Annotated in this window: 56 protein-coding genes (1 of these 56 running past the window's edge); 34 read left to right on the forward strand and 22 right to left on the reverse strand. The window is 44.9% G+C overall.

Going from position 1 to position 57,671, the window contains the following annotated elements; all coding sequences use genetic code 11:
* Nucleotides 1-569: 569 nt before the first annotated feature.
* Nucleotides 570-1,121 carry a gamma carbonic anhydrase family protein gene (locus HKI82_RS18020; RefSeq protein WP_102942835.1) on the forward strand — a complete coding sequence of 184 codons (552 nt, stop codon included), beginning with the start codon at nucleotides 570-572 and terminating at the stop codon, nucleotides 1,119-1,121.
* On the opposite strand, the gene HKI82_RS18025 is transcribed toward HKI82_RS18020, so the two are convergent.
* From HKI82_RS18025 to tsaC, 4 genes are all read right to left on the reverse strand, one after another.
* Complete coding sequence (locus HKI82_RS18025; RefSeq protein ID WP_102942834.1) at nucleotides 1,122-1,388, reverse strand: DUF1488 family protein; 267 nt, start codon at nucleotides 1,386-1,388, stop codon at nucleotides 1,122-1,124.
* Nucleotides 1,388-2,218 (reverse strand): shikimate dehydrogenase, encoded by an 831-nt coding sequence (aroE, locus tag HKI82_RS18030; protein ID WP_102942833.1) that lies wholly within the window; start codon nucleotides 2,216-2,218, stop codon nucleotides 1,388-1,390. The genes HKI82_RS18025 and aroE overlap by 1 nt, the downstream gene beginning before the upstream one ends.
* A gap of 82 nt (nucleotides 2,219-2,300) precedes the next feature.
* Entirely contained in the window at nucleotides 2,301-3,215 is a 915-nt protein-coding gene (hemF, locus tag HKI82_RS18035; RefSeq protein WP_171138782.1) for an oxygen-dependent coproporphyrinogen oxidase, read from the reverse strand.
* Between the two features lie 35 nt (nucleotides 3,216-3,250).
* Nucleotides 3,251-3,808, reverse strand: a complete 558-nt coding sequence (tsaC, locus tag HKI82_RS18040) for an L-threonylcarbamoyladenylate synthase type 1 TsaC (protein WP_171138783.1) — start codon at nucleotides 3,806-3,808, stop codon at nucleotides 3,251-3,253.
* 236 nt (nucleotides 3,809-4,044) lie between these two features.
* Here tsaC and purE point away from each other — a divergent pair, with 236 nt between their 5' ends.
* Nucleotides 4,045-4,530, forward strand: coding sequence for a 5-(carboxyamino)imidazole ribonucleotide mutase (purE, locus tag HKI82_RS18045; protein WP_102942830.1), 486 nt, complete (start codon nucleotides 4,045-4,047; stop codon nucleotides 4,528-4,530).
* A gap of 3 nt (nucleotides 4,531-4,533) precedes the next feature.
* Complete coding sequence (locus tag HKI82_RS18050) at nucleotides 4,534-5,667, forward strand: 5-(carboxyamino)imidazole ribonucleotide synthase (RefSeq protein ID WP_171138784.1); 1,134 nt, start codon at nucleotides 4,534-4,536, stop codon at nucleotides 5,665-5,667.
* A gap of 50 nt (nucleotides 5,668-5,717) precedes the next feature.
* Here the strand turns inward: HKI82_RS18050 and HKI82_RS18055 are convergent, their stop codons facing one another.
* Genes HKI82_RS18055 through HKI82_RS18070 form a run of 4 tightly spaced genes read right to left on the reverse strand, consistent with a single transcriptional unit; the run spans nucleotide 5,718 to nucleotide 9,001 of the window.
* The gene (locus HKI82_RS18055; protein ID WP_171138785.1) at nucleotides 5,718-6,281 is read right to left on the reverse strand and encodes a DNA topoisomerase family protein; all 564 of its coding nucleotides are present in this window, start codon (nucleotides 6,279-6,281) and stop codon (nucleotides 5,718-5,720) included.
* A 15-nt stretch (nucleotides 6,282-6,296) separates the two neighbouring features.
* Nucleotides 6,297-6,773 (reverse strand): DUF494 family protein, encoded by a 477-nt coding sequence (locus HKI82_RS18060; RefSeq protein ID WP_042489417.1) that lies wholly within the window; start codon nucleotides 6,771-6,773, stop codon nucleotides 6,297-6,299.
* A gap of 2 nt (nucleotides 6,774-6,775) precedes the next feature.
* The gene (gene dprA, locus HKI82_RS18065; protein ID WP_171138786.1) at nucleotides 6,776-7,891 is read right to left on the reverse strand and encodes a DNA-processing protein DprA; all 1,116 of its coding nucleotides are present in this window, start codon (nucleotides 7,889-7,891) and stop codon (nucleotides 6,776-6,778) included.
* Nucleotides 7,892-7,903: 12 nt separating this feature from the next.
* On the reverse strand, nucleotides 7,904-9,001 hold the full coding sequence (locus HKI82_RS18070; protein ID WP_171138787.1) for a LysM peptidoglycan-binding domain-containing protein: 1,098 nt from the start codon (nucleotides 8,999-9,001) through the stop codon (nucleotides 7,904-7,906).
* 138 nt (nucleotides 9,002-9,139) lie between these two features.
* On the opposite strand from HKI82_RS18070, the gene def reads away from it, so the two are divergent.
* From def to HKI82_RS18100, 6 genes are all read left to right on the forward strand, one after another.
* Nucleotides 9,140-9,652, forward strand: a complete 513-nt coding sequence (def, locus tag HKI82_RS18075; protein WP_042489422.1) for a peptide deformylase — start codon at nucleotides 9,140-9,142, stop codon at nucleotides 9,650-9,652.
* 16 nt (nucleotides 9,653-9,668) lie between these two features.
* Nucleotides 9,669-10,616 (forward strand): methionyl-tRNA formyltransferase, encoded by a 948-nt coding sequence (fmt, locus tag HKI82_RS18080; RefSeq protein WP_171138789.1) that lies wholly within the window; start codon nucleotides 9,669-9,671, stop codon nucleotides 10,614-10,616.
* Between the two features lie 120 nt (nucleotides 10,617-10,736).
* Nucleotides 10,737-12,017, forward strand: coding sequence for a 16S rRNA (cytosine(967)-C(5))-methyltransferase RsmB (rsmB, locus tag HKI82_RS18085; RefSeq protein WP_102964105.1), 1,281 nt, complete (start codon nucleotides 10,737-10,739; stop codon nucleotides 12,015-12,017).
* A gap of 62 nt (nucleotides 12,018-12,079) precedes the next feature.
* Nucleotides 12,080-13,456, forward strand: a complete 1,377-nt coding sequence (trkA, locus tag HKI82_RS18090) for a Trk system potassium transporter TrkA (RefSeq protein ID WP_102942823.1) — start codon at nucleotides 12,080-12,082, stop codon at nucleotides 13,454-13,456.
* Between the two features lie 15 nt (nucleotides 13,457-13,471).
* Entirely contained in the window at nucleotides 13,472-14,917 is a 1,446-nt protein-coding gene (locus tag HKI82_RS18095) for a TrkH family potassium uptake protein (protein ID WP_102942822.1), read from the forward strand.
* A 2-nt stretch (nucleotides 14,918-14,919) separates the two neighbouring features.
* Complete coding sequence (locus tag HKI82_RS18100; protein WP_171138790.1) at nucleotides 14,920-15,471, forward strand: DUF3157 family protein; 552 nt, start codon at nucleotides 14,920-14,922, stop codon at nucleotides 15,469-15,471.
* Here the strand turns inward: HKI82_RS18100 and trhA are convergent.
* The gene (gene trhA, locus HKI82_RS18105) at nucleotides 15,468-16,112 is read right to left on the reverse strand and encodes a PAQR family membrane homeostasis protein TrhA (protein WP_042489437.1); all 645 of its coding nucleotides are present in this window, start codon (nucleotides 16,110-16,112) and stop codon (nucleotides 15,468-15,470) included. The two genes, HKI82_RS18100 and trhA, sit on opposite strands and share 4 nt — an antisense overlap.
* A gap of 90 nt (nucleotides 16,113-16,202) precedes the next feature.
* Entirely contained in the window at nucleotides 16,203-16,994 is a 792-nt protein-coding gene (locus HKI82_RS18110) for a sporulation protein (RefSeq protein ID WP_171138791.1), read from the reverse strand.
* 315 nt (nucleotides 16,995-17,309) lie between these two features.
* Between HKI82_RS18110 and HKI82_RS18115 the strand changes: the two genes are divergently transcribed.
* The 5 genes from HKI82_RS18115 (at nucleotide 17,310) to HKI82_RS18135 (ending at nucleotide 21,228) form a co-directional block, all read left to right on the forward strand.
* Nucleotides 17,310-17,477: a hypothetical protein gene (locus HKI82_RS18115; RefSeq protein ID WP_102955528.1), complete on the forward strand. Its 168-nt coding sequence runs from the start codon at nucleotides 17,310-17,312 to the stop codon at nucleotides 17,475-17,477.
* A 116-nt stretch (nucleotides 17,478-17,593) separates the two neighbouring features.
* A complete protein-coding gene (locus tag HKI82_RS18120) occupies nucleotides 17,594-17,863 on the forward strand; it encodes a YihD family protein (protein ID WP_102942817.1) in 270 nt (89 codons plus the stop codon).
* A gap of 265 nt (nucleotides 17,864-18,128) precedes the next feature.
* On the forward strand, nucleotides 18,129-19,553 hold the full coding sequence (gene ccoG / locus HKI82_RS18125) for a cytochrome c oxidase accessory protein CcoG (RefSeq protein WP_171138792.1): 1,425 nt from the start codon (nucleotides 18,129-18,131) through the stop codon (nucleotides 19,551-19,553).
* Between the two features lie 51 nt (nucleotides 19,554-19,604).
* Nucleotides 19,605-20,591 (forward strand): serine/threonine protein kinase, encoded by a 987-nt coding sequence (locus tag HKI82_RS18130; protein WP_171138793.1) that lies wholly within the window; start codon nucleotides 19,605-19,607, stop codon nucleotides 20,589-20,591.
* Nucleotides 20,592-20,625: 34 nt separating this feature from the next.
* On the forward strand, nucleotides 20,626-21,228 hold the full coding sequence (locus HKI82_RS18135) for a thiol:disulfide interchange protein DsbA/DsbL (protein WP_102942814.1): 603 nt from the start codon (nucleotides 20,626-20,628) through the stop codon (nucleotides 21,226-21,228).
* A gap of 37 nt (nucleotides 21,229-21,265) precedes the next feature.
* Here the strand turns inward: HKI82_RS18135 and HKI82_RS18140 are convergent, their stop codons facing one another.
* Together HKI82_RS18140 and HKI82_RS18145 are read right to left on the reverse strand one after the other, a co-directional pair.
* Entirely contained in the window at nucleotides 21,266-22,144 is an 879-nt protein-coding gene (locus tag HKI82_RS18140) for an acyltransferase (protein ID WP_171138794.1), read from the reverse strand.
* A gap of 140 nt (nucleotides 22,145-22,284) precedes the next feature.
* The gene (locus HKI82_RS18145; protein WP_171138795.1) at nucleotides 22,285-23,811 is read right to left on the reverse strand and encodes a YifB family Mg chelatase-like AAA ATPase; all 1,527 of its coding nucleotides are present in this window, start codon (nucleotides 23,809-23,811) and stop codon (nucleotides 22,285-22,287) included.
* A gap of 500 nt (nucleotides 23,812-24,311) precedes the next feature.
* Here HKI82_RS18145 and ilvG point away from each other — a divergent pair, with 500 nt between their 5' ends.
* The 4 genes from ilvG to ilvA are packed head-to-tail and all read left to right on the forward strand — an operon-like array spanning nucleotide 24,312 to nucleotide 29,690.
* Nucleotides 24,312-25,958 carry an acetolactate synthase 2 catalytic subunit gene (gene ilvG, locus HKI82_RS18150; RefSeq protein ID WP_171138796.1) on the forward strand — a complete coding sequence of 549 codons (1,647 nt, stop codon included), beginning with the start codon at nucleotides 24,312-24,314 and terminating at the stop codon, nucleotides 25,956-25,958.
* A 12-nt stretch (nucleotides 25,959-25,970) separates the two neighbouring features.
* Complete coding sequence (gene ilvM, locus HKI82_RS18155; protein WP_102942811.1) at nucleotides 25,971-26,255, forward strand: acetolactate synthase 2 small subunit; 285 nt, start codon at nucleotides 25,971-25,973, stop codon at nucleotides 26,253-26,255.
* A gap of 56 nt (nucleotides 26,256-26,311) precedes the next feature.
* Nucleotides 26,312-28,153, forward strand: coding sequence for a dihydroxy-acid dehydratase (gene ilvD / locus HKI82_RS18160; protein ID WP_171138797.1), 1,842 nt, complete (start codon nucleotides 26,312-26,314; stop codon nucleotides 28,151-28,153).
* A 4-nt stretch (nucleotides 28,154-28,157) separates the two neighbouring features.
* A complete protein-coding gene (ilvA, locus tag HKI82_RS18165; protein WP_171138798.1) occupies nucleotides 28,158-29,690 on the forward strand; it encodes a threonine ammonia-lyase, biosynthetic in 1,533 nt (510 codons plus the stop codon).
* Nucleotides 29,691-29,813: 123 nt separating this feature from the next.
* Here ilvA and katG read toward each other — a convergent pair whose 3' ends face one another.
* The gene (gene katG, locus HKI82_RS18170; protein WP_171138799.1) at nucleotides 29,814-31,988 is read right to left on the reverse strand and encodes a catalase/peroxidase HPI; all 2,175 of its coding nucleotides are present in this window, start codon (nucleotides 31,986-31,988) and stop codon (nucleotides 29,814-29,816) included.
* Between the two features lie 653 nt (nucleotides 31,989-32,641).
* Between katG and acuI the strand changes: the two genes are divergently transcribed.
* Nucleotides 32,642-33,622: an acrylyl-CoA reductase (NADPH) gene (gene acuI / locus HKI82_RS18175; RefSeq protein WP_171138800.1), complete on the forward strand. Its 981-nt coding sequence runs from the start codon at nucleotides 32,642-32,644 to the stop codon at nucleotides 33,620-33,622.
* A 37-nt stretch (nucleotides 33,623-33,659) separates the two neighbouring features.
* On the opposite strand, the gene HKI82_RS18180 is transcribed toward acuI, so the two are convergent.
* Together HKI82_RS18180 and HKI82_RS18185 are read right to left on the reverse strand one after the other, a co-directional pair.
* Nucleotides 33,660-34,601 (reverse strand): LysR family transcriptional regulator, encoded by a 942-nt coding sequence (locus HKI82_RS18180; RefSeq protein WP_171138801.1) that lies wholly within the window; start codon nucleotides 34,599-34,601, stop codon nucleotides 33,660-33,662.
* Between the two features lie 126 nt (nucleotides 34,602-34,727).
* Nucleotides 34,728-34,913, reverse strand: a complete 186-nt coding sequence (locus HKI82_RS18185) for a hypothetical protein (RefSeq protein WP_042489480.1) — start codon at nucleotides 34,911-34,913, stop codon at nucleotides 34,728-34,730.
* A 134-nt stretch (nucleotides 34,914-35,047) separates the two neighbouring features.
* Between HKI82_RS18185 and tusA the strand changes: the two genes are divergently transcribed.
* Entirely contained in the window at nucleotides 35,048-35,311 is a 264-nt protein-coding gene (gene tusA, locus HKI82_RS18190) for a sulfurtransferase TusA (RefSeq protein ID WP_042489484.1), read from the forward strand.
* Nucleotides 35,312-35,387: 76 nt separating this feature from the next.
* On the opposite strand, the gene HKI82_RS18195 is transcribed toward tusA, so the two are convergent.
* A complete protein-coding gene (locus tag HKI82_RS18195; RefSeq protein WP_042489486.1) occupies nucleotides 35,388-35,648 on the reverse strand; it encodes a hypothetical protein in 261 nt (86 codons plus the stop codon).
* Nucleotides 35,649-35,786: 138 nt separating this feature from the next.
* Nucleotides 35,787-36,341, reverse strand: a complete 555-nt coding sequence (locus HKI82_RS18200) for a TMEM165/GDT1 family protein (protein WP_102942806.1) — start codon at nucleotides 36,339-36,341, stop codon at nucleotides 35,787-35,789.
* A 433-nt stretch (nucleotides 36,342-36,774) separates the two neighbouring features.
* On the opposite strand from HKI82_RS18200, the gene glyQ reads away from it, so the two are divergent.
* The 3 genes from glyQ (at nucleotide 36,775) to HKI82_RS18215 (ending at nucleotide 41,216) form a co-directional block, all read left to right on the forward strand.
* Nucleotides 36,775-37,692 carry a glycine--tRNA ligase subunit alpha gene (glyQ, locus tag HKI82_RS18205; RefSeq protein WP_102942836.1) on the forward strand — a complete coding sequence of 306 codons (918 nt, stop codon included), beginning with the start codon at nucleotides 36,775-36,777 and terminating at the stop codon, nucleotides 37,690-37,692.
* Between the two features lies 1 nt (nucleotide 37,693).
* A complete protein-coding gene (gene glyS / locus HKI82_RS18210; protein WP_171138802.1) occupies nucleotides 37,694-39,760 on the forward strand; it encodes a glycine--tRNA ligase subunit beta in 2,067 nt (688 codons plus the stop codon).
* A gap of 205 nt (nucleotides 39,761-39,965) precedes the next feature.
* Complete coding sequence (locus HKI82_RS18215) at nucleotides 39,966-41,216, forward strand: valine--pyruvate transaminase (protein ID WP_171138803.1); 1,251 nt, start codon at nucleotides 39,966-39,968, stop codon at nucleotides 41,214-41,216.
* A 40-nt stretch (nucleotides 41,217-41,256) separates the two neighbouring features.
* Here HKI82_RS18215 and HKI82_RS18220 read toward each other — a convergent pair whose 3' ends face one another.
* A complete protein-coding gene (locus tag HKI82_RS18220) occupies nucleotides 41,257-41,691 on the reverse strand; it encodes an Hsp20 family protein (RefSeq protein WP_171138804.1) in 435 nt (144 codons plus the stop codon).
* A gap of 471 nt (nucleotides 41,692-42,162) precedes the next feature.
* On the opposite strand from HKI82_RS18220, the gene HKI82_RS18225 reads away from it, so the two are divergent.
* On the forward strand, nucleotides 42,163-43,740 hold the full coding sequence (locus HKI82_RS18225; protein WP_171138805.1) for an AMP-binding protein: 1,578 nt from the start codon (nucleotides 42,163-42,165) through the stop codon (nucleotides 43,738-43,740).
* 86 nt (nucleotides 43,741-43,826) lie between these two features.
* On the opposite strand, the gene gyrB is transcribed toward HKI82_RS18225, so the two are convergent.
* From gyrB to dnaA, 4 genes are read right to left on the reverse strand one after another with little or no spacing between them, the layout of a single operon-like run.
* Entirely contained in the window at nucleotides 43,827-46,244 is a 2,418-nt protein-coding gene (gene gyrB, locus HKI82_RS18230) for a DNA topoisomerase (ATP-hydrolyzing) subunit B (RefSeq protein ID WP_102942802.1), read from the reverse strand.
* 19 nt (nucleotides 46,245-46,263) lie between these two features.
* Nucleotides 46,264-47,343, reverse strand: coding sequence for a DNA replication/repair protein RecF (gene recF / locus HKI82_RS18235; RefSeq protein WP_102942801.1), 1,080 nt, complete (start codon nucleotides 47,341-47,343; stop codon nucleotides 46,264-46,266).
* A gap of 20 nt (nucleotides 47,344-47,363) precedes the next feature.
* A complete protein-coding gene (gene dnaN, locus HKI82_RS18240; protein WP_112404589.1) occupies nucleotides 47,364-48,464 on the reverse strand; it encodes a DNA polymerase III subunit beta in 1,101 nt (366 codons plus the stop codon).
* Nucleotides 48,465-48,524: 60 nt separating this feature from the next.
* Nucleotides 48,525-49,928 (reverse strand): chromosomal replication initiator protein DnaA, encoded by a 1,404-nt coding sequence (gene dnaA / locus HKI82_RS18245; protein ID WP_112404590.1) that lies wholly within the window; start codon nucleotides 49,926-49,928, stop codon nucleotides 48,525-48,527.
* A gap of 297 nt (nucleotides 49,929-50,225) precedes the next feature.
* Here dnaA and HKI82_RS18250 point away from each other — a divergent pair, with 297 nt between their 5' ends.
* The 10 genes from HKI82_RS18250 to mnmG all read left to right on the forward strand — a co-directional run.
* Complete coding sequence (locus HKI82_RS18250) at nucleotides 50,226-50,972, forward strand: amino acid ABC transporter substrate-binding protein (RefSeq protein WP_171138806.1); 747 nt, start codon at nucleotides 50,226-50,228, stop codon at nucleotides 50,970-50,972.
* Between the two features lie 69 nt (nucleotides 50,973-51,041).
* Entirely contained in the window at nucleotides 51,042-51,713 is a 672-nt protein-coding gene (locus tag HKI82_RS18255; RefSeq protein WP_102942797.1) for an amino acid ABC transporter permease, read from the forward strand.
* Complete coding sequence (locus HKI82_RS18260) at nucleotides 51,710-52,447, forward strand: amino acid ABC transporter ATP-binding protein (RefSeq protein ID WP_171138807.1); 738 nt, start codon at nucleotides 51,710-51,712, stop codon at nucleotides 52,445-52,447. The genes HKI82_RS18255 and HKI82_RS18260 overlap by 4 nt, the downstream gene beginning before the upstream one ends.
* 252 nt (nucleotides 52,448-52,699) lie before the next feature.
* Complete coding sequence (gene rpmH, locus HKI82_RS18265; RefSeq protein ID WP_004728723.1) at nucleotides 52,700-52,837, forward strand: 50S ribosomal protein L34; 138 nt, start codon at nucleotides 52,700-52,702, stop codon at nucleotides 52,835-52,837.
* 46 nt (nucleotides 52,838-52,883) lie between these two features.
* A complete protein-coding gene (gene rnpA, locus HKI82_RS18270) occupies nucleotides 52,884-53,207 on the forward strand; it encodes a ribonuclease P protein component (RefSeq protein ID WP_237292831.1) in 324 nt (107 codons plus the stop codon).
* Nucleotides 53,174-53,431, forward strand: coding sequence for a membrane protein insertion efficiency factor YidD (yidD, locus tag HKI82_RS18275; protein ID WP_081878773.1), 258 nt, complete (start codon nucleotides 53,174-53,176; stop codon nucleotides 53,429-53,431). Before rnpA ends, yidD begins: the two co-directional genes overlap by 34 nt.
* Nucleotides 53,432-53,433: 2 nt before the next feature.
* Complete coding sequence (gene yidC / locus HKI82_RS18280; protein WP_102955600.1) at nucleotides 53,434-55,056, forward strand: membrane protein insertase YidC; 1,623 nt, start codon at nucleotides 53,434-53,436, stop codon at nucleotides 55,054-55,056.
* A gap of 98 nt (nucleotides 55,057-55,154) precedes the next feature.
* Nucleotides 55,155-56,516: a tRNA uridine-5-carboxymethylaminomethyl(34) synthesis GTPase MnmE gene (gene mnmE, locus HKI82_RS18285; protein ID WP_102942794.1), complete on the forward strand. Its 1,362-nt coding sequence runs from the start codon at nucleotides 55,155-55,157 to the stop codon at nucleotides 56,514-56,516.
* A gap of 11 nt (nucleotides 56,517-56,527) precedes the next feature.
* Nucleotides 56,528-56,965 (forward strand): FMN-binding protein MioC, encoded by a 438-nt coding sequence (mioC, locus tag HKI82_RS18290; protein WP_102942793.1) that lies wholly within the window; start codon nucleotides 56,528-56,530, stop codon nucleotides 56,963-56,965.
* A gap of 484 nt (nucleotides 56,966-57,449) precedes the next feature.
* Nucleotides 57,450-57,671, forward strand: the 5' portion of a protein-coding gene (gene mnmG, locus HKI82_RS18295; protein WP_102942792.1) for a tRNA uridine-5-carboxymethylaminomethyl(34) synthesis enzyme MnmG. The gene runs 1,674 nt beyond the window's last position; 222 of the gene's 1,896 nt are visible here — the first part of the coding sequence; it begins with the start codon at nucleotides 57,450-57,452; the stop codon falls past the right edge of the window.

Below are 57,671 nucleotides of genomic sequence, written 5' to 3' on the forward strand. Positions count from 1 at the left end.
TGTTAGGCCTGCCGCCAGCGTTCAATCTGAGCCATGATCAAACTCTTCAATTTAAGATTTTGTCGGCTCAATGAATACTGAATACATTACATAGTAATGTTGAATTGACTGTGCTGAATCTTACGATTCAATTGGTCACTCAGTTCATTGAAACCTAAGTTGCTTTGTTACGAGAACAAAGACTTAACTTTGATTTTCATCAACGAGTGCCCACACAGATTGATAGGTTTAAATTGTTAAAGAGCTTTCTTCCTACACGTTAGTGACTTAGGTCACTTCGGAAGAGGCGGTCATTTTAGCGATATAAACTTTCGTGTCAAACACTTTTTTAAGTTTATTTTCGTAGGCTTTCAGCCTTACAAAACAACCTTGCTGAACACTTTTCTGTTTCTTTCGAAGCTTGTCCGTGTCAGCGAGGGGGCATTATAGAGATCAGCTTCACATTGGCAAGTGCTTTTTTTAGCTTTTTTCTATTTTTTGTTTGTTTGACTGTTTTTTGCGCGCAACGGGCTATAAATGCAACTAATTGGCTTTTAATATGCCCTTGTCAGCAAGAAAAAGGAGGCCATATGAGCCCTATTCGCAGTTACAAAGGTATCGTACCTAACATCGGTGCCCGCGTTTATATCGATTCAACGTCTATAATAGTGGGCGATATTCAATTAGCAGACGACGCCAGCATCTGGCCATTAGTATCTGCTCGCGGCGATGTTAACCACATACATATTGGTGAACGTTCTAACATCCAAGATGGTAGCGTATTGCACGTCACACACAAAAATGCCGATAACCCGAACGGCTACCCACTCATTATAGGTAATGATGTGACTGTCGGTCATAAAGTTATGCTACACGGATGCACAATTGGCGATCGCGTACTCGTAGGTATGGGAGCGATTGTTCTGGATGGCGTTGTAATAGAGAGTGATGTAATGATTGGGGCAGGCAGCTTGGTTCCTCCGGGAAAAGTCCTTGAGAGTGGCTACTTATATGTCGGAAGCCCTGTTAAGCAAGCTCGTCCCCTTTCGGATAAAGAACGAGCTTTCCTGCTAAAATCTGCCGATAACTACGTGCAGACGAAAAATGACTATTTAAACAATGTTAAAGATGTTGTGCGTTGATTAGCTAACAACTTCTATTTGTCCAAGCTGATTGAAGGCTTCGTCTTCAATCAGTTCCTCAGCCAGTTCTTCTAGGTCAAAACGAACCATCTCAAATGCGGCTAACGCTTCTTGCTCACTACTAATAGTGACACCCGAAATCTTCGCAAGCTCATCGAGAGTAACAATGCATTCAATTAAAGCACCTGATTGCTGAGCAGGAAACGTTACGGCTTGTAGCTCACTGTTCCACTCTTGCATGTCAGGGAAAAGAATCGATTGGTTCATTAGCCTTCCAAGTTTTTTCTTAATTCACGATGAATTTGTTTTGTGCCGGGACGCAAACCGCGCCATAACATAAAGCTCTCGGCAGCTTGCCCAACTAACATTCCCAAGCCGTCATAGACATGACCACAGCCATTATCCAGCGCCCACTGGTTAAAGATAGTCAGGCCTTTGCCATACATCATATCGTAGGCCACACTTTGGGCACTGAATATAGAAGGAGAGATTTCCGGTAACTTTCCATCTAAGCTTGCAGAGGTTGAATTTATAATAAGATCAAAGCTGCCCTCAATTTGACTCATCTCTGCAGCATTCACTTTTCCGAAACCGCTGAAAGCGTTCGCTAATGACTCAGCTTTAGCAAACGTTCGATTGGTAATGGTGATACTTACAGGCTCTTTATCAATCAGTGGTTTCAGTGCACCTTTAGCTGCACCACCAGCACCGATCAATAGAATTTTAGCGCCTTTCAGCGGCACCTGATATTGCATCAAATCTTGTACCAGACCTTCACCGTCAGTGTTATCCCCTAAGATCTCACCGTCATCCAGTTTCTTTAATGTATTCACCGCACCAGCCAGTTGTGCTCGCTCAGTTAAACGGTCTGCAAACTTGTAGGCGTCTTCTTTAAAAGGAACCGTAACATTACAACCACGGCCACCGTTGGCAAAAAAAGCTTTTGCTGCAGCAACAAACCCATCAACTGGCGCTAACTCAGCGGTGTATTCCATGCTTTGATTGGTTTGACGCGCAAACAATGTGTGAATGAACGGTGATTTGCTGTGTCCGATAGGATTACCAAACACCGCATAGTGATCTTTTACAAAAGCCATATCCCTGCCTCTACCAATAAAAAGGTCGCTAAGTCTGTTATTTAACAATACTTAACGACCCTATCACTCAGTGCAATTTCTGTCACCACTCGCGCGGCACTAAAAACTCATTCAGTTTAGCTTCGGTGCTGCCAGCTTGCGGCTGGTAGTTATATTCCCAGCGAGCGAGTGGAGGCATAGACATCAGTATTGATTCTGTGCGACCGCCAGTTTGCAGACCAAAAAGCGTTCCACGGTCAAACACTAAGTTAAATTCAACGTAGCGACCACGACGATACAACTGGAACTGACGTTCTCTCTCGCCATACTCGGTCGCTTTACGACGTTCGACAATCGGCACATAAGCTTGGCAGTAACCTTCACCGACCGCTTTGATATAGTCAAAGCACTTATCAAATTCCCAATGATTCAGATCATCGAAGAATAGGCCGCCAACACCGCGAGTTTCTTCTCGGTGAGGAAGATAAAAATAGCGGTCACACCATTCTTTATGCTGCTGATAAACATCATCACCAAACGGTTCACATAAAGCTTTTGCGGTTGAATGCCACTGCTGGCAATCTTCAATAAAAGGATAGAAAGGTGTTAAGTCGAAACCACCACCAAACCACCAAATTGGCTCTTCACCTTCTTTCTCTGCAATAAAGAAGCGCACGTTGGCGTGAGATGTTGGAACATAAGGGTTTTTCGGGTGCATAACTAAAGAGACACCCATGGCTTCAAACTTACGTCCCGCCAATTCAGGGCGATGCGCCGTTGCGGATGCTGGCATTTGCTTTCCAGTAACATGTGAGAAGTTCACGCCACCTTGTTCAAACACCAAACCATCACGCATCACACGAGAGCGGCCACCGCCGCCCAACTTTTCGCCCGGCTCACGATGCCACGCATCTTCAATAAACTTGGCACCACCATCAACATGCTCTAATTGCTGGCAGATTTGATCTTGTATTGACAGCAAAAACTGCTTTACGGCTTCTTTATTAATTGTCGACATCTTTTGTTCCTTACGCATTCCCATCGCAGAGTGAGTTAGCCCTGTCTTAATACTTGTAGGGTTTTCGCATCGCGAATTTCACTTGGTTTGTTACGCCCGCCAGTTGCGCCACGCAGAATCGTAACCAGTTTGTCGCCAAGCTGCTCTTCAACTTCTTCCGTTGTCATACACGAAGGTTGACCAGTTAAGTTTGCACTGGTTGAGGTTAGCGGTTTACCGTAAGCGTTGCACAGTTGTTGAACCAGAGGATGATCGGTCACACGCACTGCGATGGTATCAAACTGACCACTCACCCATTTGGATACTTTACTGCTCGCAGGTACAACCCAAGTAACAGGACCGGGCCAAGTTGATTTGATTTGTAGTAATTGTTCTGCGGTTAACTGGCTTTCATCTATATAAGGAAGCAGTTGTTCGTATGAGGCTGCAATTAAAATCAAACCTTTCTCTACAGGTCTTTGCTTTAGTTGCAGTAACTTCTCGATGGCTTCTGGACTGTCCGGATCGCAACCCACACCAAAAACACCTTCTGTCGGGTAGGCAATCACTTCACCAGACTTCAATGCATGTAAAGCTTGTTCAAAATTATTCACAAAAACTACCTAATTGAGCTGACTTATTTCTATTTGCGCCCAGTGTACAAATTATCGGTGATTTCGCCTATACCTTAACGAGCGGAAGTTCAAACCACGCTTCCATGAACATCGAAGGGTAATTTGTCCGCCAACATTTGTTGATTACAACAACGCAATCGTTTGCTTGATGTAAAAATCCTCGTATAATGCGCGGCGTTCGCTCACCAAAATAAATATGCTTGAAGGAGTTTGAGATGAAAGTCGGTATTATCATGGGTTCCAAATCGGATTGGCCAACCATGAAACTTGCAGCAGAGATGCTAGAGCAATTCGGTGTTCCTTATGAAACGAAAGTAGTTTCAGCTCATCGCACTCCACAACTCCTAGCAGACTACGCAAGCAGCGCGAAAGAACGCGGCCTAAAAGTGATTATCGCTGGTGCTGGCGGAGCTGCCCACCTCCCGGGAATGGCAGCAGCATTCACTAGCTTGCCAGTTCTTGGTGTACCGGTTCAGTCTCGCGCTCTTTCTGGCTTAGATTCTCTATACTCTATTGTTCAAATGCCAAAAGGCATTGCGGTAGGTACGCTTGCGATTGGTGAGGCTGGCGCGGCTAATGCTGGGCTTCTAGCGGCTCAAATCATCGGTACTTTTGATGAAGAAGTGATGGCAAAAGTGGAAGCTTTCCGCACGGCTCAAACAGAATCTGTACTGGCAAATCCAAATCCAGCCGAGGAATAATTGATGCACGTATTGGTATTAGGTTCAGGTCAGCTTGCACGTATGATGTCATTGGCTGGCGCACCACTTAATATTGAAATTTCTGCGTTTGACGTTAACAGCAAGAATGTCGTTCATCCTTTAACTCAAGCTGTGATTGGTCATGGTTTAGAGCAAGCGATTGAAAAAGCAGATGTCATTACCGCTGAGTTTGAGCATATTCCTCATGATGTGCTTGAAGTGTGTGAACGTAGCGGAAAATTCCTGCCAAGCACTGACTCCATTAAAGCTGGCGGTGACCGCCGACTTGAAAAAGCACTGTTAGATAACGCTGGCGTGAGTAATGCAAAGTACACCGTTATTAATAACCGTGAAGATTTCGATACTGCGATCGCTCATGTAGGCGTTCCTATGGTACTAAAAAGTGCTTTAGGTGGTTATGACGGCAAAGGTCAATGGCGTCTGAAGAACAAGGAAGATGCAGATAAAATTTGGCCAGAAATGGCAGAGTGTATTGCATCTTCTAACAACCAAGCGATTGTTGCAGAAGAATTTGTTCCTTTTGACCGTGAAGTTTCTCTGGTTGGTGCTCGTGGCAAAAATGGCGAAGTTGCCGTTTACCCATTAGCTGAAAACGTGCACGTGAATGGTGTCCTTAGCCTTTCAACTGCTATTGATGCTCCAGAGCTACAAGAACAAGCAAAAGAAATGTTTGCCGCTGTGGCAAACAGCTTAGATTACGTTGGCGTTTTAGCTCTAGAGTTCTTTGATGTTCAAGGAAAACTACTGGTTAACGAAATTGCACCTCGCGTACACAACTCTGGTCACTGGACACAACAAGGTGCGGAAACCTGTCAGTTTGAAAATCATCTGCGCGCGGTTTGTGGCATGCCATTAGGCAGCACCAAACTGGTTCGCGAGACATCGATGATCAATATTCTTGGCGAAGACTCGTTACCAGAAAGCCTGCTAGCAATGGAAGGTTGTCATATTCACTGGTACGGAAAAGAAAAACGTCCGGGCAGAAAAATGGGTCACATCAACGTGACGGCTGATTACCACGGTGAACTGGTCCGTAAACTGTGTGAATTGGCGGATGTTTTAGATGCGAAAGCATTTCCAGCAGTTCAGGAAGTAGCGAAACAATTTAAATCTTAAGATTTAATTCCAGATACAAAAACGGCGCTTAAAGCGCCGTTTTTTATGTTCTATTCCTGAATATGCCCACACTTGCGATCCGCACATTGATACTTAGTGCCGCTAGCGAGCTTCTTCTCAACCAGTAATGAGAAACCGCATTTCTCGCACTTACCCGCTACTGGAGGTAAGTTAACGGCAAATTTGCACTTAGGGTAAGTATCACAAGCATAAAACGTTTTACCGAAACGCGTTTTACGCTCGGCAAGATGCCCTTTACCGCACTCAGGACAAGCATGTAACTTGCTTGGCTTGGTTTCATCTGCAGAGTTATCTTGAGATTCGATATGGTGACATTTGGGGTAAGCACTACAGCCGATAAACATGCCATAACGCCCTTGGCGCAATACCAACTCACTCCCACATTCAGGACAAGGCACACCAAGTTCTTTCACTATGTGTCCGTCATTCTGGTGCAGTGGTTTTATGTAGTCGCAATTAGGATACTGAGTACAGCCGAGAAACGGGCCGTGTTTGCCATGGCGAAGCTGTAACGCTCCGCCACATTTCGGACAAGGTTCGTTCAGCGCATGTTCATGAGCTGAAAATAGCTCGCTATCAATTTTACCGCTCATAATACGTTTATTAGCTTAATGAAGAATACCTTGCTCTTTGCTGTACAAGAGCTCTTCCATAAGCGTATAAGCGTTCTCATTCCCGGGAACATTGAACAGCACCATTAGGATGATCCACTTCAGGTCATCCAACTCTAATTCATTGGTCTCTAGCCCCATCACTCGATCGATCACCATTTCGCGAGTTTCAGGTGTTAATACCTTAATTTGCTCTAAAAATAGGATGAAACCACGAGATTCTAGGTCTAGACGCTCCATCTCTTGCGCTGTAAAAATACGCATAGATGTTGCCGCACTGGTTGAAATCGCTGACTGTGCATCCGTTTGTTGCAATGCCGCTAGCTCTTCTAACCAGTTTAGGGCTTTGTAGATATCTTTTTGGTGAAACCCTGCTCGAAGTAATTCATCTTCAAGCTCGTCTTGATCCACTTGCAACTCTGCATCGCTATGGATATAAGTTTCAAACAGATACATCAGAATATCCATCATCATAGCTAGCCCCTCCCCTTACGAATATAGCCACCGGAAACTGCAACAACATGCCCTGAAAGCTCAAGCTCCAAGAGCTGCATCATGACTTCTTGGACAGGTATATGGGTCCTGCTTGCAAGAATATCAACTGGTGTAGCTTCTTCTCCTACGTTAGCTAACAGCTCGGGAAATGGCAATTCATCTTCGCTATTTAAGGATAAAAAAAGTGTATGCTGACATTGCTGAGGCTGTAAGCGATTGAAATCCAGCATAGATTCAAGTTCATCAACAATCTGTTGTACATTCTGAACTAAGCATGCGCCCTGCTGAATTAGGCGATTACTGCCCACACAATTGGGGTTAAGAATAGATCCCGGTACCACAAAAACCTCTCGGTTTTGTTCAGTTGCATAGCGAGCGGTAATCAAAGATCCGCTTTTTTCCGCCGCCTCAACGACCAGAACGCCCATAGATAAACCACTGATGATCCGGTTGCGCCGAGGAAAATGGGTTGGGCGAGGTTTCGCATTAGGACGAAACTCTGAAACTAAAGCACCGTTTTCTATAATACGAGCGGCGAGATTTTTATGTCTCGAAGGATAGATAGACGCTAGCCCAGAGCCTAAAACAGCGATCGTTTTACCAGCGGCTTTCAACGCACCATCATGAGCATAGCCATCAACTCCCAAAGCTAAACCACTGGTGACCACCAACTCTTGTTCCACTAACTGCCCTGCAAACTGATGAGCAATCTTCTGACTATCAATACTGGCGTTACGACTACCAACAATAGCGATTTGTGGTTGATTCAATGTTTCCAGTTGTCCTTCAACAAACAGAACATCTGGTTTTGAGGAGATTTGTTGCAGTAGAGCAGGATACGAATCACAAAATGGCGTGATGATATGCCTTCCGGTTTGTGCCTTTAACCACTCGAGAGATTCTTCCACCTCTCGCTCAGCATCATGCATCAAATAGTGAATCTGATCAGAAGCCAATCCTACCGCCTGCCATTGGCTGGCTGAATAGCTAAAAAGGTTGAAGAGGGAATCTCGGCTCAATAACTGTTTAACAGACTTTTTGCTCAGTTTTGGCGTAAAGCTTAGCGCTAACCATGCTGATAAATCCCTTTCATTCATGACTGACTCTATTTAATCGTCAGTATCAGAAGATAGAGACAGAGCGGCATTAGCCGCGAGCGGAGACAAGGCCATAACATCTTGATTGAATGCCGTTTGACTGCGGGTGATTAACGCTAAGCTGAATTTGTCATACGGACGAATGACCATTAACTCGCCGACTTTCTTACTTGGCAGTAGCATCCCTTTATCAAACCATTTCTTTTCATAGCTAAACTGACCTTGCGAAGCAAAAACATGGCTACCGGTGTTATAAACTTCAAACATACAGCCCTGTTTTAAGCCATCTTCACCACCTTGGTTCAAAACAACAACCTGCCCTTGAGCATAATACTGACTGCCTTCCAACGCTCCCAATATACGAGCATTGGCACTTTCCGGAGCTGGATGGGGGAAAAATGTGGTGGTCAGTTTCAAACTTTCCATATCGACTAGGGGTAAAACGATATCGTTTTGCACGACTTCTTGAGATTGCTCTTTAATGCGCAATGTTGAAATCGTTTCGTCGGATCGGACAAGTTCGCCCGTCGCGATTAGGCGTAACGCCACCAATACTTCTTTGTCTCGCTCAAACTCACTGGCGGGACGATAAACACCCCACTGGGCCTGAGTATGATGCCCTGTAAAATAGAGTACATCTTGTTGGGTGATGTACTGATGTCCTTCACTATCCCCTATTACTTTACTGCTAGTTGCCAAAACGTCTTTGCTTATCAATCGGTCAGACTGCAAATAAGGCATCACTAAACCTTGTTCCACAATCGGCACCGGTTGCTTTTTCACTTTACGAACTTTAGGGCTTAGGGTGACTTTAGGTTTGAACTTCAGCTGAGGCTTACCGTTGTTCCAGACTAAATAGAGCTGATCACCGGGATAAATTAAATGTGGGTTTTCAATATCAGAGTTGATGTCCCACAGCTGCGGCCACAACCAAGGGTTGTTTAAGTACATGGCCGATATATCCCACAAGGTATCTCCTTTCACGACCGTGTAAGTCGTCGGCGCACCTTGCTTAAGCGTCAATTGGGTAGGTTGTTGGGCAAAAGCCTTTAAAGAAAAGCCATTTAGCGCAATGAACACTAGGAGAAAATAACCTTTCAATCGAGTCATGACCTTAAACCCTGCGTTAAATGAATGAGAATGATTTTGATAAATCACGCAGGATGCTGTCATTTGACTCATAAAATGTCTAGAATTGAGCCAACAAGCTTTATCCTGTTTCGGCCTAGTTCAATATTTCGAGTGTATATGTCTGTATTACAAGTATTAACATTCCCAGATGACCGTCTTCGCACCGTTGCCAAGCCGGTTGAAAAAGTCACACCAGAGATCCAAACCATCGTAGATAACATGATTGAAACCATGTACGACGAAGAAGGTATTGGTTTAGCTGCGACGCAAGTCGACATTCACCAACGCATCGTGGTGATTGATATTTCTGACAGCCGTGATCAGCCAATGGTATTGATTAACCCAGAAATTATTGAGAAGCGCGGCGAAGATGGTATTGAAGAGGGCTGTCTATCTGTCCCTGGTGCTCGTGCTCTTGTGCCACGTGCTGCTGAAGTCACCGTTAAAGCTCTTAACCGTGATGGTGAAGAATATACTTTTGAAGCAGATGACCTTCTGGCGATTTGTGTACAACACGAATTAGACCACTTAGAAGGCAAACTATTTGTTGATTATCTTTCACCGCTAAAACGTAAGCGCATCAAAGAGAAGCTAGAGAAAATCAAACGCTTCAACGATAAGAATCAATAAAAATAGAGAGGTTACCTTGAGCCAATCATTACGTATTGTCTTTGCAGGTACTCCGGATTTCGCCGCCCGTCACTTGGCGGCGTTGTTGTCTTCGGAGCACGAAGTTATTGCAGTTTATACTCAGCCGGACCGTCCTGCAGGCCGCGGTAAAAAACTGACTGCCAGCCCAGTAAAAACTCTAGCGCTTGAGCATGATATTCCTGTTTATCAACCTGAGAACTTTAAATCAGATGAAGCCAAACAAGAGTTGGCCGATCTAAATGCTGATTTAATGGTCGTGGTGGCTTACGGCCTACTACTACCGCAAGCGGTTTTAGATACACACAAACTGGGTTGTATTAATGTGCATGGTTCAATCCTGCCACGCTGGCGTGGTGCAGCTCCGATTCAGCGCTCTATCTGGGCGGGTGATGCCGAAACAGGTGTAACCATCATGCAAATGGACATCGGTTTAGATACGGGCGATATGCTGAAAATTGCTACGCTGCCAATCGAAGCAACAGATACCAGCGCATCCATGTACGAGAAACTTGCAGATCTAGGCCCACAAGCTTTGGTTGAATGTTTAGTCGATATTGCGAACGGCAATGCGAAAGCTGAAAAACAAGACGATGAGCTTGCCAATTACGCCAAGAAACTGAGCAAAGAAGAAGCTCGTATCAACTGGAGTGATGATGCAGCACACATCGAACGATGCGTTCGTGCATTTAACCCATGGCCAATGAGTCACTTTGAAGTTGCAGAAAATAGCATCAAAGTTTGGCAAAGCCGTGTTGTGGATCAAAGCTCAGACCAACCTGCTGGTACCATAATACAAGCCGATAAAACTGGTATTTATGTGGCAACAGGCAAGGGTGTATTGGTACTAGAACAGCTTCAAGTTCCGGGCAAAAAAGCAATGCCTGTTCAAGACATCCTCAATGCACGTGCAAGCTGGTTTGAAGTTGGCACACAACTGAGCTAACGATTCCTAGCCACTTCACTGAGTTGTGGCTAAATCTCCCTGAACTGAATGATGTCAGAAAGGGAAAGTACATTAATCACAGGGGCAGAGATGTCCCTATTGAATTTTAAGGGTTTCACCATGAATGTTCGCGCAGCAGCTGCTAACGTCCTTTTCCAAGTGGTCGACAAAGGTCATTCACTTTCTCACGCTCTTCCAGCAGCTCAAAAAACCATTCGCCCGAGAGATCATGCACTATTGCAAGAGATTTGCTACGGCGCTCTACGTTATCTTCCTCGTTTAGAGTCTATTGCCAATGAGCTGATGGAGAACCCTCTCAAGGGTAAAAAGCGCGTTTTTCATCACCTGATTCTGGTCGGGCTTTATCAATTAGGTTTCATGCGCATTCCTTCTCACGCAGCGGTTGCTGATACAGTGGAAGGCACAAAAACTCTGCGTGGTGAAAACCTGAGTGGACTCATTAACGCTGTATTGCGTAATTATCTGCGCAATCAAGAAGAGCTGGACCAATTCGCCGTTAGTCACAACGCGGGTAAATATGGTCACCCAAACTGGATTCTTAAAATGCTGCAAGAAAGCTACCCACAACAGTGGGAAGCAATCGTAGAAGCGAACAACAGCAAAGCTCCAATGTGGTTGCGTGTGAACCGCCAGCATCATACTCGTGACGAGTACCAAATCCTTCTGGACGAGGCGGAAATTGAATACACTCTTCACCCAGAAGCGGCAGATGCGATCAAACTGACCACACCGTGTGATGTCACCTTGCTTCCGGGCTTTGAAAAAGGTTGGGTATCGGTGCAAGATGCAGCAGCTCAGTTAGCGATTGATTACCTTCAACCAAAAGAAGGTGAGCTGATTCTAGACTGTTGTGCGGCGCCGGGTGGTAAAACTGCGCATATTCTGGAACATACCGAAGATACAGAAGTGGTTGCGCTTGATAGCGATGCGACACGACTGAATCGAGTGCACGACAACCTAGAACGTTTAAATCTGAAGGCCGATGTTATTTGTGGTGATGCACGTTATCCACAACAGTGGTGGCAAGGCGGACAATTTGATCGTATTTTGCTCGATGCGCCATGTTCTGCGACAGGTGTTATTCGTCGTCATCCGGACATCAAATGGCTACGTCGCGCGAACGATATTGATGCATTAGCTGAGCTACAACGTGAAATATTGCAGGTAATGTGGCAACAATTGAAGCCTGGTGGTACGTTAGTTTACGCAACATGCTCGATTACCCCTCAGGAAAACGTCCTGCAGGTTAAAGACTTTTTAGCGCGTACAGCTGACGCGCAACTAATTGGTTCAGATCCAGAGCAACCAGGTCGTCAAATTCTTCCTGGTGAGCAAGATATGGATGGCTTCTACTACGCTGTTATGGTTAAAAACGCGTAAGTTATTGAATCAAAGGCAGCCTGAGGCTGCCTTTGATATTAGTAGAGAATAAGAGAACAGGTATGAAAATCATCATTCTTGGTGCAGGGCAAGTTGGCGGCACACTCGCCGAAAACTTAGTGGGCGAAAACAACGATATTACTGTTGTTGATAAAAACGGTGACCGCCTCAGAGAACTGCAAGATAAATATGATTTACGCGTTGTGAATGGCCATGCCAGTCACCCTGACGTACTGAGAGAAGCGGGCGCACAAGATGCAGACATGCTGGTTGCGGTAACCAATACCGATGAAACCAATATGGCAGCCTGCCAAGTCGCCTTTACTCTATTTAACACCCCGAACCGAATTGCCCGTATTCGTTCACCTCAATATCTTGCTGAAAAAGAAGCGTTATTCCAGTCAGGCGCAGTACCCGTTGATCACCTAATCGCACCTGAAGAACTGGTGACAAGCTATATCGAACGCTTGGTTCAATACCCGGGCGCTCTACAAGTGGTTAGCTTTGCGGATGAAAAAGTTAGCCTAGTGGCGGTAAAAGCCTATTACGGTGGTCCGCTAGTGGGTAACGCACTGTCAGCACTGCGTGAACACATGCCTCATATCGACACGCGTGTTGCCGCTATTTTCCGTCAAGGCCGCCCAATACGACCGCAAGGTACAACCATCATTGAAGCGGATGACGAAGTATTCTTCGTTGCAGCAAGTAACCATATCCGTTCAGTAATGAGTGAGTTGCAACGCTTAGAAAAACCTTATCGCCGAATTATGATTGTTGGTGGCGGTAACATAGGTTCAAGCCTAGCAAAACGTCTTGAACACACTTACAGCGTTAAGCTGATTGAACGTAACTACAGCCGCGCAGAACAACTGTCAGAAGAGCTGGAAAACAGTATCGTTTTCTGTGGCGACGCCGCAGATCAAGAACTGCTAACGGAAGAGAACATCGACCAAGTTGATGTGTTCATTGCCTTAACCAACGAAGATGAAACCAACATCATGTCAGCCATGCTGGCAAAACGCCTTGGTGCGAAAAAGGTAATGGTACTGATCCAGCGTGGCGCATACGTCGATCTGGTTCAGGGTGGTGTAATTGATGTGGCGATTTCACCGCAACAAGCGACCATTTCAGCGCTGCTTACTCACGTTCGTCGTGCCGATATTGTTAACGTATCCTCGCTACGTCGCGGTGCAGCAGAAGCGATTGAAGCGATTGCTCATGGTGATGAAACGACCTCCAAAGTTGTTGGCCGTTCAGTCGGTGATATTAAGCTTCCGCCGGGTACCACCATTGGTGCGATTGTGCGTGGCGAAGAAGTTTTGATTGCCCATGACCGTACGGTTATTGAGCAGGATGATCACGTCGTAATGTTCCTTGTGAACAAGAAATACGTGCCGGACGTCGAAGCTTTATTCCAGCCAAGTCCTTTCTTCTTATAGGATGCCGGCATCACTATGCTGAATTTACGCCCCATTTTGTTTGTCGTTGGGTTAGTTCTCTCAAAACTAGCCCTGTTTATGTATGTGCCAACCATAGTCGCATTCATAACGGGTACAGGCGGATTCCTCGATTTCGCACAAGCCGTCATCATCACGCACATTGTAGCTTTCATTTGTTTGACCATAGGCCGGACATCCGATTTTCGTCTCAGTGTGCGGGACATGTTCCTTATCACCAGTTTAGTGTGGACGGTTGCCAGTGCGTTCGCTGCACTGCCTTTTGTCTTCATCAATCACATCAGCTTTACCGATGCCTACTTCGAAACCATGTCTGGCTTAACGACGACAGGTTCAACGGTGTTGAGTGGGCTTGATGATATGGCACTAAGCATTCTTTTATGGCGTTCGATTTTGCAATGGCTCGGTGGTGTAGGCTTTATCGTAATGGCCGTAGCTGTCCTACCAATGCTCAACGTAGGTGGTATGAAGCTGTTCCAGACGGAGTCTTCTGACTGGTCTGATAAAAGCAGCCCGCGAGCTAAAACGGTCGCGAAGAACATAGTTGCGGTCTACTTAGTACTGACCCTGCTGTGCATTATGGGCTACATGCTGACTGGAATGGGCTTATTTGATGCCATAAACCATGCGTTCACCACACTGTCTACTGGTGGTTACTCAACCTCTGACAGCTCAATGAATCACTTCTCTAATGGCGCTCATTGGGTAGCAACTTTGTTTATGTTCCTTGGCGGACTGCCATTCCTGCTGTTTGTGGCTACCTTGAGAAAACGCAGCCCTATGGTGCTGTTAAAGGACGCACAGGTACAAGGGTTCTTCCTGCTGTTCATTGTCGCGAGTTTAATCGTCGCCGCGTGGCTTAACCTGCACAATGGCTACTCTGTTTTAGACGCCCTGCGCATTTCAATGTTCAACATTGTGTCGGTTGTAACCACCACAGGTTATGGTCTTGATGATTTCAGTGCCTGGGGAGCACTTCCAACCACACTATTCGGTTTTATTATGATGGTGGGGGCTTGTTCAGGCTCAACAGCGGGTGGTATTAAAATCTTCCGTTTCCAAATCTGCTTTGCCTTACTAAAAAACCAGATGATGAGGCTGATTCACCCTAATGGCGTTTTCGTTCAGCGTTATAACCAACGCCCTGTGAATGAAGATATTGTCCGCTCAGTGGTTGCTTTCGGTCTTACCTTCGCCATCACCATTATTTTAATTGCGGGTTGTTTATCCGCGATGGGACTGGATCCTGTGACCAGTATTTCAGGGTCGATCACCGCAGTAGCAAACGTTGGGCCGGGAATGGGCACTGTTATTGGTCCAACAGGTAACTTTGCCCCACTGCCGGATGCGGCAAAATGGGTGTTAAGTTTTGGCATGCTGATGGGGCGTTTAGAGATTTTGACGATACTGGTGTTATTCTTCCCAGCGTTCTGGAGACGCTAATCATGAAATGTATCCCGACTTCAGTGGCAATCGCTTTCATTGCCTTCACTGCTAATGCAGCGGCCAGCCAAGTCATCGAACTAGAGGATGGACGTAAAGTTCAGCTCAATGATGATTTTACTTGGCAATATGTTCAGCCTGAAAACACTCATCAAGCAACAGCCCTTGCTGTAGCTGCACCCATTATCTCTTCACAACGCGGGACAACACTCGTACTTGAAAGCGGCAAACCAAGTCTGCAACTGTCTGACTCAGGTGTGGACATTGTTATTGGCGCCGCAAGTTATCAAAATGGCAAGGTCGTTTTACCAACCGCTATCACCAACCAAAGTTCGCTATCGGTGATCAATGTTCAACTCAAGATAGAGCTTTTGGACAGCCAGGGGAAAAAGCTTGCAGAGCAAGAAACAACGGTTTGGCAATCTATAAAACGTCTGGCGGAAACCTATCTGCGACCAAAGACAGCCGCAGAAGGCAAAGTGATAGAAATTGAAGTGCCGAAAGCAGAGAACTATCAGCTTATTGCGACGGTTTCAAACCTAGAAACCCGCTAAATCGGATTTACGTACAGATAGATCGCCAAGAAGTGGCAAGCGCAACCCGCAAGAACAAATCCGTGCCAAATCGCATGGTTATATGGGATGCGCTTCGCTACGTAGAAAATCACACCCAGTGAATAAACCACGCCACCCGCCGCCAGTAGTGTTAATCCGCCCACATCCAGATTCAAAGCAAGTTGGTAAATCACCACCAGAGATAACCAGCCCATTGCGAGATACGAGAACAGTGAAAAACGCTTAAATCGATACACAAAAGCGATTTTCATGACGATACCCAACAGAGCAATCGACCAGATCACTATCATCAAACCAAAAGCAAGCGGAGTGCGTAAGCCAACGAGCAGGAAAGGGGTATAGCTACCAGCGATCAATAAGTAAATGGCACAGTGGTCGAAGATTTTTAACCAATGTTTCGCTCTTTGATGAGGAACGGCATGGTAAAGCGTCGAAGCAAGAAACAGTGCGATCATACTGCCACCATATACGCTCATACTGGCAATAGTCAGGGCATCTGCACTATGGTTTACCGCTTTTACCAGCAATAAAACCAAGCCAACAATACCCAATATCAAGCCAATACCATGACTAATCGCATTGGCTATTTCTTCTTTCACACTGTATTCACTCACTGACATACCACACCCACATAGAACAGGACAGTAGGCAGATTATGACACATTCAGCTTACAACCGTAAGCTAGAAATGTTAATTTTTAGTTAAGCCACTATGAGTGAGAATCCAGATATTCAAGCACTCTTGTCCCAGCAGCTTGTGGCGATTCACCGCTAGTAATCGTCATTTGACGTTTTAGCTCTCCTAAACCCAAAAGACTCGCTAACATGCCTGTCGCCCCTCTTTGGTAGCGATCAATTTCAAACCACATTTGCAAAGAGTCCTTGTCGCGATAAGCCACAATTTCCAACTCACGCCAGCGACCATGAAAAGGCCCAGTGGTCGGAACAAACTCAAACTCTTGCACAAATGGCAGTGCAAAGCCTTTTGCAGCTTCACATTCAACCTGACGTAAGCGTAACCCCTGCTCTTCCAGTTCAGAAAAAATGCCATCCATCAGAGGATCTGGCCGAACGGTCAAAATATCTTTATCGGTCGGATCCAACGCCATCGCAATATCGAGACCAGTCTCCAACCAAACTTTGGCATCACCAATCGTTACAGGAGTGTTCCAAGGCACATCCATCTCAACATCAAAATCACGCGTCTCACCCGGCTGAATGGTAAATGAATACGGCAGCGACCAATCCGCTAGCACGTAAGTGCGATGCACTTTACGCTTGCGAGAACCTTGCTGTTTCGAACTGTCTTCGAATACTTCTTCCACATAGCGGCAGCAGAGTTTTAATTCAATATTATCAATATCCTGTGCGCTAGAGCCGCCATAAACGTGAACAGTAAATTTCACCGATTGACCGGGATAAAGCACTTCTTGTTGCAGAACGGAATCCACCTTTGCGGAACCTATTCCAAAACTTGCGAGGGTTTTCTTGAGAAACGACATACACACCTCCTTCTATCGCTATTCATAGTAAAGCGCATTCCATAGTAAAACGTATGAATAAAAAAACTCAATTGCAGTTCTCACACAAACTAATTCATTTTTTTTAACATATTCACTGGTTAACTATCGACCAACTGAAAACTTGGTGCTAATCTAACTTCGATATGATTTATATCGTTATTCCTAGACAATTTAAGTGGATTGGCGATTGCCAGAAGGAGCCATCCTTCAAACACCTCGGTGCCAGAAGAGCAGCTCATAGTTGCCTAGGTCCATTACATCGGCAATGGATATGCCTGACTGTTAGGTAAATGAATGCGCCCAACAACTGTCAGGTTTTCGCACACAAACCGTAGTGCAATGCGTCGTCGTAGTGGCTTCGTTGCTGCTCCGGTTGCGAAAAAGCTCGCACCTGCAAAAACTCTTGTTGAGACCAATGCACTGACTGCATCGCCAGAGACAAAAGTCGAACAGGCTGCTTAATATAGAAAAGCGCAGAGCTATTTGCTTATAAATAGTAATCTGCGCTTTTTTCTTTTCTACTTTTTCCTACATTTGATACCTTTAGCTTAAACCATTAAAAGAGTGTGGAGAAAGCTATGAAGTGTCACCGTATTGAAGAGTTGCTAGAGTTACTTGAGCCTGAATGGCAAAAAGATTCTGAATGTAACTTGCTCCAGTTCATCGTGAAATTAGCAGGCGAAGCGGGTTACAAAGGTCCGTTGGAAGAACTCACTGACGATGTTCTCATCTATCACCTTAAAATGCGTAACAGCGCAAAAGACGAAGTCATTCCCGGGCTGAAGAAAGACTACGAAGATGATTTTAAAACCGCACTGCTTCGTGCTCGTGGTGTCATCAAAGATTAAGAAACTCATCGAACGGAGCGACTTTTATGTCGCTCTTTTTTGTAATCACCGCTTCTTAACAACCAGTTTGTGTTGATAACAGAGCAGAAATACACATTTTGTTGTTAAAGATTGATTGCCTTAAAGAAATAAAAATGTTGATGGCGTTATAATCGCCCACTTATTAAAACAATACTCATCCTTCTCACTGAGTGCGGAAGGGGAAAGCAATGTCAGAGAGTGCCGTCATTTTGAAACGGCGCCAAAAAGCCCAAAGGAATATTCCATGAGTCAGGACAAAATAGACATTAAAGATGTGACTCCCAAAGTCTTTAATCCCAAAACCCACAAAGGTCAGGGAGGAGACAGATTCAACCCGAGCAAAGGGATATACGTTCGAGAGAGTAAAGGCACTTACCAGAAACTGCGTCGCTATGGTGGCTGGTTCTTATTATTACTTTTTGGATTGGTTCCTTGGATCTCTTACGGCGATCGCCAAGCTATCCTGTTGGACATGGGTAACCAACAGTTCAACTTTTTCGGCACCACACTTTATCCGCAAGATTTAACCTTACTTGCACTCCTGTTTATGATTGCCGCATTTGGACTGTTCTTCCTCACCACATTCTTGGGGCGTGTATGGTGTGGTTATCTCTGTCCACAAACTGTATGGACCTTTATGTACATATGGTTTGAAGAAAAGCTTGAGGGCAGCGCCAACAAACGTCGTAAGCAAGATGAAGGCAAAATGACGGCTAAACTGGCGATGCGTAAAACCCTCAAGCATGTTGCTTGGTTTGCGATTGCGTTAGTCACGGGTTTCACTTTTGTCGGCTATTTCGTGCCTATTCGCGACCTGGTTATCGACTTTTTCACCCTGAACGCGACGTTCTGGCCGGTGTTCTGGGTATTGTTCTTTGCCATCTGTACTTATGGCAATGCGGGTTGGATGCGTTCAATCATGTGTATTCACATGTGTCCTTACGCTCGTTTCCAATCAGCCATGTTTGATAAAGATACCTTTATTGTTGGCTACAACACCTCTCGCGGAGAACAGCGTGGTCCCCGTTCCCGCAAAGCAGATCCTAAAGCACTAGGTTTGGGTGACTGTATTGACTGTGATTTGTGTGTTCAGGTGTGCCCTACTGGTATCGATATTCGAGACGGCTTGCAGTATGAGTGTATCAACTGTGGTGCCTGTATCGACGCTTGTGATACTACGATGGAACGTATGGGCTATGAGAAAGGTTTGATTAGCTACACCACTGAGCATCGTTTATCCGGTAAACACACCAAAGTCATGCGTCCAAAACTGATTGGCTATGGCGCGGTACTGCTGATTATGTGCGGTTTGTTTGTTGCTCAAATCGCCGCGGTCGACCCTGCTGGACTAAGCGTGATTCGCGATCGTAACCAGTTATTTAGAACCAACAGCTCAGGTGAAGTAGAAAACACCTACACGCTGAAAGTCATCAACAAGACTCAGCAAACTCAAGACTATAAACTTGATGTCTCTGGCCTTTCGGATGTGACTTGGTATGGTAAACAAACGGTACAGGTGAAACCGGGCGAAGTAGTCAACCTACCAATGAGTTTAGGTGTCAAACCGGATAGCTTAAGTTCTCCTGTTGCGACAATTCAGTTTATACTCAGCGACGATACCAACCAATTCACGATAGAAGTTGAAAGCCGCTTTATTAAGAAGCTATAGACTTCTTCATTATCAAAGGAAAAGGGCTCAGTAATGAGCCCTTTTTAATCAATGACTCAAGCAACGTTTCACTTTGACGCATTAACTCCCGATCTCATGTGGTACGCACTAGAGAGCATCGGTATTCGTGCAGAATCCGGCTTTCTTGCTCTTAACAGCTATGAAAACCGTGTGTATCAGTTTGTGGATGAAGACAAACGACGCTTCGTCGTAAAGTTCTATCGTCCACAACGCTGGACTGCCGACCAAATTCGCGAAGAACATGAATTTGCACTCGAATTGGCAGAAGCGGAGATCCCGCTAGTCCCGCCACTGGTGATCAACGGCGCTAGCCTTCATCATTATCAAGGTTATGACTTTGCACTGTTCAACAGTGTCGGTGGTCGTCAATTTGAAGTCGATAACGAAGAGCAACTGGAATGGGTGGGGCGATTTCTAGGCCGAATTCATAAAATCGGCGCTGAAAAAACGTTCCAACATCGACCAACTGTGAGCTTGGAAGAATACCTATATCAGCCTCGGGAACTGCTACAAAACTCTCAGTGCATTCCGATGCATTTGGAGAATGTGTTCTTTAATGACTTAGACTTTCTGATCAAAAAAATTGAGCAGCAATGGTCAAGCAAACATGCCAACATTCGTCTCCATGGCGACTGTCATCCCGGCAATATTTTGTGGCGTGATGGCCCGATGTTTGTCGATCTCGATGACTCTCGTAATGGCCCTGCCGTGCAAGATCTGTGGATGCTACTCAACGGTGAAAGACAAGATAAGATCGTTCAACTGGATATTTTGCTTGAAGGCTACCAAGAGTTTTGCGATTTTAATGTCTCGGAATTGAAACTAATTGAGCCACTTCGTGGTCTACGAATGGTGCACTACATGGCTTGGTTGGCAAAACGTTGGGATGACCCAGCATTCCCAATCGCCTTTCCTTGGTTCAACGATCCTAAATATTGGGAAAGCCAGGTGCTGTCATTCAAAGAACAAATCTCAGCATTAGACGAGCCTGCGCTCTCACTGATGCCACAATGGTAATTTATTGCCTTTAAAAGGAAAAATGGAGTCCGTAATGAAAAAATTGTTTGCACTGGTTGCAACCCTGATGTTCAGCCTTTCGGCTTACGCAACAGACTTTCAGGAAGGAGTGCACTACAAAGAGCTCGACCTAACACCTTCTTCAAAACCTAGCGTAGTTGAGTATTTCTCTTTCTATTGCCCACACTGTAACCAGTTTGAGCCAATCATTGCTCAGCTTAAAGACAAACTTCCAGAAGGCGTGAAACTGCAAAAGAATCACGTGTCTTTCATGGGCGGTAATATGGGTAAGTCAATGAGCAAAGCTTACGCAACTATGATTGCACTAGGCGTTGAAGATAAAATGATTCCAGTCATGTTCAACCGTATTCACAACTTACGTAAGCCACCAAAAGACGATCAAGAGCTTCGTCAGATCTTTACTGATGAAGGCATTGATGGCAGCAAGTTCGATGCAGCATTTAACGGCTTTGCGGTAGATTCTATGGTTCGTCGTTTTGACAAGCAGTTCCAAGAAGCTGGCCTAAGTGGTGTTCCTGCGGTTGTGGTCAACAACCACTACTTGGTTCAGGCTCAAGGTATCAAAACATTGGATGAATACTTCGAGTTGGTGAACTTCTTGGTCAACAAGAAATAAGCAAAACAAAGGGAGCGAAAGCTCCCTTTGTTTTTGATTAAGATTTATAAATCTCTTTCAACATTTCATCTTTGTCTTGCCACACATCCCCCAGCCACTGCTGAAACTGACGTTTGTACGGTTTGTCATTGAAATAATCGCCAGAGACATTCTCATCAACTGGCAATACTCGAACACGCACGACAACTCTTTTCATGCGCCCCATCAACATATCTCGGAATGGTTTTTCTAGATTGTCTGGATACGCCAAAGTGACATCTATGATGTTTTCAAACTGCTCACCCATCGCCGCTAAGGTATAAGCCATACCACCGGATTTTGGCGGTAGAAGGTGCTGATAGGAAGAACGTACCGCTTGCTGCTTGCGAACATCAAAACGAGTACCTTCAACATAGTTAACCACTGTGGTCGGATGGAACTTAAACTTCTCACATGAGCGGCGAGTGGTTTGTAAATCCTGACCACGTTTTTCCGGATGACGAAGCAAATATTCACGGGAATAACGACGCATAAAAGGCATATCAAGCGCCCAACAACCCATACCAACAAAAGGCACGTACAGGAGTTGATGCTTTAAGAAAAACTTCGGCATAGGTATGCGATCCTTAAATACCGAGCACAGCACCACAATATCCGTCCAGCTCAAATGATTGCTGATCAGCAAGTACCAGCCATCTTTCTTTAGGTCTTCTCCCCCTTCAATATCCCACTGCACAGGATTTGAAACAGCAAGTAATCCCGCATTCACCGTCGCCCACATCCACATCGCTTTATCTGCCATCTGAGTGGCTCGCGCTTTCAGTTTCGGGGTTGGCAACAGAACTTTAATGACAGCAATTGCACAGATGATCAGAGAGCTTATCGCCGTATTAACGATAACCAATAATGCATTGATAATGAGCAAAAAATAAGACAACGCAGAGCCTTCAATTCAATGAACAAAAAATAAGCGCCCAATTATACAAGTTTGTTCGTTTTTTAAAATATCGTTCAGCAATGGTCAGAGTACTCATAGCCAGAACTTATTAATAAGCATCGACCAATCACCCGTTTCTGTTAGCTAATCGACTGAGAAGTAAGTTGTTTGAGCAACCTGTCCATCGCACGGTAACCCAATGCTTCCGCAAGATGAGCACGATTTATCTCCATCTCGCCCTGTAGATCAGCAATCGTACGCGCGACTTTGATGATGCGATGATACGCCCGAACGGATAACCCCAAACGGTGCAGTGCATTTTCTAGAAACTCAGCGTCCAGCTTAGTTAAAGGGCAAACTTGCTCTATCTCTCGGCTTTGCAGTAAGGCATTCACTTTTCCGCTTCGCTCTAACATTATTTCACGAGCTTGCAGCACTCGCTCTTTGACAATCGCCGTTAGCTCTCCCCTGTCTCCACCATTAGACAGCGTGCCTTTCGGTAATGCGGGGATCTCTATCGACATATCAAACCTGTCGAGTAATGGGCCAGACAGGCGACTCAAATAACGCAAAATCACCTGTGGATTAACTCTCGCCTGCTCTCCTTCGTGATACCCCGTAGGGCTTGGGTTCAATGCTCCCACCAACTGAAAACGAGCCGGAAAGCGAGTTTTGCCTTGCGCTCGGGAAATAATGATTTCGCCAGACTCTAGAGGTTCACGAAGTGAGTCTAAGACTTTTCGTTCAAACTCCGGCATCTCATCCAAAAATAACAACCCATTATGGGCAAGAGAAATTTCTCCCGGGCGAGGAATAGAACCTCCGCCCACTAACGCCGCCATCGAGCTCGAATGATGAGGCGAACGAAACGGTCTTTGTTTCCAGTTGTGAATATTGATCTCTTGCTGAGTAAGAGAAGCGACAGAGGCGGTTTCCATCGCCTCAACGTCAGTCATTGGCGGCAGTAGGTCACACAAGCGCGAAGCCAGCATAGTTTTACCTGTTCCGGGTGGCCCCAAAAACAGCAGATTATGGTTACCCGCCGCTGCAATCTCTAAAGCTCGTTTGCCCTGTTGCTGTCCGATGATATCTTGTAGATCCCGTGAGTGACCAAAGCTTTTGACGATGTTAGGACTTTCAAACAGGCTCAATGTTTTCTGTCCACACAAATCGGCACACACTTCCAGTAGAGTTTGAGCCGATTTATGCTGCTGACTATCGACTAAAGCTGCTTGGTCGCCGTTCCAGTGAGGAACCACCAAACAACGTTTGCTTTTGGATGCAGCCAATGCAGCCGGAAGTACGCCTTTCACACTTCGAAGCTCGCCAGATAGCGCCAGTTCTCCGATGAATTCATGCTTATCTAAGCATGTTTGTGCTATTTGGTTCGAAGCCGCCAAAATGCCCAACGCAATAGGTAAATCAAAACGTCCACCTTCTTTGGGAAGATCTGCGGGCGCCAAATTGACGGTAATTTTCTTAGCCGGAAAAACAAATTGAGAATTGATAATGGAACTGCGAACCCGATCTCTTGATTCCTTAACCGTGGTTTCAGGCAAACCAACCAAGGTGAATCCCGGCATACCGTTGCTGATATGAACTTCCACTGTAACTGAAGGTGCTTCCACACCCACACTGGCTCGACTATGGATAATCGCAAGTCCCATTTTGTCCCTTATTCTTTGATTAACAATCACTCAGCAGTGAATCCTCTGTCTGCTGGCCAATGGCATTTGTTATATATCGCGGGAGTTCAAAACGAGAATGTGAAAAAAGAATGAGTTTTTGCTTGTCATGTAACGGAGATGTATGTTACCACTAGAGACGCAAACAATTGCGCATACTATTAAAACGATTTTTTAGAGCATATTGATGAATTTGAACGCCCGCATTAACTCACTGATTACCCTGATTATCGTGGTCATTATTAAGACCGCGCGGGGACTTGCAGGCGTAAAATAATTGCCAAGATTCAAAAAGCCCCCGCACTGAAAAGTCCGGGGGCTTTTTTACAGCCTTTATGCTGAAACAAAACAATAAGACTAAATAAAAAGCACATACTGATTAATACCTAGTCGGATATGTCAGGAAGAATGGGAGCGCACATGACGTGCAAACACAACACAACTAACCAACGCGATTCAAATCGCACTATCGGAGGCATACGATGACGGGAGCGCAACTAGTCGTAGCCGCTTTAAAACAGCAAGGTATCAAAACCGTTTTTGGTTATCCGGGTGGCGCTATTATGCCCATCTATGATGCTTTGTATGATGGCGGAGTAGAACACATACTGTGTCGCCACGAACAAGGTGCTGCAATGGCTGCCATAGGCATGGCCAGAGCCACTCAAGACGTAGCAGTATGTATGGCAACATCAGGCCCTGGAGCCACAAACCTTGTAACCGGCCTTGCCGATGCCTTTCTAGATTCCGTTCCACTCGTTGCTATCACAGGTCAGGTCGCCAGCTCTCACATTGGTACTGACGCTTTCCAAGAAATGGATGTGATAGGTATGTCTCTCTCTTGTACCAAGCACAGCTACCTCGTTACCGATATTAATGAGCTTGCTCCAACGCTTGCAGAAGCATTTGAAGTTGCTAAAACTGGCCGCCCAGGTCCGGTTATCGTTGATATCGCTAAAGATGTGCAACTTGGTCAAGCGCCAGTGACTTCGCTACCGAGTTTTACTCCACCAGCAATCCCTCAGGTTGCCCCTCAGCAGTTAGTCAAAGCTCAACAATTGATGACTGAAAGCAAACGTCCTGTTTTGTATGTCGGCGGTGGTGTTCAACTGGCTCACGCGACAGACTGCGTGCGCAACTTCTTACGTTTGAACCCAATGCCTTCAGTGAGCACACTGAAAGGTTTGGGAACCATCGAGCGCCACGACCCACACTACCTTGGTATGTTGGGTATGCACGGTACCAAAGCCGCTAACCTAGTCGTTCAGGAAAGTGATTTGTTGATCGTTGTCGGTGCTCGTTTTGATGACCGAGTGACAGGCAAACTGGATACCTTCGCTCCTCATGCGAAAGTTATCCATATTGATATTGATGCTGCGGAGTTCAATAAGCTGCGTAAAGCGAATGCCGCACTGCGTGGTGACATCAATACCATTTTGCCTCAGCTAGAGTTAAGTCATGATATTGCATCTTGGGTTCATCACAGTGAAAGCTTACGCAGTGGTTTTAAATGGCGTTACGACCATCCGGGCGATCTCATCTACGCTCCGCTATTGTTGAAACAACTGTCAGACATGATGCCGGATAGCTCTATTGTCTCTACCGACGTAGGTCAACATCAGATGTGGGCAGCGCAACATGTACAGCCACGCATGCCACAAAACTTCATCTCGTCTGCCGGTTTGGGAACTATGGGCTTTGGTTTACCTGCGGCGATGGGCGCAGCGGTCGCTCGTCCAGAAGACCAATCGATTCTGGTTTCTGGAGACGGTTCATTCATGATGAACGTTCAAGAGCTTGGCACCCTGAAACGCCGTAAAATTCCGGTGAAGATGGTTCTGTTGAACAACCAACGCTTGGGTATGGTTCGTCAATGGCAATCACTATTCTTCGATGGTCGCCACAGTGAAACTATCCTAGATGACAACCCAGATTTCGTCATGCTGGCAAAGGCCTTTGATATTCCGGGCAAAACCATCACTAAGAAAGAAGAAGTTGAACCCGCATTAAAAGAGATGCTTGAAAGCAAAACCGCTTATCTGCTTCATGTCTTAATTGATGAAGAAGAAAACGTATGGCCGTTGGTACCACCGGGCGCATCCAACAATGACATGTTAGAGAACACTTAAGAGAGGCTCACCATGCAAAGATATCTGTTAGACATCAAAGCAGACGATAAACCAGTACTACTTGAGCGTGTTCTGCGTGTTATTCGCCACCGTGGTTTTATCATCAAACAAGTAGCGGCAACTCAAAACCATGAAAGCAAGGTTGCAAGTGTAGAGATTATTGTCGACAGCGACAGACCAATCACAACATTAACTAACCAGATTGAAAAATTATGGGATGTTCGCACTGTTGATGTGACCAACATCAGAAACGACGAGCTGCCAAATAACAACTTACAACAACAAATTTGCGCTTAAAGCCATTAGTTCTTAAAGCCACTAATTTATAAAGAAATAAGGTAAGGAAACACAACATGCCTAAATACCGTTCGGCCACCACAACACATGGACGCAATATGGCTGGAGCACGCGCACTATGGCGTGCCACTGGCGTCAAAGAAGAAGATTTCGGTAAACCAATTATCGCAGTCGTGAACTCGTTCACTCAGTTCGTTCCGGGTCACGTTCACCTAAAAGATTTAGGTCAGCTAGTTGCTGCTGAAATCGAAGCCGCAGGCGGCATCGCAAAAGAATTCAATACCATCGCGGTTGATGATGGTATCGCAATGGGTCACGGCGGCATGCTTTACTCATTGCCATCTCGTGAACTTATCGCAGACTCAGTAGAGTACATGGTGAACGCACACTGTGCTGATGCAATGGTGTGTATCTCTAACTGTGACAAAATCACTCCGGGGATGCTAATGGCGTCTATGCGCCTGAATATTCCGGTGATCTTTGTTTCAGGTGGACCAATGGAAGCGGGTAAAACCAAGCTTTCTGATCAGATCATCAAGCTAGACCTTGTTGATGCCATGATGCAAGGTGCTGACCCTAAAGTCTCTGACGCGCAAAGTGAGCAGATAGAACGTTCTGCATGCCCAACTTGTGGTTCTTGTTCAGGTATGTTCACTGCAAACTCAATGAACTGTTTAACTGAAGCTTTGGGCCTATCTCAACCGGGTAACGGTTCTATGCTGGCAACACATGCTGATCGTAAAGAACTGTTCATCAATGCTGGCCGTCGTATCGTTGAACTGACAAAACGTTACTACGAGCAAGATGATGTAACCGCGCTGCCACGCAATATCGCGAACAAAGATGCGTTCGAAAACGCTATGGCGTTAGATATCGCAATGGGTGGTTCAACTAACACGGTTCTTCACTTGCTTGCTGCGGCTCAAGAAGGCGAAGTGGATTTCGATATGACCGATATTGACCGCATGTCTCGCTTAATTCCTCATCTGTGTAAAGTGGCGCCATCAACTCAGAAATATCACATGGAAGACGTTCACCGCGCTGGTGGCGTAATGGGTATTTTGGGCGAACTCAACCGTGCAGGCTTGCTACATAGTAAAACCAACACGGTGCTAGGTTTAACGATGGAAGAGCAGCTGAGTCAATACGATGTGATGCAAACCAATTCGGACGCGGTAAAAGACTTTTTCCGCGCAGGCCCTGCGGGTATCCGTACTACTAAAGCTTTCTCTCAAGACTGCCGTTGGGACACGCTGGACGTGGACCGTAAAGATGGTTGTATCCGTGAGAAACAATACGCTTTCAGCCAAGACGGAGGCCTAGCTGTACTTAGCGGTAACATCGCATTGGATGGCTGTATCGTTAAAACTGCAGGTGTGGATGAAAGCATTCTCAAGTTTGAAGGTCCAGCAGTGGTATTTGAAAGCCAAGAAGATGCGGTTGAAGGCATTCTTGGCGGCAAAGTGAAATCTGGCGATGTGGTCGTTATCCGTTACGAAGGTCCTAAAGGTGGTCCGGGCATGCAAGAGATGCTTTACCCAACCACATACCTTAAATCTATGGGTCTAGGTAAAGAGTGTGCACTTTTAACTGACGGTCGCTTCTCTGGCGGTACTTCTGGTCTATCGATCGGTCACGTATCTCCTGAAGCAGCGAATGGTGGCACGATTGGTCTAGTGAAAGCGGGCGACACTATCTCAATCGATATTCCAAACCGTACTATTTCTCTACAAGTATCAGAGCAGGAGCTTGCTGAGCGCCGCGCTGAACAAGATAAACTTGGTTGGAAACCGGTTGATCGTCAACGTGAAGTTTCTTTTGCACTAAAATCTTATGCCAGCATGGCAACCAGTGCTGACAAAGGTGCGGTGCGAGATAAATCTAAGCTAGAGGGCTAGATTTATGACCTTAACTCAACAAACTGGCGCAGATTATCTGCGCCAAGTCCTTCGCGCTCCTGTCTATGAGGTGGCAAATGTCACGCCACTTCAAGATATGCCTCGTCTGACTGCTCGTATCGGTAACCAAGTGCAGATCAAGCGTGAAGACCGCCAGCCTGTGCACTCGTTTAAATTACGTGGTGCTTACAACATGGTGGCGAACCTGACTGAAGAGCAAAAAGCCGCTGGGGTTATCGCAGCATCTGCGGGGAACCATGCCCAAGGTATGGCGTTATCAGGGACTAAACTTGGTATTAAAACCACCATAGTTATGCCTCGCACCACTCCGGATATCAAGGTTGAAGCGGTTCGCGGTTTTGGCGGTAACGTTATTCTTCACGGCAGTAACTTTGACGAAGCAAAAGCCGAAGCAGAGCGTCTATCGGTAGAAAACGGTTATACCTTTGTGCCACCTTTTGACCACCCATTGGTCATTGCAGGTCAAGGCACTATCGGTATGGAGATGCTGCAACAAAACGGCCATCTCGATTACATTTTTGTCCCGGTTGGCGGCGGCGGTTTAGCAGCGGGTGTTGCGGTACTGGTTAAGCAGTTGATGCCGGAAATCAAAGTCATTGCGGTAGAACCTGAAGATTCAGCCTGTTTAAAAGCAGCTCTGGATGCAGGTGAACCAGTGGTACTTGACCAAGTCAGCATGTTTGCCGACGGCGTGGCAGTAAAACGCATCGGCGATGAAACCTTCCGCCTATGTCAGCAATATCTGGACGGTCATATCACGGTATCAAGTGATGAAATCTGCGCCGCAGTAAAAGATATCTTTGAAGATACTCGCGCGATTGCTGAGCCTTCAGGAGCTCTAGCTCTGGCTGGATTGAAAAAATTCGCTGAGAAAAACCAACTAAAAGATAAGAAACTGGCAACCGTGCTATCGGGTGCGAACACCAACTTCCATGGTCTGCGTTATGTTTCTGAGCGTTGTGAATTGGGTGAAAAACGCGAAGGCTTACTTGCGGTCACCATTCCAGAACAGAAAGGTGCATTCTTTAAGTTCTGCCAAATCATTGGTAACCGTGCTGTGACAGAGTTCAACTACCGCTATAGCGATGACGAACTGGCAAACATCTTTGTCGGTGTTCGTCTGGTGGGTGGTCAGGAAGAGCTGCAATCCATCATCAAAGAATTGCGTAACTCTGGTTATCCGGTTCAGGATCTCTCTGACGATGAAATGGCGAAACTGCACACCCGTTATATGATTGGTGGTAAACCGTCTAAACCATTGAAAGAGCGTTTATACAGCTTCGAATTTCCAGAATATCCGGGTGCACTACTTAAGTTCTTAAGCACCCTTGGTACTCACTGGAACATCAGTCTGTTCAACTACCGTAACCACGGTGCTGACTATGGTCGCGTACTGTGTGGCTTTGAGCTTGAACAATCTGATTTAGAGCGTTTCTCTGCTCATCTGGTTGAGCTGGGCTATCGCTGTAAAGATGAAACCGACAACCCGTCTTATCGTTTCTTCTTAGCGAAATAGCAACTTCAGTACAAAAGCCATCGAAAATCGATGGCTTTTCTTTTTCTGCTTGTTTTGGGTTTGCCGCAAAATAAAAGCTCCCACCGAAGGCAGGAGCTTTAGTGACACTTAGTTTTCTAAGTCTTACTTTTTCAGATCAAACCGGTCTGCGTTCATCACTTTGGTCCAAGCTGCGATGAAGTCTTTTACGAACTTCTCTTGGTTGTCATCTTGAGCATACACTTCCGCGTATGAGCGTAAGACAGAGTTTGAACCAAACACTAGGTCAGCACGAGTTGCAGTGAACTTAACCTCGCCAGTTTTACGGTCACAAATGTCGTAAGAGTTGCGGCCTGTTGGTTTCCAAGTAAACGCCATGTCGGTTAGGTTAACGAAGAAATCGTTAGTCAAAGTACCAACGCGGTCAGTAAACACACCGTGTTTGCTGCCACCGTGGTTAGTACCTAGCACACGCATACCACCAATAAGCACTGTCATCTCTGGCGCAGTCAAACCAAGCAATTGAGCACGGTCTAGTAACATCTCTTCAGGTGTCACCGTGTAGTGTTTTTTCTGCCAGTTACGGAAACCGTCTGCGACAGGCTCAAGTACATCAAATGACTCAGCATCGGTTTGTTCTGCTGTTGCATCACCACGACCTGCTGCAAATGGTACTTTGAAGTCGTAACCTGCTGCTTTAACCGCTTTCTCGATACCAACGTTACCGGCAAGAACAATCGTATCTGCAATGCTGATACCAAACTCTTGTGCAATCTTAGTTAATTCCGAAAGCACTCGAGCTAGACGCTCTGGCTCGTTACCTTCCCATGCGTTTTGTGGAGCAAGGCGAATACGAGCGCCGTTTGCACCACCGCGTAAGTCTGAATTACGGAAGGTACGTGCACTATCCCAAGCAGTAGCAACCAACTCTGATACAGTTAAACCAGTAGCTGCAATCTTAGCTTTCACTGCTTCAACATCGTAACCAGTCACGCCTGGTGGAATAGGATCTTGCCAAATCAAATCTTCTGCAGGTACATCTGGACCAACATAGTTTGCTTTAGGACCTAAATCACGGTGCGTCAGTTTGAACCAAGCGCGAGCAAACACTTCGTTAAAGTACGCTGGATCTTGGTGGAAGCGCTCAGAAATCTTACGGTATTCTGGGTCAACTTTCAGTGCCATGTCCGCATCCGTCATCATTGGGTTATAACGGATTGATGGATCTTCAACGTCTACTGGCTTGTCTTGTTCAGCGATGTCTACTGGCTCATACTGCCATGCACCTGCTGGGCTCTTAGTCAGTTTCCACTCGTGCTCTAGAAGCATCTTGAAGAAGCCGTTATCCCACTGTGTTGGATGAGTTGTCCAAGCGCCTTCGATACCACTTGTCACTGTATCGCGACCGATACCACGTGATTTATGGTTGTTCCAGCCAAGACCTTGCTCTTCAATGTCTGCTGCTTCTGGATCTGGACCTAGGTTTTCAGCTTTGCCGTTACCGTGAGCTTTACCCACAGTATGACCACCAGCCGTTAGCGCTACAGTTTCTTCATCGTTCATTGCCATACGAGCAAACGTCACGCGCATGTCAGCCGCCGTTTTTAGTGGGTCAGGTTTTCCGTCCACACCTTCTGGGTTTACGTAAATTAAGCCCATCATTACGGCTGCAAGAGGGTTTTCTAGGTCACGCTCACCAGAGTAACGGCTACCTTCACCACCACTCTTCGCTAACCACTCTTTTTCAGAACCCCAGTAAATGTCTTTTTCTGGATGCCAAATATCTTCACGGCCAAACGCAAAACCAAAGGTTTTCAGACCCATTGATTCATACGCAATATTACCTGCAAGAATCATCAAGTCAGCCCAGCTGATTTTGTTGCCGTATTTTCTTTTGATTGGCCATAGTAGGCGACGCGCTTTATCTAGGTTCGCGTTATCTGGCCATGAGTTAAGTGGAGCAAAGCGCTGGTTACCGGTAGAAGCACCACCACGACCATCCGCAGTGCGGTAGCTACCTGCTGAGTGCCAAGCCATACGAATCATCAAACCGCCGTAATGACCCCAGTCTGCTGGCCACCATTCTTGGCTGTCTGTCATCAATGCTGTTAGGTCTTTTTTCAAAGCTTCTACATCAAGCTTTTTAAGTTCTTCTCGGTAATTAAAGTCTTCACCAAGTGGGTTGGTTTTCTTATCGTGTTGATGAAGGATGTCCAAGTTTAGAGCATTTGGCCACCAGTCCATTACTGTAGATCCCGTTGATGTCATGCCGCCATGCATCACTGGGCACTTTCCTGCTGAGCTACTATCTTTATTCATAGGGTTATCCTTAATTAACAGAATGTTATCAATTGGTCATATCAAAATAATATATTTAGATGACAATAGTTCTCTTTTAATAAACGAGCATATAGATGTTCTACTAATATAAAACTAATTATATGTAGAGTTTGAAAAACGATCACATTATTTAGACCAATTAAACCAATAAGAGAAACCTATCAAAATCATGAATATATATAGCTTATCCTTTCAATATAAAACCCCACCCACTTAAATGAAAATAAATCAATTAAATCAACAACAAACAATAAAACATTAGATTAAAAAATAGAAAAAAACACAAAAACTTTAAATATTTACGTTAATAATTACGTGTACTTATTAGGTAAAAAAACAGTCTCACCCACTACAAGAAACAAACCCCACAAACAAATAAGAAATAACCTACACCGCTCATACTGAATATCATACTTTTAAATAACAAATGCACACACAAACCCAACTTAAGCTTTAACATTATTTTTACCTACCCCTCTACTCCTAACAGGTATGACTCGCTACTTAATACGATATAACCACAATTACTATGCGTGTTATGCATAGAACTAATGCTAAAGTTTCATTTAATTCATCAAGCTATCAAGGCTAAACTATAGTCAATAAAGATAAATCACTCGTGGAGATACTGTATGTTTCAAGCTTTAACTCTAAACCAAGAAGAAAAACAAACTATTGCGACTATTGAACAGCTTGATGAATCACAACTTCCGGAAGGTGATGTACTTGTTGCTGTTGACTACTCTTCACTGAACTATAAAGACGGCCTTGCCATTACAGGTAAAGGGAAAATTATCCGCAACTTCCCTATGGTTCCGGGCATTGATCTCGCGGGCAAAGTCATCAGTTCTGAAGACCCTCGCTATAAAGAAGGTGACGCTGTTGTTCTGACTGGTTGGGGCGTTGGTGAGAATCATTGGGGCGGCATGGCAGAAAAAGCTCGTCTTAAAGCAGACTGGTTAGTACCTCTTCCTCAAGGTTTTTCGGCAAAACAAGCCATGATGGTAGGTACTGCTGGCTTTACCGCAATGCTTTGTGTTCAAGCTCTCATCGACGCAGGAATCAAACCAGAACATGGACCCATTTTGGTGACTGGTGCAAGCGGTGGTGTGGGCTCTGTTGCTGTTACCTTACTGGCACAACTAGGCTACAAAGTTGCCGCAGTTACTGGCCGAGTGGAGACTAACGGTCCGTTACTTGAAAAATTAGGTGCGAGTCAAATTATCAACCGCAGTGAGTTTGAAGAACCTGCACGCCCACTAGAGAAGCAAGTTTGGGCTGGTGCCGTTGATACTGTGGGTAGCAAGGTATTAGCAAAAGTTTTAGCACAAATGGATTACAACAGTGCTGTTGCCGCTTGTGGACTTGCTGGTGGCTTTGATCTTCCAACCACTGTAATGCCATTTATTCTGCGTAACGTTCGTTTGCAAGGTGTGGATTCAGTAAGCTGCCCGTTTGAAAAACGTGTTGCTGCATGGGAAAAATTGGCTGAACTATTACCAGCGAGTTACTTCGAACAAGCGTGCACAGAAATTACACTTGATAAAGCAGCACAATACGCTGAAGACATTACCAATGGCCAAGTGACTGGTCGTGTCGTGATTAAGCTGTAAAAGATTGAAAGATAAGGCTCATTGAGCCTTATCTTTTTTATTCCAACCCCATATCTTCCACACGCTTAGCGATCAACTTTCCACACTCTTCTTTCACTATACTTCTCAGCCACTCTTGGGCTGGCGAATGTTCACATCTCGGATGCCAAATCATTGAGTAGTCAAAAGGGGTGAACTGAAATGGCAAAGGTTTAACAACCAAGTCATACCGCTCAGCAACCAGATAAGCTAAATCCGCCGGTACCGTCATAATCAGAGGCATCATATCAATGATGGCTAGTGCGGCTTCTAAATGATAAGCCCGCAACACCATATGACGAGGAGGGCAACCTTCAAGAGCCTGATCTATCAACGCCTTCACACCATCGCTAATTGCTATCATGGCATGGGGATACTGCAGATAATCTTGCAAACTCATCGTGCTGTTCGCCAATGGGTGTTGTTTAGATAACAAACATAGAACCCCAACTCTTCCCAGAATCTCGTGTCGCAAAGGTTCAATTGAACGAATAGGTCGGCAAATCGCGAGATCAGCACCATCATAAGTGAGCTGATCCATCAATCGCTCATGTTGAAGAGGCAAAAATTCAAAAGCGACATTCGGCGCTTCTTTATAAATTCGAGGCAGAGCGAATGGCAAAATGGTTTGCATTGCGTAATCAGTAGTTGCAATCGTGAAGGTGTGATCGCAGGAGTTTGGATTGAAATCCAAAGGAGAAAGTACCTGACGCAGAGATTCTAAAGGTTCACCTAGCGCTAAGTTAATCGCTAAAGCCCTTTCTGTCGGGATAAGGCTTTGCCCTTGACGGGTAAAAAGCGGATCAGCCAATAAACTACGCAACCGCCCTAACACTCGACTCATTGCTGACTGGCTTAAATTGAGGCGTTCAGCAGCTCGACTGACACTGCACTCTTCCACCAGAACTCGTAAAGCAATAAGTAAGTTTAAATCCCGACGATAAACATCTTCTAATTCCACAATAACACTCTGGTTTATAACGATACTCTGAGTGTAACCAATAAATAAAAAAAATCCCGCCTTTCAGCGGGGAAGCCCAAGAAAACTGGGGATAGTGTCGGAATATCGTAGAGCATAGTATGACAATTAATGTTTCTGTTCTTCAGATGAGCCTTGCCACAGGTGCATCTCAAGCCAGATACCACTGATTGAAGCAATCACGCCAAGTAGTGGCATGAGTGATGGTTCAGCAGGTGTCCTAATAACTAATGAGCAGAAAGAGATAAAACACAGAACCGAATAGATGGTCAGTCTATCTAACGCTGTTAACATACAACCCCCAGCCCGCTTGTTACCAACTTGTTAATTAAATTAAACCAAATTGTTTCATTTGCCAAGAGTTTATTGAATAATTTTTCCCCAACAGTATTATCAACGCCCTAAATGTGACATCCGTTAGGTTTGCTATGAGTATCAATCCAGAAATCACCGATAACATCAGTGTCAATCAAGTATTGGAAGCTGAAGGATTACGCTGCCCTGAGCCTGTAATGATGGTCAGAAAGACAATTCGTACTATGCAGGATGGTGAAGTGCTGCTGGTAAAAGCGGATGACCCGTCAACCACTCGGGATATTCCAAGTTTCTGCCGCTTTATGGACCACCAGTTATTGTCATCAAAAACAGACGAGCTGCCTTACCAGTACCTGATTAAGAAAGGTTTGGAATAAAAAGCGAGAATGGAAACAAACAAAGGCTGCCATAACACATTCATCTTTATGAATGGATGTCGTGGCAGCCTTTTGCTTAATCTTGATTTTCTACAGAGCGTAACTCCGCTTGCAGTTTGTTGACCTGTTTTTGTAAAGCTCTAATTTCGTTATGCAGTGGAATGATGTGGGATACCCGAATCCAAGACTCAACGCTTAAAGCCGCCATAATGATTGCACCAGCAACCATTGGTAGCCACATTTCAGTTAACGACATTCCAAGCAAAGTTAAACCAAAGCCAAACGTAAACAAATAAGCCTGACTCTTAACGCTCATCCCCATGTATCGTGACAACATAAACGAGCCCTCTTTTTTAGAAAACCATCGCCTATTACATTAGCATGACAAGCGTGACACAAATATGTCAGCCCGCGCATTATTGATTGTTATTTAAACAATATTTGCAACCAAAGATGACAGACTGACTGGTGTTACTTATAGGAAGGCAGTGCCCGCAGCTAAGGCCAAGAACAGCAGTGCGGTGATTTTTCGAATCATACCTAAAGGAAGTTTGTCAGCAGACAATTTACCAATCAGAACAACCGGAACGTTGGCTAGCAGCATACCAATTGTCGTACCCAACACCACCATGGTTAATGCGTCTGCGAACTGAGCACCAAGAATAGAAGTCGCAATCTGAGTTTTGTCGCCAATTTCAGCAACAAAGAACGCGATAAAACTTGCAATAAAAGGCCCGCGGTTTGAGATTTCCTCGTCATCATCCAATTTATCTGGAATCAACACCCAGCCAGCCATGGCTAAGAAACTGACCACAACGACCCATTTAAGGATTTCAGGAGATAAATAATCGGCAACTACAACACCTAACCAAGCAGCTAATGCGTGGTTCACAACGGTTGCAAGGAAAATAGCAGCAATGATTGGTACCGGCTTACGGTAGCGGCTGGCTAACAGAAGAGATAGTAATTGGGTTTTGTCACCGATTTCAGCTAAGGCGACTGTTGTAATTGAAATTGCTAAAACGCTCACGACCTACTCATTAGGGTAGGGATTATTATATAAACCATAGACAAACCCTACGCCCTACCCAAGTTCGCAGTGTTTGTCTAAGGTCTTGCTAAACTCGAAGGGCTTCGAGTCTCGGACGCCATGGTGATTTTGCACCAATTATGTTGACGAACGAATCAATACCACTTGCCGTGGTCATTGATAAGCTACTCCCCAAAGACAGGCCGAATTCTATACAGCATCGTTATTAATCTCAACCCTAAATTCGCCATGGGCTTCCATTTAACTTTTTCTCTTATCAAAGCATAAAGGCTAATAAACGATAAAAACTCTCCTAAAAGAAAGTTTAAGCCAATAATTAAGCAATATTGGCACTACTTTGTCAGGGAATAACTGGGTATACTTGATCGTTATTTTTTATCAATTCAGACAGAAGAATCGCGCGAACCTGACTATGCAAAAATACGATATCAAAACCTTTCAGGGTATGATCCTCGCGCTGCAGGATTATTGGGCCCAACAAGGCTGTACCATTGTTCAGCCATTAGATATGGAAGTGGGCGCAGGTACGTCTCACCCAATGACGTGCTTACGAGCTCTTGGCCCAGAGCCAATCGCTACAGCGTATGTTCAACCTTCACGCCGTCCAACTGATGGTCGTTACGGTGAAAACCCTAACCGTCTTCAGCACTACTACCAATTCCAGGTAATCATTAAACCTTCACCAGACAACATTCAAGAGCTGTACTTAGGTTCTCTGAAAGTGCTTGGCGTTGACCCACAAGTACACGACATCCGTTTCGTGGAAGACAACTGGGAAAACCCAACTCTAGGTGCATGGGGTCTTGGCTGGGAAGTTTGGCTAAACGGTATGGAAGTGACTCAGTTTACTTACTTCCAACAAGTTGGTGGTCTAGAGTGTAAACCTGTTACAGGCGAGATCACTTACGGTATCGAGCGTCTAGCGATGTACATTCAGGGCGTTGATTCTGTTTATGACTTGGTATGGACAGATGGCCCATTAGGCAAAGTGACTTATGGTGACATCTACCACCAAAACGAAGTTGAGCAATCAACTTACAACTTTGAACATGCAGATGTGGATTTCCTATTCACTTTCTTCGACCAGTGCGAAAAAGAGTGTAAACACCTGCTTGAGCTAGAAAAGCCTCTTCCGTTACCAGCTTATGAGCGCATTCTAAAAGCGGCTCACGCATTCAACTTATTGGATGCTCGTAAAGCAATCTCAGTAACAGAGCGTCAGCGTTACATCCTACGTATCCGTAACCTAACTAAATCGGTTGCAGAAGCGTACTACGCATCTCGTGAAGCTTTAGGCTTCCCTATGTGTAAAAAGGGTGAGGACAAATAAGATGGCAAAAGAATTTCTAATTGAACTCGGTACTGAAGAGTTACCACCAAAGCAACTTCGCACATTAGCGGAAGCATTTGCTGCAAACTTTGAAGCAGAATTGAAAACCGCTGACCTTACTCATGAAGGTATCAAATGGTTTGCAACGCCACGTCGTTTAGCACTTAAAGTCACCAACCTTTCTGAAGGTCAGGCTGACAAAGTGGTTGAAAAACGTGGTCCTGCGATTGCGGTTGCTTTTGATGCAGATGGTAAACCAACCAAAGCTGCTGAAGGCTGGGCTCGTGGTAATGGCATCACTGTTGAACAAGCAGATCGTCTAAAAACAGACCAAGGCGAATGGCTGCTTTACAAACAAGAAGTGAAAGGCCAAGAAGCAAAAGCGGTTGTTGTTGAACTGGCAGCAAAAGCATTAGCTAACTTACCTATCGCGAAACCAATGCGTTGGGGTGATAAAGAAACTCAATTTATCCGCCCAGTTAAAACGCTAACCATTCTGTTCGGTGATGAACTTATTGAAGGTGAAATCCTTGGTGTAAGTTCTACTCGTACTATCCGTGGTCACCGTTTCATGGGTGAAGCAGAATTCACTATCGATTCTGCATCTCAATACCCAGCGATTCTAGAAGAGCGCGGCAAAGTCATCGCTGACTACGATGCTCGTAAAGCAACCATCATTGCTGATGCACAAAAAGCAGCACAACAAGTTGGCGGCGTTGCAGACCTAGAAGATGACCTAGTAGAAGAAGTAACTTCTCTGGTTGAATGGCCTGTTGTGCTTACTGCTAAGTTTGAAGAAAAATTCCTTAAAGTACCTTCAGAAGCTTTGGTTTACACCATGAAAGGCGACCAGAAGTACTTCCCTGTTTATGACGCAGATAAGAAACTGCTACCTAACTTTATCTTCGTATCAAACATCGAGTCTAAAGAGCCTCGCCATGTTATCGAAGGTAACGAGAAAGTAGTTCGTCCGCGTCTTGCTGATGCAGAGTTCTTCTTCAACACAGACCGCAAGAGCAAACTGGTTGATCGTCTTCCTCAACTTGAAACGGCAATTTTCCAGCAACAACTGGGCACCATCAAAGACAAAACAGACCGTATTACTGAACTTGCAGGCTACATTGCTGAGCAAATCGGTGCGGATGTTGAGAAGTCAAAACGCGCAGGCTTGCTAGCAAAATGTGACCTAATGACATCAATGGTATTCGAGTTTACCGATACTCAAGGTGTTATGGGCATGCACTATGCACGCCACGACGGTGAAGCAGAAGAAGTTGCAGTAGCACTTAACGAGCAATACATGCCTCGTTTTGCTGGCGACAACTTGCCAACCAACGGTGTGTCAGCAGCGGTTGCTATGGCTGATAAACTGGACACTATCGTAGGTATCTTCGGTATTGGTCAAGCGCCAAAAGGCAGTGACCCATTTGCACTACGCCGCGCATCTCTAGGTGTACTGCGCATCATCGTCGAATACGGTTACAACCTAGATTTAGTAGACTTAGTCGCGAAAGCGAAATCACTGTTTGGTGATCGTTTAACTAACGAAAGCGTTGAGCAAGACGTAATTGAATTTATGCTAGGTCGTTTCCGCGCATGGTACCAAGATGAAGGTTTCAGCGTAGACATCATCCAAGCGGTACTAGCTCGTCGCCCAACTAAACCAGCAGACTTTGACCAACGTGTTAAAGCGGTTTCTCACTTCCGTGAGTTGGATGCAGCAGAATCACTTGCAGCAGCAAACAAACGCGTGGGTAACATTCTGGCGAAATTCGAAGGCGAACTGCCAGATGAGATCGAACTGTCTCTTCTTCAGGAAGATGCGGAGAAAGCTCTGGCTGAAAACGTTGAAGTTCTCACTGAAGCGTTAGAGCCTGCATTTGCAACGGGTAACTACCAACAAGCATTGAGCCAACTTGCTGCACTACGCGAGCCAGTAGATGCGTTCTTTGATAACGTAATGGTAATGGCAGATGATGACGCGTTGAAGAAAAACCGCTTAACTCTGCTTAACAACCTACGTAACTTGTTCCTGCAAATTGCGGATATCTCACTACTTCAAAAGTGATGTAGCGTTTCAGTTTAAGTAGTTAAAACTACAAAGAGCGGCTAACTCATCGGAGTTGAGCCGCTTTTTTTATATATCGATACTTTGCCCCTAAATAGTGCTTTGCCTCACAAAAACATTGCGGTATGTTCAGGAGCTACTCTAAACGGCTGAGAATCTATCCGCCGACAATACTCCAAATAAACACAACCCCAGGTAGTCAGTAATGCAGTTTTCAACTTTTGGCGAGAAATTTAATCGATATTCCGGTATCACCCAATTAATGGATGATCTTAATGATGGTCTACGCACTCCGGGTGCCATCATGCTTGGTGGAGGTAACCCTGCCGCCATCCCAGAAATGCTCGATTATTTCCGACTGACAACCGAAGAGATGCTAGCTGATGGCTCGTTACTGGCGGGTATGACCAACTACGATGGTCCTCAAGGTAAAGATGTCTTCATCAGCGCGTTAGCCAAATTGCTACGTGATACCTACGGCTGGGACATTTCAGAAAAGAACATCAGCTTAACCAACGGCAGCCAAAGTGGTTTTTTCTACCTGTTCAACCTGTTCGCTGGTAAACAACCAGATGGAAGCTTTAAGAAGATTTTATTGCCTCTAGCACCTGAATACATTGGTTATGGTGATGCGGGTATCGACGAAGATATTTTCGTTTCTTACCACCCAGAAATCGAACTGCTGGACAACGGTCTATTCAAATACCACGTGGATTTTGAGCAAATAAAAATCGACGATTCCGTTGCAGCTATCTGCGCCTCTCGCCCAACCAACCCTACGGGGAATGTGTTAACAGAGGAAGAGATCCACAAACTCGACCAATTGGCTCGTGAGAACAACATCCCACTGCTGGTGGATAACGCTTATGGCGTACCATTTCCAAACATCATCTTTGAAGATGTAGAACCATTCTGGAATGAGAACACGATTCTCTGCATGAGTTTATCGAAACTCGGGCTTCCGGGTGTTCGCTGCGGCATCGTGATTGCCAACGAACAAGTCACTGAAGCACTGAGCAATATGAACGGCATCATTAGCTTAGCGCCAGGGAGCATTGGCCCAGCTCTGGCTCATCGCATCATTGAAAAGAATGACTTATTGCGTCTGAGTGAAGAGGTGATTAAGCCTTTCTATAAACAAAAATCACAGCGTGCAGTAGAGCTTCTACAACAAGCTATCGATGATGAACGTTTCCGCATTCACAAACCGGAAGGCGCTATCTTCTTATGGCTATGGTTTGATGAACTGCCAATTACCACTATGGAACTTTATAAACGTTTGAAAGAACGCGGAGTTCTGATCGTTCCGGGTGAATATTTCTTTATTGGTCAGAAAGAAGATTGGACTCATGCTCATCAGTGCCTACGCATGAACTATGTTCAAGATGATGAAGCGATGCAAAAAGGTATCGCAGTCATCGCAGAAGAAGTGAAGAAAGCGTATCAGGAAGCATAAAACAGACACAAAAAAGCCCGCTTTCGCGGGCTCTTTCATATTAATTCTCTAGTAAGTGCTTGCCGTTAATGGCTATCTTTCTTGGTTGCATAACTTCTGGAATTTCACGTTCCAAATCAATGTGTAACAAACCATTCTCCATATTGGCACCAATCACTTTTACGTAGTCCGCTAATTGGAACTTACGCTCGAAATCACGCTCGGCAATGCCCTGATAAACGTATTTTTTTTCTTCTGTTGGTTTACGCTCACCACGAACAATCAAGGTGTTTTCTTGTTGAGTGATATCTAGCTCTTCGTCAGCAAATCCAGCCACCGCCATAGTAATGCGGAACTTGTTCTCTTCTTGCTGCTCGATGTTGTACGGAGGGAAACCGCCTTGGCTATTTTTCGCTGCGTTCGCTTCCATCATGTTTAGAAGACGATCAAAACCAATTGCGTTACGGTATAGAGGAGCAAAATCTACAGTTCTCATAATAAGTATCCTTCTGTGAAGCAATATTTTTAAATGATGCATTGATTAGATGCTAATTAATGAAGCGAACTCTCCTTTTGGACGAGTCAGTGGAAACCCACCAGCTGTGGCATTTCCTGCTTCGTAAATAGATATAAGGCCACCTTTTACTCTTTCAAGTCTCCCTTAAAAAATTTTTTGTTTTTCATAAAAGCAGCGCACATGGCATCTGATTGCATAAAAAATGATAAAAGTATCAAGAGTATTGGATGCTTATCACAAATTAACGCCAATCCGCACAATATACCGTTCAGGACTATAGCCAAAAAACTTGGGTCAGTTAGACTCGCTTATTGTTAATGCAATGTTAAAAGGATATTAGGTCATCATTCTCCAACAATTGCATATCTAATAAGCCTGATGACGGTGAAAAACCAAAGATAGACCTCCTACACCGTATCTGCCGTCATGCATAAAAGGAACCGATAGAACATGATTAAAGATGCTTACCACTACACTAATAAATTCAATAACCTAGCTCAATTACTTGAAGATGGATTTTCTCGTTATAGCGATAAGCCTGCGTTTCATTGTTTAGGTCAAACATTGACTTATGAGGGTATTGAACAAAAATCTCGCTATTTAGCACAATGGCTGCAACATGAATGTGGACTAGAAGCGGGTGACCGAATCGCCATTCAGCTACCAAACTTAACTCAGTACCCTATTGCCGCTTATGCCGCACTACGAGCAGGGCTGATTATTGTGAATACCAATCCTCTCTACACCTCAAGAGAGATGAAACATCAGTTTAGTGATTCCGGCGCAAAAGCTCTGATCATTCTGGAAGACTTAGTACCAAAATACCAAGCTATCGAATCTGAGCTGAACATTAAGCATGTGATCGTTACCTCTGCGCCAGATCTGTTAACTCAACAAGAGCAAGATCGCGGTAACTACAGCGACTTTAATAGCGCTATATCCGCAGGTAGACACCTACCAGCCTTTGCCAAAAACAGTGCGATTGCCGATGATATTGCTGTTATCCAGTACACAGGTGGCACTACAGGTGTATCTAAAGGAGCCTGCCTGACACATAACAACCTAATGGCCAATGCAGCTCAGATGAACATTCGTCTCACAAAGAAGATGATTGAAGGTGAAGACAGCTTTGTTTGCCCGTTACCGCTTTATCACATCTACGCGTTTACCGTGAATATGATCAGCCTGTTCAGCGTTGGGGTTCAAAATATTCTCATCCCTAATCCACGTGATATGGATGGTTTCGTTAATACATTGAAAAACGTTCGCTTCTCTGGCTTATCCGGCATTAATACGCTGTTTATGGGGCTCTGCCAGCATCCAGAGATTTCATCTGTCGATTTCAGTCACCTGAATGTCACGGTTTCCGGCGGTTCTATGCTGACCGGCAAAGCGTTTCATATCTGGTACCAAACAACAGGGTGCACCATCACGGAAGGTTGGGGATTATCTGAAACGTCACCAGTGATTACCCTTAACGAATTTGGTAAAGAACAAGTTGGCTGTGTTGGTATTCCACTACTTGAAACCGAAGTCCAAGTTTGGGACATCAATAATAAGCCTCTCGCCCAAGGAGAAGTTGGAGAATTGGTGGTGAAAGGGCCGCAGGTTATGCCGGGCTACTGGCAACGACCAGATGAGACCAACAACTCGATTATTAATGGTTTCTTTAAAACGGGTGATGTCGGCTTGATTAAAACCGATGGCCAAGTGCAAATTGTCGATCGGTTGAAAGATATGATTATCGTCTCTGGCTTCAATGTTTATCCAAACGAAGTAGAAGATATTCTATGTAGCCACCAGCACATCTTTGAAGCTGCGGTTGTCGGCGATCATGACGAACACACTGGCGAGTTGGTACATGCTCATGTCGCAACACTAGAGCCATTATACGAGGGCGATGTCATCCACTTCTGTCGCCAGCACCTCACTAACTACAAAGTACCAAAACGAATTACTTTCCATGAGCAACTACCTAAATCTGCGGTTGGCAAAGTACTGCGTCGAGAGTTACGTAATACTCAATAGACAAAAAGTTAAAGTAAAACAACAAGCATAAAAAAGGCGCACTCTAAAGTGCGCCTTTTTGTTATTTCGACTAAATCGTGAGTGGACTACACGTCTAGGTTAGCAACTTTCAGAGCGTTGTTCTCGATGAACGCTCGACGAGGTTCAACTTGGTCACCCATCAGTGTGGTAAACAGTTCATCTGCACCAACCGCATCTTCAATGGTTACTTGCATCATACGACGAGTTTCTGGGTCCATAGTGGTTTCCCAAAGCTGATCTGGGTTCATCTCACCAAGACCTTTGTATCGTTGCAGAGAAAGACCACGACGAGACTCTTTAATTAACCAGTCTAGTGCAGCAGAGAAGCTGTCTACTGGTTGAGTACGCTCACCACGTTTGATGAAAGCACCCTCTTCAATCAAGCCACGTAGCGCTTCTGAAGTGTCAGCCAGTTTGCCATACTCTCTAGAGTTAAGCAGGTCTACACTGATCAAGTATTCGTAAGTCACACCATGCGTACGAACAACAATCTTAGGTGCATAAACGTTTTGCTCTGCATTGTGTTCTACTTGGTAGCTGTATTGGCTCGCGCCAGACTCTTTTGCATTAAGCTGCTCAACAAGAACTTTCGTCCAAGCATCCACTGCCGCTTGATCTTTACATTGTTCAGCAGTCAAACGTGGCACGTACATGAACTCTTGAACCATAGCGTATGGGTAACGACGACTCATACGACCAACCAGCTTAACCGCTGCGTTGTACTGGTGTACAAGCTGCTCAAGAGGAGCACCTGCCAATGCTGGAGCATCTGCGTTTACATGCAGTTCAGCACCATCTAGAGCGAGAGAAACTTGGTATTGCTCCATTGCTTCTTCATCTTTGATGTATTGCTCTTGCTTACCTTTCTTCACTTTGTAAAGCGGTGGCTGTGCAATGTAGATGTAGCCGCGCTCGATAAGCTCAGGCATTTGACGGTAGAAGAAGGTCAACAGTAGCGTACGAATGTGCGAACCATCGACGTCCGCATCGGTCATTATGATGATGTTGTGGTAACGCAGTTTATCTGGGTTGTACTCATCGCGACCGATACCACAACCTAATGCAGTGATCAGAGTTGCCACTTCCTGAGAAGAAAGCATTTTATCAAAACGTGCTTTTTCAACGTTTAGAATCTTACCTTTCAGCGGAAGAATGGCTTGGTTCTTACGGTTGCGTCCCTGCTTAGCTGAACCGCCAGCAGAGTCACCCTCCACTATGTACAGTTCAGACAGTGCAGGATCTTTTTCCTGACAGTCAGCAAGTTTACCTGGAAGACCAGCTAGGTCTAACGCGCCTTTACGACGAGTCATCTCACGAGCTTTACGCGCCGCTTCACGAGCACGAGCCGCATCAATGATTTTGCTACACACCATCTTAGCTTCTGAAGGATGCTCAGCAAGGAACTCATTCAGTTTCTCACCCATTGCAGACTCAACCGCAGATTTCACTTCAGAAGAAACCAGTTTGTCTTTGGTTTGGCTTGAGAATTTTGGATCTGGAACTTTAACTGAAACAACCGCAGTCAAACCTTCACGCGCATCGTCACCAGACGTCGCTGTTTTCGCTTTCTTGCTGTAGCCTTCTTTGTCCATGTAAGTGTTTAACGTACGCGTTAACGCTGCACGGAAACCGGCTAAGTGAGTACCACCATCACGCTGTGGGATGTTGTTGGTAAAGCAGTAAATACCTTCTTGGAAACCATCGTTCCATTGCATTGCCACTTCAACGCTAATGCCGTCTTCACGCTCTGCGTTAAAGTGGAACACTTTCTCGTGAATTGGCGTCTTGTTACGGTTTAAGTGAGTAACAAACGCCTGAATACCACCTTCATACATAAAGTGGTCTTGCTTATCTTCTTCACGCTCATCAACCAGCTTGATTGATACGCCCGAGTTTAGGAATGAAAGCTCACGTAGACGTTTCGCAAGAATATCGTAATGGAATTCGATATTAGTAAAGGTGTCAGCACTTGGCCAGAAACGTACCGTTGTACCTGTTTTTTCAGTATCACCTACAACACTTAGCGGCGCTTGAGGCACACCATGGTGATAGGTTTGAGTATGGATTTGACCACCGCGGTAAATAGTCAGAAGCACTTTTTCTGATAGTGCGTTAACTACTGACACACCTACACCGTGCAAACCACCTGATACTTTGTAAGAGTTATCATCGAACTTACCACCAGCGTGAAGTACCGTCATGATAACTTCTGCTGCAGACACATTCTCTTCTGGGTGAAGTTCGGTTGGGATACCACGGCCGTCATCGCTAACCGATACTGAGTTATCTTCGTGAATAGTAACGATGATGTCTTTACAGTGACCTGCTAACGCTTCATCTATTGAGTTATCCACCACCTCAAAAACCATGTGGTGTAGACCGGTGCCATCATCAGTGTCCCCGATGTACATACCTGGACGTTTACGTACTGCGTCCAGACCCTTTAGTACCTTAATACTCGATGAATCGTAATTATTCGACATGAGTTACTCTCTGACTAAATTATCCTTGCTCTATTGTGCCATGTTCCACATGAAACATCTTGCTGTTTGGCTCGACCATGTCGGCAACTTGGCTTTGTGTAATAGAACTTACAAAAACTTGGGCCTGCGTCGCCTTCAAGCAGTCTGCAAGACGCTTACGACGCTGGCTATCGAGTTCGGAAGCAAAGTCATCAATTAAGTAGATGCATTGCTTCCCGGTCAACTCAGTTAAGTGTTGGCCCTGTGCGACACGTAGTGCACACACCATTAATTTCAGTTGCCCCCGTGAAAGCACATCTTCCACCGGAGTACCGTTAACTTTTATCTTCAAATCAGCTTTATTCGGGCCACTGAAGGTGTAGCCAAGCTGTTGATCGCGTTCGAAGTTCTTTTCTAATATCTGCTGGTATGGGGTCTCTTTATCCCAACCGCGGTAGTACTTTACCGTAATATCAAACTCGGGTAAAAACGTGCGGCATAACTCTTCTGCGACAACTTTCATTTGTTCGACGTAAGTTCGGCGCCATTGGTCAATATTTTCAGCCAACAAGGCCAATTCTTGATCCCAATAACTCAGCTCACGATAGCTGGTCGCTGTTTTGAGTAATGCATTACGCTGTTTACTTAAACGCTTAAATCTTCCCCATGCATCATAGAATGCAGGTTCAGAATGAAACACCCCCCAATCAATAAATGATCGACGTTGTTTCGGTCCATCCGTTAATAAATCAAAGCCTTCAGGATGAATCAACTGCAATGGTAAAACTTGTGCCAACTGTGCCAATTTTTGCCCAGATTGACCGCCTATTTTAACCTCAGTTGACCCGTCACGCTGCTTATTAATACCAATAGGTAACTCAAATTGATCCGAGGTCAAAAAACGCCCGTGAACAAACAGTTCAGAACACTCATTTTGAATCACTCGGCCCGTGAGCGAACTCTTAAAAGAACGACCATGTCCGAGCAGATAAATCGCTTCTAAGACGCTGGTTTTGCCACTTCCATTGACACCAATAAGAAAGTTAAAGCCTGATGATAATGAAATATCACAGGCTTTAATATTACGAAATTGCTGAATAACCAGACGGGTTAGCGGCATAGCGCGAAGTTAACTCTCGGTTACAGGCGAATTGGCATCACGACGTACATCGCGCTGTCATCTTCCGCATTTTCCACCAGCGCACTGGCGTTAGCATCTGACATTGAGATACGTACGTTATCACAACGAAGAGTATTCAACACATCTAGGATGTAGCTTACGTTGAAGCCGATCTCAATTGCGTCTCCTTCGAAAGTGACATCTAGCACCTCTTCCGCTTCTTCCTGTTCCGGGTTGTTTGCTGTGATGCGCATTTCATTGTCATCCAGATTCACACGTACGCCACGGAATTTTTCATTGGATAAAATTGCAGCGCGTGAAAAACACTGACGCAACTCATCACAGTTAGCAAGCAAAACTTTGTTGGTACTTTGCGGCATTACGCGTCGATAATCAGGGAAACGACCATCAACCAGCTTAGAAGTGAAAACAAAATTGTTCACATCTGCACGCAGATTTGAGCTACCAATTTGCAGTACCACAGATTGTTCTGGAGCATCCAGCAGCTTCACTAATTCCAATACACCTTTACGCGGTAGGATGATTTGCTTATGAGCAAAATCTGCCCCTAATTCGGTTTGAGAAACCGCCATACGGTGACCATCAGTTGCCACTGAACGCAGTGTGCTGCCATCAATTTCAAACAGCATGCCGTTTAGGTAGTAACGCACGTCTTGGTTTGCCATCGAAAACTGAGTTTTCTCTATCAGACCACGAAGTTCTGCCTGAGTAAGTGAAATTTCAACTTCACTTTGCCAATCTTCAATATTTGGGAAATCGTTCGCTGGCAGAGTCGCTAATGAGAAACGGCTGCGCCCTGAACGCACTTGAATACGATCGCCTTCTAAAAGCACTGTGATCACCGCTGAATCTGGCAGACCTCGGCAGATATCAAGAAATTTACGCGCCGGAACGGTAATGCTGCCCGCTTCAAAATCTCCTTCCAACGTCACTCGGCTGATCAGTTCAACTTCCAAATCCGTTGCCGTCATAGACAATTGATTGTCTTCAACTTTAATCAGCAAATTACCTAAGATAGGCAATGACGCACGGCCACCTAAAGTGCCGGATACTTGTTGTAGAGGTTTAATGAAGTGGCTACGTTCGATAGTAAATTTCATAGTGTGCTCTTAAACGATAGACGGATTAACGACGCAAAATCAGCGCAAACTATAGCGCAATTATGATGAAAGCGTGCGAATCAAGTTCGAATAGTCTTCTTTTATGTCGTGGCTCTCTTCGCGCAGTTGCTCGATTTTACGACATGCGTGAAGCACTGTGGTATGGTCGCGACCACCAAAAGCATCGCCAATTTCTGGCAAGCTGTGGTTGGTGAGTTCTTTCGCTAGCGCCATAGCTAACTGACGAGGACGCGCAACAGAACGTGAACGACGTTTTGACAGTAAATCCGCCATTTTAATTTTGTAGTACTCTGCGACTGTCTTTTGAATATTATCAATGGTGACCAGCTTTTCTTGCAGAGCTAATAAGTCACGCAGCGCTTCACGAACAAAATCAATGGTAATAGGACGACCGGTAAAGTTCGCATTGGCGATAACACGGTTAAGTGCCCCTTCCAATTCACGAACGTTTGAACGCAGACGTTTCGCAATAAAGAATGCCACTTCATCTGGCAGATGAATTTGGTGATCTTCCGCTTTCTTCATCAAAATCGCCACGCGAGTTTCTAACTCAGGTGGTTCAATCGCTACCGTCAAACCCCAACCAAAGCGAGATTTCAGGCGATCTTCTACACCATTAATCTCTTTAGGATAACGGTCAGAAGTTAAGATGATTTGCTGGTTACCTTCCAACAAAGCGTTGAAAGTATGGAAGAACTCTTCTTGAGAGCGCTCTTTATTGGCAAAGAATTGAATATCATCGATCAATAACGCATCAACGCTACGGTAGTAACGTTTAAATTCTTCAATCGCGTTATTTTGCAGTGCTTTAACCATGTCCTGAACGAAACGTTCTGAGTGCATGTAAACCACTTTGGCATTCGGTTTGTTATCGACAATCGCGTTACCCACAGCATGAAGCAAGTGAGTTTTACCTAAACCTGTACCGCCGTATAAGAATAGAGGGTTATACGCAGCACCCGGATTGTCTGCAACCTGACGAGCAGCAGCCAAACCTAACTGGTTCGATTTACCTTCAACGAAGTTATTGAACTTGTGCTTAGGGTTAACGTTAGAACGATAAGTAATATCCGCTTCAACAGATTCGTCATCCCATGTTTTGTGAACAGGACGACGCTGAGCTAGTTGAGCTGGCGCAGATGATTCTGCCGCCACATCTGCAGCAGAGCGCGTTGGCGCTGGCTTCACAGCCGCTACAGGTTTACTGCCCACTTCAAAACGCAGGCTTGGTACATCGTTGCCACAATACTCTTTCAACAATAAATTAATGTTGTTGATGTACTTATCGCGAACCCAATCAAGCACAAAACGGTTAGGGGCAAACAAAGTGAGAGTATTATCATTGAGCTCCGCTTGTAGCGGACGAACCCACATGCTGAATTCTGCGGCTGGTAATTCTTCTTGAAGCTGTTGCAAACATTGCAACCAAAGCGAAGATGACACGGTGCTCTCACTCTAATCTGATGATCGATAAAGGTTGGTAATTCTACCTGTTGATAACTAAGATCGCCAGCGATTGATCGAAGTTCCAGTGAATAAGATCAAAGTTATTCACAATATTTCCGTCTCAATTATGAAGATCTACATAAACTTCCCCAATTTTACCCACATATCCCAGAAAATTAGTGAGTTATCCCAAAATAAAAACTTATTATGGTTATTGTTAATAACATAAGGTTATTTGTTCTGTACTAACATTTACCAGTAACATTCTGCCCTATATTCATTCGGAGTTAGAAAATGAAAAACTGGATTAAACTCGCGGTAGCCTCTCTTGTATTGGCAGCCTCAGCAGCTCAAGCAACAACGGACATTAAAGTCGGCATGTCTGGTCGTTATTTCCCATTCACATTTGTTAAGCAAGACCAACTGCAAGGTTTTGAAGTGGATGTATGGAATGAAATTGCTAAACGCAACGATTATAAAGTGGAGTTTGTAACTTCAAACTTCTCTGGTCTATTTGGTCTTCTAGAGACAGGTCGTATCGATACTATCTCTAACCAAATCACTATTACTGACGCTCGTAAAGCAAAATACCTTTTTGCAGACCCGTACGTAATCGACGGTGCACAAATTGCGGTTCGTAAAGGTAACGACAGCATTAACGGAATTGAAGATTTAGCTGGAAAAACAGTTGCTGTAAACCTAGGTTCTAACTTTGAGCAACTGCTACGTGACTACGATAAAGACGGCAAAATCAATATCAAGACTTACGACACTGGTATTGAACATGATGTGGCTCTAGGTCGCGCTGACGCATTCGTAATGGACCGTCTATCTGTTCTAGAAACTATCGAGAAAACGGGTCTTCCTCTACAGTTAGCGGGTAAACCTTTCGAAACTATCGAAAATGCTTGGCCATTCCTAAACAACGAGAAAGGTCAAAAACTACAAGCTGAAGTTAACCAAGCGCTTGCAGCAATCCGTGCAGACGGTACGCTAAGCACAATCTCGAACAAGTGGTTTGGCACAGATATTACTAACTAATAAGCTATGCGGTAGTGATTAAGGTGGGATTGTATGATCCCGCCTTTTGTTGTCTTTAAGGGGAAGTAAATGGGTTTTGACTTTCAATACATGCTGGAGCTGATGCCGATACTGCTCAAGTATCTTGGCACCACCATGGAAATGGCGACATGGGGAATGCTGTTCTCTCTGATTCTTTCTGTCATCTTGGCCAATATTCGGGTGTTCAAAGTTCCGGTGCTCGATCAGCTTAGTCAGCTCTACATCAGCTTCTTCCGTGGAACACCACTATTAGTACAGCTGTTTCTTCTTTATTACGGTTTGCCGCAGATATTCCCGATCTTAGTCGGTATTGATGCTTTCAGTGCCGCGGTTATTGGTATCACGTTGCATTTCTCCGCCTACATGGCAGAAAGCATTCGTGCGGCAATTATTGGTATTGATCGTAGCCAGATGGAAGCCAGCCTCTCTGTGGGCATGACCACAAGCCAAGCTATGCGCCGCATTATTTTGCCGCAAGCAACACGTGTGGCTTTGCCGTCACTGATGAACTACTTCATTGATATGATAAAGTCGACCTCCCTCGCCTTTACTTTGGGTGTTGCGGAAATTATGGCTAAAGCTCAGATGGAAGCATCATCCAGTTTTCGCTTTTTCGAAGCATTCCTAGCAGTAGCATTGATTTACTGGGCTGTGGTTGTGGTTCTGACACGAGTACAGATTTGGGCGGAAAACAAACTCAACAAGGCGTATGTAAGATGATCAACTTAACTAACATTCACAAACGCTTTGGCGATAGCGAAGTTCTCAAAGGCATCGATCTCTCTATTAATAAAGGAGAGATCATCGTCATTATTGGTTCAAGTGGTACAGGTAAATCAACGCTGTTGCGTTGTGTTAACTTCCTAGAGCAAGCTGACCAAGGCATCTTCAACATTGATGATGTCACTGTTGATTGCCAAAACCATACAAAAGCGGAAGTGTTAGCACTTAGACGCAAAACTGGCTTTGTCTTTCAGAACTACGCCTTGTTCTCACATATGACAGCAAGACAAAACATCGCTGAAGGCTTGATTACGGTACAAGGCTGGAAAAAGAGCGATGCTTTAGCTCGTGCTCAACAGATACTTGATGATATTGGCCTTGGCGACAAGGGAGACAGTTACCCTTCTGCGCTTTCTGGTGGTCAACAGCAACGAGTGGGTATTGGCAGAGCAATGGCACTGCAACCTGAGCTACTGCTGTTTGATGAGCCAACATCTGCACTGGATCCTGAATGGGTTGGTGAAGTTCTTGCGCTGATGAAAAAACTCGCCACACAACATCAAACGATGTTAGTGGTTACTCACGAAATGCAGTTTGCCAGAGAAGTCGCGGACAGAGTGATCTTCATGGCTGAAGGCAACATCATCGAACAAGGTTCTCCACAGGATATTTTTGGTAATCCACAGGATCCTCGTTTAAAGAAATTCTTAAATATGGTTGGGATCGAATAAGGATCCTTGAGATTTTACCGAGACTCCGTATAATCGCCCGACCGGAAAAACCGAAGCCTCGATTTCTTAGTAATTTGAGAAACTGAATGGGACTTCGGCAAACCCAATCATTGACACCTTTTGTGACAGTGATTACAATTCCGCCTCTTTGTTGAGAGGCGTCGGATAGTCCTTTCTTTATATAAAGAGAAGACACAAAGCCCACGCCGGGTTTAACAAACCTAAAAACTACTGATCAGTAAGGTATTTACAATGAGCAAACGCACTTTTCAACCTACAGTTCTAAAGCGCAAGCGTACTCACGGTTTCCGTGCTCGCATGGCGACAGCGAACGGTCGTAAAGTAATTAATGCACGTCGTGCAAAAGGCCGTAAGCGCCTTTCAAAATAATCCTTAAATTATTTTGAGTACGTACGCATTCAATCGGGAGTTACGCTTGTTAACTCCCGAGCATTATAAAAATGTCTTTCAGCAAGCTCATCGAGCTGGCTCTCCTCATTTCACAATCATTGCCCGCAACAATAATCTTTCTCACCCTCGTTTAGGTTTAGCTGTTCCAAAAAAACAAATTAAAACTGCCGTCGGTCGTAACCGCTTTAAGCGTTTATCTAGAGAAAGTTTTCGTCTTCAACAGCACAAACTTCCTAATAAAGATTTTGTTGTAATAGCGAAAAATAGCGCGCAGTATTTGAGCAATGAAGAACTATTTACTTTGTTCGAAAAGTTATGGCAACGCCTATCTCGCCCTTCACGTGGATAGCCATTGGTTTAGTAAAACTTTACCAATGGACTATTAGTCCGCTTATCGGCCCTCGCTGCCGGTTTACTCCAACCTGTTCCTCATATGCGATAGAAGCTCTGAGAGTTCACGGTTTTGTAAAAGGGTGTTGGTTATCTGGCAAACGTCTATTAAAATGCCACCCTTTGAATGAAGGCGGGTTTGACCCCGTTCCACCGATCCAAAAACACGACAGAGATAATTAACGATGGATTCTCAACGTAATATCCTGTTAATCGCTTTGGCTCTGGTTTCTTTTTTACTCTTCCAACAATGGCAAGTAGCTAAGAATCCAGCTCCGCAAGCGGTTGAACAGGCTCAATCAGGCAATACAGTACCTGCACCATCATTTGCAGATGAGTTTGACCCAGCACCATCTCAAACTAGTGCTGTTGCAAAAACGATTACCGTTACTTCAGATGTACTAACTCTGTCGATTGACACAGTTGGCGGTGATGTTGTTTCTGCAAAACTTAATCAATATGCAGAAGAACTAGATTCAGAGACTCCATTCCAACTACTTAAAAATGAGCAAGGACACCAGTTTATTGCTCAAAGTGGCTTGATCGGTCCTCAAGGTATCGACCTAAGCAGCACGACTCGTCCAAATTATCATGTTGATGCTGACAGCTACACGCTAGCAGACGGTCAAGACGAACTTCGCGTTCCCATGACTTATTCAGCAAACGGTATCGAGTACACCAAAACGTTCATCATCAAACGCAACAGCTATGCGATCGATGTTGAATTCAACGTTGTTAACCACTCTGGCAGCAACGCAACTATGGGTATGTACGCGCACCTACGTCAAAATCTACAAGATTCTGGCGGTAGCCTAGCAATGCCAACTTACCGTGGCGGCGCATACTCAAGTGAAGATACTCGTTACAAAAAGTACAGCTTCGACGATATGCAAGATCGTAACCTGTCTATCAACCTACCAAACGGTACTGGTTGGGCAGCGATGATCCAACACTACTTCGCAACAGCGTGGATTCCACGTAACGAACCTGGTACTAACATCTACTCTCGTATTATCGGTAACTTAGGTGATATCGGTATTCGTATGCCAAACAAAACTCTGGCGGATGGTACTCAAGAAACCTTCACATCAACGCTATGGGTTGGTCCAAAACTGCAAGATGAAATGGCAGCGGTAGCACCAAGCCTAGACCTTGTAGTGGATTACGGTTGGTTATGGTTCATTGCAAAACCTCTACACTCACTGCTTTCGTTCATTCAAGGCATCGTAGTGAACTGGGGTCTAGCAATCATGTGTCTAACTTTCATCGTTCGTGGTGCTATGTACCCACTAACGAAAGCTCAGTACACATCAATGGCGAAAATGCGCATGCTGCAACCTAAACTGCAAGCAATGCGTGAGCGTATTGGCGACGACCGTCAACGCATGAGCCAAGAGATGATGGAACTGTACAAGACAGAGAAAGTAAACCCACTTGGTGGCTGTTTACCAATCTTCCTACAGATGCCAATTTTCATCTCGCTATACTGGGCACTGATGGAATCTGTTGAACTACGTCACTCACCATTCTTTGGTTGGATTCATGACTTGTCAGCACAAGACCCATACTACATCCTACCTCTATTAATGGGTGCAAGTATGTTCATGATCCAGAAGATGAGCCCAACGACAGTTACTGATCCAATGCAACAAAAGATCATGACTTTCATGCCGGTGATGTTCACATTCTTCTTCCTGTTCTTCCCTTCAGGTCTGGTTCTTTACTGGTTGGTATCGAACGTCGTGACTCTGATTCAGCAGACTTTGATTTACAAAGCGCTAGAGAAGAAAGGCTTACACTCCAAGTAAGTTAATGATGAATCAGCAAAGGCGGCCAAAAGGTCGCCTTTTTGTTTTTTGCTGATTACAATGACGCTAATTCGAAATGTATTTAGGTAACAACCTTTATGACAACTGATACCATCGTTGCTCAAGCAACAGCCCCTGGACGAGGCGGTGTAGGCATTATCCGTGTCTCAGGTCCAAAAGCGGCTCAGGTTGCTTTAGAAGTAACGGGACGAACGTTAAAACCGCGCTATGCGGAATACTTGCCTTTCAAAGATGAAAGCGGTCTGGAGCTTGACCAAGGCATTGCGCTTTACTTCCCTAACCCGAACTCATTTACTGGCGAAGACGTATTAGAACTGCAAGGCCATGGTGGTCCGGTAGTAATGGATATGCTGATTAAGCGTATTTTGAAAATTTCAGGCGTTCGCCCAGCACGGCCAGGTGAGTTTTCAGAGCGAGCATTCCTCAATGACAAAATGGATTTAACCCAAGCAGAGGCCATTGCAGACTTAATCGATGCCAGCTCTGAACAAGCGGCGAAATCGGCACTGCAATCTTTGCAAGGTCAGTTCTCACAACGTATCAACACGCTGGTGGAGTCACTTATTCACCTGCGTATCTATGTGGAAGCTGCGATTGACTTTCCAGAGGAAGAAATTGATTTCTTGGCCGATGGTAAAGTTGCCGCCGATCTGCAAGCGATTATTGATAACCTGAATGCTGTGCGTAAGGAAGCCAACCAAGGCGCTATTTTACGTGAAGGTATGAAAGTCGTAATCGCTGGCCGACCAAATGCAGGCAAATCAAGCCTACTGAACGCCTTATCTGGTAAAGAGTCTGCCATTGTTACAGATATAGCTGGTACCACTCGTGACGTTCTTCGTGAACATATCCATATAGACGGTATGCCGCTGCACATAATTGATACAGCTGGTCTGCGTGATGCTTCAGATGAAGTAGAAAAAATCGGTATTGAGCGCGCTTGGGACGAAATAAAGCAAGCTGACCGAGTACTGTTCATGGTTGATGGCACCACAACAGATGCCACTAACCCTGAAGATATTTGGCCAGACTTCGTGGATCGTCTGCCAGACAACATGGGTATGACGGTTATTCGAAATAAAGTGGATCAAACAGGTGAAACGCTGGGCATTTGCCATGTGAGTACCCCAACATTGATCCGTCTTTCAGCGAAGACAGGCGAAGGTGTAGAAGCTCTGAGAACACACTTAAAAGAGTGTATGGGTTTCTCTGGTAACCAAGAAGGCGGCTTTATGGCGCGTCGTCGCCACTTAGAAGCTCTGGAACGTGCCGCAGAGCACCTAGACATAGGTCAGCAACAACTTGAAGGCTACATGGCTGGTGAAATCTTAGCGGAAGAACTGCGTATTACTCAGCAACACTTAAACGAAATTACCGGTGAATTCAGCTCAGATGATCTATTGGGCCGAATCTTCTCATCTTTCTGTATTGGTAAATAAAGCGGAGCACTATGATCCATATAATTACGGGTAGCACCCTTGGCGGTGCAGAATACGTGGGTGATCATCTCAGTGATTTACTTCAAGATCAGTCATTGGAAACAACCATCCACAACCAACCTGCGCTTGAAGAAATTCCAGCAGACGGTACTTGGATAATCGTCACCTCGACTCATGGTGCTGGAGATTATCCAGATAACATTCAGCCTTTTATCGCTGCATTACAAAATACACCACCAAGAACCAACAACTTAAAGTTTGCGGTTGTTGCGATTGGCGATTCAAGCTATGACACCTTTTGTGCCGCAGGCAAGCATGCTCATGTACTGCTTGAGGATATCGGTGCAACTCCGCTATCAGAGTGCTTCACTATCGATATTCAAGAGCATCCGGTTCCTGAAGATGCAGCAGAAGAGTGGCTACAAAGCATCATCCACCAGCTTAAATAAGCACAGAATCGACATGAAAGGGCAGCGGAAACGCTGCTTTTTTATGTTTGAAAGAAAATAAACTAAAAATCGAACTGTAAACTTATTCAATATTGATGCTATTTCAAACAAATCACTTGTGGATAACTACACATTTATCCGGTGATCAACCTATAGTTATCCCAATAACAACTTTGATCAGTTTAGGTGGGTGTGTATAAGTACCTATTTTGATCCCAGTTAATACGCAATAAGATCATGTGTAGATCACAAGTTCTGATCCGTTAAAGATCCATGATCTTGTTGATCATTTTCCACTTATCCACAGAGATCGTCGATCCTAATAGTAAGAATAATAAAAGATCTCTATATAAAGATCTTATATATATTAAGTTATCGGTAGTGACAGGAAAATATAGAAAAGCGATTTTCTAGACTTAGGAAAGAGGGTAGAATACGCCTCTTTTGTTTAACTCTTAATCTCATTGAATACCTGAGGTCGTTCATGCTTTATCACGAAACATTTGACGTCATTGTGGTTGGTGGCGGTCACGCAGGAACGGAAGCCGCTCTCGCAGCCGCACGTACAGGACAAAGTACGTTACTTCTAACGCACAATATTGACACGCTAGGACAGATGTCTTGTAACCCAGCGATCGGTGGCATTGGTAAAGGCCACTTAGTTAAAGAAGTAGATGCTATGGGTGGTTTAATGGCGCAAGCTATT

Source organism: Vibrio plantisponsor (assembly GCF_013041605.1).
GTDB lineage: Bacteria > Pseudomonadota > Gammaproteobacteria > Enterobacterales > Vibrionaceae > Vibrio > Vibrio plantisponsor.

Coding starts and splice junctions, on each gene's coding strand:
- HKI82_RS18020 (WP_102942835.1), top strand. CDS start 570: ATGAGCCCTATTCGCAGTTACAAAGGTATCGTACCTAACATCGGTGCC.
- HKI82_RS18025 (WP_102942834.1), bottom strand. CDS start 1,388: ATGAACCAATCGATTCTTTTCCCTGACATGCAAGAGTGGAACAGTGAG.
- aroE (WP_102942833.1), bottom strand. CDS start 2,218: ATGGCTTTTGTAAAAGATCACTATGCGGTGTTTGGTAATCCTATCGGA.
- hemF (WP_171138782.1), bottom strand. CDS start 3,215: ATGTCGACAATTAATAAAGAAGCCGTAAAGCAGTTTTTGCTGTCAATA.
- purE (WP_102942830.1), top strand. CDS start 4,045: ATGAAAGTCGGTATTATCATGGGTTCCAAATCGGATTGGCCAACCATG.
- HKI82_RS18050 (WP_171138784.1), top strand. CDS start 4,534: ATGCACGTATTGGTATTAGGTTCAGGTCAGCTTGCACGTATGATGTCA.
- HKI82_RS18055 (WP_171138785.1), bottom strand. CDS start 6,281: ATGAGCGGTAAAATTGATAGCGAGCTATTTTCAGCTCATGAACATGCG.
- HKI82_RS18060 (WP_042489417.1), bottom strand. CDS start 6,773: ATGATGATGGATATTCTGATGTATCTGTTTGAAACTTATATCCATAGC.
- dprA (WP_171138786.1), bottom strand. CDS start 7,891: ATGAATGAAAGGGATTTATCAGCATGGTTAGCGCTAAGCTTTACGCCA.
- HKI82_RS18070 (WP_171138787.1), bottom strand. CDS start 9,001: ATGACTCGATTGAAAGGTTATTTTCTCCTAGTGTTCATTGCGCTAAAT.
- def (WP_042489422.1), top strand. CDS start 9,140: ATGTCTGTATTACAAGTATTAACATTCCCAGATGACCGTCTTCGCACC.
- rsmB (WP_102964105.1), top strand. CDS start 10,737: ATGAATGTTCGCGCAGCAGCTGCTAACGTCCTTTTCCAAGTGGTCGAC.
- trkA (WP_102942823.1), top strand. CDS start 12,080: ATGAAAATCATCATTCTTGGTGCAGGGCAAGTTGGCGGCACACTCGCC.
- HKI82_RS18095 (WP_102942822.1), top strand. CDS start 13,472: ATGCTGAATTTACGCCCCATTTTGTTTGTCGTTGGGTTAGTTCTCTCA.
- HKI82_RS18100 (WP_171138790.1), top strand. CDS start 14,920: ATGAAATGTATCCCGACTTCAGTGGCAATCGCTTTCATTGCCTTCACT.
- trhA (WP_042489437.1), bottom strand. CDS start 16,112: ATGTCAGTGAGTGAATACAGTGTGAAAGAAGAAATAGCCAATGCGATT.
- HKI82_RS18110 (WP_171138791.1), bottom strand. CDS start 16,994: ATGTCGTTTCTCAAGAAAACCCTCGCAAGTTTTGGAATAGGTTCCGCA.
- HKI82_RS18115 (WP_102955528.1), top strand. CDS start 17,310: ATGCGCCCAACAACTGTCAGGTTTTCGCACACAAACCGTAGTGCAATG.
- HKI82_RS18120 (WP_102942817.1), top strand. CDS start 17,594: ATGAAGTGTCACCGTATTGAAGAGTTGCTAGAGTTACTTGAGCCTGAA.
- ccoG (WP_171138792.1), top strand. CDS start 18,129: ATGAGTCAGGACAAAATAGACATTAAAGATGTGACTCCCAAAGTCTTT.
- HKI82_RS18130 (WP_171138793.1), top strand. CDS start 19,605: ATGACTCAAGCAACGTTTCACTTTGACGCATTAACTCCCGATCTCATG.
- HKI82_RS18135 (WP_102942814.1), top strand. CDS start 20,626: ATGAAAAAATTGTTTGCACTGGTTGCAACCCTGATGTTCAGCCTTTCG.
- HKI82_RS18145 (WP_171138795.1), bottom strand. CDS start 23,811: ATGGGACTTGCGATTATCCATAGTCGAGCCAGTGTGGGTGTGGAAGCA.
- ilvG (WP_171138796.1), top strand. CDS start 24,312: ATGACGGGAGCGCAACTAGTCGTAGCCGCTTTAAAACAGCAAGGTATC.
- ilvM (WP_102942811.1), top strand. CDS start 25,971: ATGCAAAGATATCTGTTAGACATCAAAGCAGACGATAAACCAGTACTA.
- ilvD (WP_171138797.1), top strand. CDS start 26,312: ATGCCTAAATACCGTTCGGCCACCACAACACATGGACGCAATATGGCT.
- ilvA (WP_171138798.1), top strand. CDS start 28,158: ATGACCTTAACTCAACAAACTGGCGCAGATTATCTGCGCCAAGTCCTT.
- katG (WP_171138799.1), bottom strand. CDS start 31,988: ATGAATAAAGATAGTAGCTCAGCAGGAAAGTGCCCAGTGATGCATGGC.
- acuI (WP_171138800.1), top strand. CDS start 32,642: ATGTTTCAAGCTTTAACTCTAAACCAAGAAGAAAAACAAACTATTGCG.
- HKI82_RS18185 (WP_042489480.1), bottom strand. CDS start 34,913: ATGTTAACAGCGTTAGATAGACTGACCATCTATTCGGTTCTGTGTTTT.
- tusA (WP_042489484.1), top strand. CDS start 35,048: ATGAGTATCAATCCAGAAATCACCGATAACATCAGTGTCAATCAAGTA.
- HKI82_RS18195 (WP_042489486.1), bottom strand. CDS start 35,648: ATGTTGTCACGATACATGGGGATGAGCGTTAAGAGTCAGGCTTATTTG.
- glyQ (WP_102942836.1), top strand. CDS start 36,775: ATGCAAAAATACGATATCAAAACCTTTCAGGGTATGATCCTCGCGCTG.
- glyS (WP_171138802.1), top strand. CDS start 37,694: ATGGCAAAAGAATTTCTAATTGAACTCGGTACTGAAGAGTTACCACCA.
- HKI82_RS18215 (WP_171138803.1), top strand. CDS start 39,966: ATGCAGTTTTCAACTTTTGGCGAGAAATTTAATCGATATTCCGGTATC.
- HKI82_RS18220 (WP_171138804.1), bottom strand. CDS start 41,691: ATGAGAACTGTAGATTTTGCTCCTCTATACCGTAACGCAATTGGTTTT.
- HKI82_RS18225 (WP_171138805.1), top strand. CDS start 42,163: ATGATTAAAGATGCTTACCACTACACTAATAAATTCAATAACCTAGCT.
- gyrB (WP_102942802.1), bottom strand. CDS start 46,244: ATGTCGAATAATTACGATTCATCGAGTATTAAGGTACTAAAGGGTCTG.
- recF (WP_102942801.1), bottom strand. CDS start 47,343: ATGCCGCTAACCCGTCTGGTTATTCAGCAATTTCGTAATATTAAAGCC.
- dnaN (WP_112404589.1), bottom strand. CDS start 48,464: ATGAAATTTACTATCGAACGTAGCCACTTCATTAAACCTCTACAACAA.
- HKI82_RS18250 (WP_171138806.1), top strand. CDS start 50,226: ATGAAAAACTGGATTAAACTCGCGGTAGCCTCTCTTGTATTGGCAGCC.
- HKI82_RS18255 (WP_102942797.1), top strand. CDS start 51,042: ATGGGTTTTGACTTTCAATACATGCTGGAGCTGATGCCGATACTGCTC.
- HKI82_RS18260 (WP_171138807.1), top strand. CDS start 51,710: ATGATCAACTTAACTAACATTCACAAACGCTTTGGCGATAGCGAAGTT.
- rpmH (WP_004728723.1), top strand. CDS start 52,700: ATGAGCAAACGCACTTTTCAACCTACAGTTCTAAAGCGCAAGCGTACT.
- yidD (WP_081878773.1), top strand. CDS start 53,174: ATGGCAACGCCTATCTCGCCCTTCACGTGGATAGCCATTGGTTTAGTA.
- yidC (WP_102955600.1), top strand. CDS start 53,434: ATGGATTCTCAACGTAATATCCTGTTAATCGCTTTGGCTCTGGTTTCT.
- mnmE (WP_102942794.1), top strand. CDS start 55,155: ATGACAACTGATACCATCGTTGCTCAAGCAACAGCCCCTGGACGAGGC.
- mioC (WP_102942793.1), top strand. CDS start 56,528: ATGATCCATATAATTACGGGTAGCACCCTTGGCGGTGCAGAATACGTG.